Annotated in this window: 51 protein-coding genes and 1 riboswitch (2 of these 52 cut by a window edge); of the genes, 41 read left to right on the top strand and 10 right to left on the bottom strand. The window is 70.6% G+C overall.

Translation table 11 applies throughout. The features are described 5' to 3' along the window. Positions 1-329, top strand: the end of a protein-coding gene (locus Q0Z83_RS35720) for an alkaline phosphatase family protein (protein ID WP_378078688.1). 754 nt of this gene lie to the left of the window's left edge; only the last 329 of its 1,083 coding nucleotides appear in the window; its start codon lies beyond the left edge, outside the window; the stop codon is at positions 327-329. 317 nt (positions 330-646) lie between these two features. After that, complete coding sequence (locus tag Q0Z83_RS35715; protein ID WP_317787645.1) at positions 647-1,036, top strand: DUF3040 domain-containing protein; 390 nt, start codon at positions 647-649, stop codon at positions 1,034-1,036. A gap of 502 nt (positions 1,037-1,538) precedes the next feature. On the opposite strand, the gene Q0Z83_RS35710 is transcribed toward Q0Z83_RS35715, so the two are convergent. The 3 genes from Q0Z83_RS35710 to Q0Z83_RS35700 are packed head-to-tail and all read right to left on the bottom strand — an operon-like array spanning position 1,539 to position 6,309. Next, a complete protein-coding gene (locus Q0Z83_RS35710) occupies positions 1,539-3,983 on the bottom strand; it encodes a transglutaminase TgpA family protein (protein WP_317787644.1) in 2,445 nt (814 codons plus the stop codon). Then, positions 3,980-5,272 (bottom strand): DUF58 domain-containing protein, encoded by a 1,293-nt coding sequence (locus Q0Z83_RS35705; protein ID WP_317797208.1) that lies wholly within the window; start codon positions 5,270-5,272, stop codon positions 3,980-3,982. The genes Q0Z83_RS35710 and Q0Z83_RS35705 overlap by 4 nt, the downstream gene beginning before the upstream one ends. A 2-nt stretch (positions 5,273-5,274) precedes the next feature. Next, positions 5,275-6,309, bottom strand: coding sequence for an AAA family ATPase (locus Q0Z83_RS35700; RefSeq protein WP_378078686.1), 1,035 nt, complete (start codon positions 6,307-6,309; stop codon positions 5,275-5,277). Positions 6,310-6,727: 418 nt separating this feature from the next. Here Q0Z83_RS35700 and leuS point away from each other — a divergent pair, with 418 nt between their 5' ends. Next, on the top strand, positions 6,728-9,529 hold the full coding sequence (gene leuS / locus Q0Z83_RS35695; protein ID WP_378078685.1) for a leucine--tRNA ligase: 2,802 nt from the start codon (positions 6,728-6,730) through the stop codon (positions 9,527-9,529). A gap of 65 nt (positions 9,530-9,594) precedes the next feature. Further along, the gene (aroA, locus tag Q0Z83_RS35690; protein WP_317787642.1) at positions 9,595-10,848 is read left to right on the top strand and encodes a 3-phosphoshikimate 1-carboxyvinyltransferase; all 1,254 of its coding nucleotides are present in this window, start codon (positions 9,595-9,597) and stop codon (positions 10,846-10,848) included. A gap of 1,415 nt (positions 10,849-12,263) precedes the next feature. Here aroA and Q0Z83_RS35685 read toward each other — a convergent pair. Genes Q0Z83_RS35685 through Q0Z83_RS35675 form a run of 3 tightly spaced genes read right to left on the bottom strand, consistent with a single transcriptional unit; the run spans position 12,264 to position 14,965 of the window. Continuing rightward, positions 12,264-12,989, bottom strand: a complete 726-nt coding sequence (locus Q0Z83_RS35685; RefSeq protein WP_317787641.1) for a TVP38/TMEM64 family protein — start codon at positions 12,987-12,989, stop codon at positions 12,264-12,266. Positions 12,990-13,041: 52 nt separating this feature from the next. Beyond that, complete coding sequence (locus Q0Z83_RS35680; protein ID WP_317787640.1) at positions 13,042-13,755, bottom strand: type 1 glutamine amidotransferase; 714 nt, start codon at positions 13,753-13,755, stop codon at positions 13,042-13,044. Further along, positions 13,745-14,965 carry a MurT ligase domain-containing protein gene (locus Q0Z83_RS35675; protein WP_317797206.1) on the bottom strand — a complete coding sequence of 407 codons (1,221 nt, stop codon included), beginning with the start codon at positions 14,963-14,965 and terminating at the stop codon, positions 13,745-13,747. The genes Q0Z83_RS35680 and Q0Z83_RS35675 overlap by 11 nt, the downstream gene beginning before the upstream one ends. A 380-nt stretch (positions 14,966-15,345) precedes the next feature. Further along, a riboswitch (cyclic di-AMP (ydaO/yuaA leader) is annotated at positions 15,346-15,537 on the top strand. A gap of 6 nt (positions 15,538-15,543) precedes the next feature. Here Q0Z83_RS35675 and Q0Z83_RS35670 point away from each other — a divergent pair. The 27 genes from Q0Z83_RS35670 (at position 15,544) to Q0Z83_RS35540 (ending at position 46,653) form a co-directional block, all read left to right on the top strand. Beyond that, positions 15,544-16,356, top strand: a complete 813-nt coding sequence (locus Q0Z83_RS35670; protein WP_317787639.1) for a C40 family peptidase — start codon at positions 15,544-15,546, stop codon at positions 16,354-16,356. A gap of 625 nt (positions 16,357-16,981) precedes the next feature. Beyond that, the gene (gene mraZ, locus Q0Z83_RS35665) at positions 16,982-17,413 is read left to right on the top strand and encodes a division/cell wall cluster transcriptional repressor MraZ (protein WP_317787638.1); all 432 of its coding nucleotides are present in this window, start codon (positions 16,982-16,984) and stop codon (positions 17,411-17,413) included. A 229-nt stretch (positions 17,414-17,642) separates the two neighbouring features. Continuing rightward, a complete protein-coding gene (gene rsmH / locus Q0Z83_RS35660; RefSeq protein WP_317797205.1) occupies positions 17,643-18,734 on the top strand; it encodes a 16S rRNA (cytosine(1402)-N(4))-methyltransferase RsmH in 1,092 nt (363 codons plus the stop codon). Between the two features lie 239 nt (positions 18,735-18,973). Continuing rightward, positions 18,974-19,408: a hypothetical protein gene (locus tag Q0Z83_RS35655; protein WP_317787637.1), complete on the top strand. Its 435-nt coding sequence runs from the start codon at positions 18,974-18,976 to the stop codon at positions 19,406-19,408. Between the two features lie 6 nt (positions 19,409-19,414). Then, complete coding sequence (locus Q0Z83_RS35650) at positions 19,415-21,619, top strand: peptidoglycan D,D-transpeptidase FtsI family protein (RefSeq protein ID WP_317787636.1); 2,205 nt, start codon at positions 19,415-19,417, stop codon at positions 21,617-21,619. 56 nt (positions 21,620-21,675) lie between these two features. Beyond that, positions 21,676-23,181, top strand: coding sequence for a UDP-N-acetylmuramoyl-L-alanyl-D-glutamate--2,6-diaminopimelate ligase (locus Q0Z83_RS35645; RefSeq protein WP_317787635.1), 1,506 nt, complete (start codon positions 21,676-21,678; stop codon positions 23,179-23,181). After that, positions 23,178-24,560, top strand: a complete 1,383-nt coding sequence (locus Q0Z83_RS35640; protein ID WP_317787634.1) for a UDP-N-acetylmuramoyl-tripeptide--D-alanyl-D-alanine ligase — start codon at positions 23,178-23,180, stop codon at positions 24,558-24,560. Before Q0Z83_RS35645 ends, Q0Z83_RS35640 begins: the two co-directional genes overlap by 4 nt. Beyond that, complete coding sequence (gene mraY, locus Q0Z83_RS35635) at positions 24,557-25,675, top strand: phospho-N-acetylmuramoyl-pentapeptide-transferase (RefSeq protein ID WP_317787633.1); 1,119 nt, start codon at positions 24,557-24,559, stop codon at positions 25,673-25,675. Before Q0Z83_RS35640 ends, mraY begins: the two co-directional genes overlap by 4 nt. A gap of 115 nt (positions 25,676-25,790) precedes the next feature. Further along, complete coding sequence (locus Q0Z83_RS35630; RefSeq protein WP_317787632.1) at positions 25,791-26,564, top strand: hypothetical protein; 774 nt, start codon at positions 25,791-25,793, stop codon at positions 26,562-26,564. Positions 26,565-26,666: 102 nt separating this feature from the next. Further along, positions 26,667-28,097, top strand: a complete 1,431-nt coding sequence (locus Q0Z83_RS35625; RefSeq protein WP_317787631.1) for an FtsW/RodA/SpoVE family cell cycle protein — start codon at positions 26,667-26,669, stop codon at positions 28,095-28,097. Next, positions 28,097-29,200 carry an undecaprenyldiphospho-muramoylpentapeptide beta-N-acetylglucosaminyltransferase gene (murG, locus tag Q0Z83_RS35620; protein ID WP_317787630.1) on the top strand — a complete coding sequence of 368 codons (1,104 nt, stop codon included), beginning with the start codon at positions 28,097-28,099 and terminating at the stop codon, positions 29,198-29,200. The genes Q0Z83_RS35625 and murG overlap by 1 nt, the downstream gene beginning before the upstream one ends. 31 nt (positions 29,201-29,231) lie before the next feature. Next, positions 29,232-30,668 (top strand): UDP-N-acetylmuramate--L-alanine ligase, encoded by a 1,437-nt coding sequence (murC, locus tag Q0Z83_RS35615; RefSeq protein WP_378078683.1) that lies wholly within the window; start codon positions 29,232-29,234, stop codon positions 30,666-30,668. Between the two features lie 5 nt (positions 30,669-30,673). Next, positions 30,674-31,444, top strand: a complete 771-nt coding sequence (locus tag Q0Z83_RS35610; protein ID WP_317787629.1) for a cell division protein FtsQ/DivIB — start codon at positions 30,674-30,676, stop codon at positions 31,442-31,444. Positions 31,445-31,738: 294 nt separating this feature from the next. Continuing rightward, positions 31,739-32,860 (top strand): cell division protein FtsZ, encoded by a 1,122-nt coding sequence (ftsZ, locus tag Q0Z83_RS35605; protein ID WP_317787628.1) that lies wholly within the window; start codon positions 31,739-31,741, stop codon positions 32,858-32,860. Between the two features lie 36 nt (positions 32,861-32,896). After that, complete coding sequence (locus Q0Z83_RS35600) at positions 32,897-33,604, top strand: YggS family pyridoxal phosphate-dependent enzyme (RefSeq protein WP_317787627.1); 708 nt, start codon at positions 32,897-32,899, stop codon at positions 33,602-33,604. 208 nt (positions 33,605-33,812) lie between these two features. Next, positions 33,813-34,553, top strand: a complete 741-nt coding sequence (locus Q0Z83_RS35595) for a cell division protein SepF (protein WP_317787626.1) — start codon at positions 33,813-33,815, stop codon at positions 34,551-34,553. A gap of 88 nt (positions 34,554-34,641) precedes the next feature. Next, complete coding sequence (locus Q0Z83_RS35590; protein WP_317787625.1) at positions 34,642-34,947, top strand: YggT family protein; 306 nt, start codon at positions 34,642-34,644, stop codon at positions 34,945-34,947. 63 nt (positions 34,948-35,010) lie between these two features. Continuing rightward, the gene (locus Q0Z83_RS35585) at positions 35,011-35,826 is read left to right on the top strand and encodes a DivIVA domain-containing protein (RefSeq protein ID WP_317787624.1); all 816 of its coding nucleotides are present in this window, start codon (positions 35,011-35,013) and stop codon (positions 35,824-35,826) included. A 36-nt stretch (positions 35,827-35,862) separates the two neighbouring features. After that, positions 35,863-36,792, top strand: coding sequence for a hypothetical protein (locus Q0Z83_RS35580; RefSeq protein WP_317787623.1), 930 nt, complete (start codon positions 35,863-35,865; stop codon positions 36,790-36,792). Continuing rightward, positions 36,789-37,091: a DUF167 domain-containing protein gene (locus Q0Z83_RS35575; RefSeq protein ID WP_317787622.1), complete on the top strand. Its 303-nt coding sequence runs from the start codon at positions 36,789-36,791 to the stop codon at positions 37,089-37,091. Before Q0Z83_RS35580 ends, Q0Z83_RS35575 begins: the two co-directional genes overlap by 4 nt. A 261-nt stretch (positions 37,092-37,352) precedes the next feature. Then, complete coding sequence (locus Q0Z83_RS35570; RefSeq protein WP_317787621.1) at positions 37,353-37,772, top strand: TraR/DksA family transcriptional regulator; 420 nt, start codon at positions 37,353-37,355, stop codon at positions 37,770-37,772. Beyond that, positions 37,769-38,338: a signal peptidase II gene (gene lspA, locus Q0Z83_RS35565; protein WP_378078697.1), complete on the top strand. Its 570-nt coding sequence runs from the start codon at positions 37,769-37,771 to the stop codon at positions 38,336-38,338. Before Q0Z83_RS35570 ends, lspA begins: the two co-directional genes overlap by 4 nt. Further along, the gene (locus Q0Z83_RS35560) at positions 38,335-39,264 is read left to right on the top strand and encodes an RluA family pseudouridine synthase (RefSeq protein WP_317787620.1); all 930 of its coding nucleotides are present in this window, start codon (positions 38,335-38,337) and stop codon (positions 39,262-39,264) included. The genes lspA and Q0Z83_RS35560 overlap by 4 nt, the downstream gene beginning before the upstream one ends. A gap of 15 nt (positions 39,265-39,279) precedes the next feature. Continuing rightward, a complete protein-coding gene (locus tag Q0Z83_RS35555) occupies positions 39,280-40,272 on the top strand; it encodes a hypothetical protein (protein WP_317787619.1) in 993 nt (330 codons plus the stop codon). Positions 40,273-40,456: 184 nt separating this feature from the next. Further along, positions 40,457-42,013, top strand: a complete 1,557-nt coding sequence (locus Q0Z83_RS35550) for a MinD/ParA family ATP-binding protein (RefSeq protein WP_317787618.1) — start codon at positions 40,457-40,459, stop codon at positions 42,011-42,013. A gap of 59 nt (positions 42,014-42,072) precedes the next feature. After that, positions 42,073-45,609, top strand: a complete 3,537-nt coding sequence (gene dnaE, locus Q0Z83_RS35545) for a DNA polymerase III subunit alpha (protein ID WP_317787617.1) — start codon at positions 42,073-42,075, stop codon at positions 45,607-45,609. Positions 45,610-45,639: 30 nt separating this feature from the next. After that, a complete protein-coding gene (locus tag Q0Z83_RS35540) occupies positions 45,640-46,653 on the top strand; it encodes a chromosomal replication initiator protein DnaA (protein WP_317787616.1) in 1,014 nt (337 codons plus the stop codon). A 435-nt stretch (positions 46,654-47,088) separates the two neighbouring features. On the opposite strand, the gene Q0Z83_RS35535 is transcribed toward Q0Z83_RS35540, so the two are convergent. Further along, positions 47,089-47,796, bottom strand: coding sequence for an LON peptidase substrate-binding domain-containing protein (locus Q0Z83_RS35535; RefSeq protein WP_317787615.1), 708 nt, complete (start codon positions 47,794-47,796; stop codon positions 47,089-47,091). A 109-nt stretch (positions 47,797-47,905) separates the two neighbouring features. Here Q0Z83_RS35535 and hisD point away from each other — a divergent pair, with 109 nt between their 5' ends. Genes hisD through priA form a run of 7 tightly spaced genes read left to right on the top strand, consistent with a single transcriptional unit; the run spans position 47,906 to position 52,718 of the window. Further along, positions 47,906-49,213: a histidinol dehydrogenase gene (gene hisD / locus Q0Z83_RS35530; RefSeq protein WP_317787614.1), complete on the top strand. Its 1,308-nt coding sequence runs from the start codon at positions 47,906-47,908 to the stop codon at positions 49,211-49,213. Beyond that, a complete protein-coding gene (locus Q0Z83_RS35525; RefSeq protein WP_317787613.1) occupies positions 49,210-50,283 on the top strand; it encodes a histidinol-phosphate transaminase in 1,074 nt (357 codons plus the stop codon). Before hisD ends, Q0Z83_RS35525 begins: the two co-directional genes overlap by 4 nt. Then, complete coding sequence (gene hisB, locus Q0Z83_RS35520) at positions 50,280-50,891, top strand: imidazoleglycerol-phosphate dehydratase HisB (protein WP_106316996.1); 612 nt, start codon at positions 50,280-50,282, stop codon at positions 50,889-50,891. The genes Q0Z83_RS35525 and hisB overlap by 4 nt, the downstream gene beginning before the upstream one ends. After that, a complete protein-coding gene (locus tag Q0Z83_RS35515) occupies positions 50,888-51,046 on the top strand; it encodes a hypothetical protein (RefSeq protein WP_317787612.1) in 159 nt (52 codons plus the stop codon). The genes hisB and Q0Z83_RS35515 overlap by 4 nt, the downstream gene beginning before the upstream one ends. Continuing rightward, complete coding sequence (gene hisH, locus Q0Z83_RS35510; protein WP_317787611.1) at positions 51,046-51,663, top strand: imidazole glycerol phosphate synthase subunit HisH; 618 nt, start codon at positions 51,046-51,048, stop codon at positions 51,661-51,663. Before Q0Z83_RS35515 ends, hisH begins: the two co-directional genes overlap by 1 nt. Further along, positions 51,660-51,977: a hypothetical protein gene (locus tag Q0Z83_RS35505; protein WP_317787610.1), complete on the top strand. Its 318-nt coding sequence runs from the start codon at positions 51,660-51,662 to the stop codon at positions 51,975-51,977. Before hisH ends, Q0Z83_RS35505 begins: the two co-directional genes overlap by 4 nt. 21 nt (positions 51,978-51,998) lie before the next feature. Next, positions 51,999-52,718 (top strand): bifunctional 1-(5-phosphoribosyl)-5-((5-phosphoribosylamino)methylideneamino)imidazole-4-carboxamide isomerase/phosphoribosylanthranilate isomerase PriA, encoded by a 720-nt coding sequence (gene priA / locus Q0Z83_RS35500; protein ID WP_317787609.1) that lies wholly within the window; start codon positions 51,999-52,001, stop codon positions 52,716-52,718. Here the strand turns inward: priA and Q0Z83_RS35495 are convergent. Next, positions 52,684-53,592 (bottom strand): LysR family transcriptional regulator, encoded by a 909-nt coding sequence (locus Q0Z83_RS35495; protein WP_317787608.1) that lies wholly within the window; start codon positions 53,590-53,592, stop codon positions 52,684-52,686. The two genes, priA and Q0Z83_RS35495, sit on opposite strands and share 35 nt — an antisense overlap. Before the next feature lie 72 nt (positions 53,593-53,664). On the opposite strand from Q0Z83_RS35495, the gene Q0Z83_RS35490 reads away from it, so the two are divergent. Together Q0Z83_RS35490 and hisF are read left to right on the top strand one after the other, a co-directional pair. Next, the gene (locus Q0Z83_RS35490) at positions 53,665-54,549 is read left to right on the top strand and encodes an EamA family transporter (protein ID WP_317787607.1); all 885 of its coding nucleotides are present in this window, start codon (positions 53,665-53,667) and stop codon (positions 54,547-54,549) included. Next, positions 54,546-55,307, top strand: a complete 762-nt coding sequence (gene hisF / locus Q0Z83_RS35485) for an imidazole glycerol phosphate synthase subunit HisF (protein ID WP_317787606.1) — start codon at positions 54,546-54,548, stop codon at positions 55,305-55,307. Before Q0Z83_RS35490 ends, hisF begins: the two co-directional genes overlap by 4 nt. On the opposite strand, the gene Q0Z83_RS35480 is transcribed toward hisF, so the two are convergent. Both Q0Z83_RS35480 and yczE read right to left on the bottom strand, forming a co-directional pair. Beyond that, positions 55,304-55,732 carry a hypothetical protein gene (locus Q0Z83_RS35480; RefSeq protein WP_317787605.1) on the bottom strand — a complete coding sequence of 143 codons (429 nt, stop codon included), beginning with the start codon at positions 55,730-55,732 and terminating at the stop codon, positions 55,304-55,306. The genes hisF and Q0Z83_RS35480 overlap by 4 nt on opposite strands. A 25-nt stretch (positions 55,733-55,757) precedes the next feature. After that, a complete protein-coding gene (yczE, locus tag Q0Z83_RS35475) occupies positions 55,758-56,381 on the bottom strand; it encodes a membrane protein YczE (RefSeq protein WP_317787604.1) in 624 nt (207 codons plus the stop codon). Positions 56,382-56,440: 59 nt separating this feature from the next. Here yczE and yczR point away from each other — a divergent pair, with 59 nt between their 5' ends. Then, positions 56,441-57,671: the 5' portion of a MocR-like transcription factor YczR gene (yczR, locus tag Q0Z83_RS35470; RefSeq protein WP_317787603.1), read on the top strand. It continues 224 nt past the right edge of the window; only the first 1,231 of its 1,455 coding nucleotides appear in the window; the start codon lies at positions 56,441-56,443; its stop codon lies off the right edge, out of view.

The following is a 57,671-nucleotide window of genomic DNA, read 5'->3' as shown; positions in this document are numbered from 1 at the left end:
CCGACGGGCTGGCCGGGGTCACCGGCGAGCCGCGGGCCCGATACCTGCACGTCGTCGACGGCGCGCTCGACGACGTGCTGGCCACCTGGCGGGCGGTGCTCGGCGCGGACGCCCGGGTGATGTGCCGCGACGAAGTGATCGCCGAGGGCTGGTATGGATCGATGGCCCCGGCTCACGTGACCCGGATCGGTGACGTCGTGGCACTCCTGCAGAACCGGGCGGTCGTGGTCGCCTCCGGCTGGGAACCGCCGATGGCCGGGCGGCTGGTGGCCTACCACGGGTCGGTCACGGCGGTCGAGATGACCGTACCGCTGCTGATCGTCCGATAAGATCTATTTGCGTCAGTCGATTTGTCTGCCTTCCGGGGGCGACTATGCAGATCATGTGTTGAGGCAGCTCACGGCGCGTGATCAGGGCCACATGCTGCGGTGACGGACGTGTTGTGCGGTCGGGTGATCGGTCTTTTGGGACGAACCGATCTTCCGGACATGGAAAATCACCCGCACTCGGCGGTCGTCCCGCTTTCCGACCCGCCAAGCCGCTCGTAGACTTGCGTGATAAGGCAGCCGACGGCTGCCCCGCATCACCACACCTGCACCACCCCGACCCCACCACGGGGCCGGACATGCGCCCGGGGAGGAATGCCGTGCCGCTCTCGGAGCACGAGCAGCGGCTGTTCGATCAGATCGAGCGGTCGCTTGCCGAGGACCCCAAGTTCGCCTCGGCTGTGCGGGCCAGCGACCCGCGTTTCCACGCACGGCGCCGGCTCCTGGTTGCCGCGTTCGTGATCGTCATTGGTCTGGCGCTACTCGTCTACGGAGCCGTCAGCCAGAACACGCCGCTCGGCGTCGCCGGATTCGTCGTGATGCTCGGATCGGCGGCCTTCGCCATGCAGTCACGCCGTCGCATCCAGGCACCCGACCTGAAATCGGTCGGCGGCACCGCGTCACGACGCACCCGCCAGAGCCGCAAGAGCGGCGGTTTCATCGAACGCCTCGAGGACCGCTGGCGCCAGCGCCCGGAGGGGCATCGCTGACCCAGCCGAGCCGGCCCTGATCCGGCTCCCGACGAACGGCGGCCGACCACCGGCCGCCGTCGTCGTGCTGCCGCATGCCCCCCGGTCAGCCTCCCCCGCCCCAGCGCCCTTACCCGCGCCGCTAGCCGTGCCTCGCCGCGCCGCCCATCTGCGCCGCTCGCCGTGCCTCGCCGCGCCGCCCATCTGCGCCGCTCGCCGTGCCTCGCCGCGCCGCCCATCTGCGCCGCTTGCCCGCACCGCGCCGCTCGTGTCGCGCCACCGATCTGCGCCGCTTGCCCGTGTCGCGTCATCCAGGCGCCGGGGCGGTGCAGTGGCGTCAGGTCGGATGGGTGGGGCCTTGACCACCGCCCAAGCCCGGCGGTCGCGGCTCGGCCTGGAGCCGGGTGGGCGTCGCGCCGTAGTCCGGGGCGGTCGACGTTTGGCGGGCGCGGTGGCCGTATCAGAGAAGCGATGGGCGCCGTCACGAAAGACGGCGCCCATCGATTATCACGGACCGTGACGGTCAGCGGGTTTTGGACAGTAGGCGGCGGGGATTGAAACGGGTCAGGGACTCGCGGAGGCCGGAGAGGCGTTCCGCGGCCCGGGTGGACCACTCGGCCACGTCCTGACGCCAGCTGAGCAGCACCGATGGTGGCAGTAGCAGGGCGCGGAGACGGACCTTGCGGGAGGCCGCACCGGACATTCCGGACCGGATTTCGCGGAGAGCCGACGTCAGCTCGGCACCTTGGAGAGGTTGCCGGGCGTAACGGGCGCGTTCCTCGGCGGTGCCGAGCAGGGTCGCGGCGTCGGCCGGTTCGCCGGTCAGGGACAGGTCTCGGACCAGGCGTTGCGCGGTGACCCGTGGCGTCTCCGTCGGGTCCACCTGCACCTGGAAGTCGACCATCGAGTCGATCAGTTCGTCCCACGCGGCATGTGCGTCCTCGCGGGCCCGGCCGGTCTCGGCGGTGACGGTCAGGTCGGTGATGCCGTCGGCCGACAGGACCACGGGTGCGGCCGGGGCCGTGGCGGCGTGTCTGCGGCGGCGTACCAGAACCCGGCGCAGGGCCGGGACCAGCAGAAGCGCGATCAGCAGGGCGACACCCGCGGCGATCCACAGGCCGGTCCAGTCGGTCGTCTCGGTACCCGGGCCGGTCGTTCCGCCCTGATCCTCGCCGATGCCCGACTTGTCGGGGCCGTTGGCCGCGCCCGGGTCACCCGACGAGTCCGGAACGACGGCACCGGGGCCGGCTGAGGTGGACGCGGTCGGGGTGGGCCGGTCGACGTCCGGAGCCCAGTTCGAGTTGGAGCGGGCCGAGCCGGTCACACCGGCGGCCGGGGTGGCGTCGAACGGCACCCAGCCGTAGCCCTGGAAGTAGACCTCGGTCCATGCGTGCGCGTTGCGGTTGGTGATCTCGTAGCGGCCGTCGCCCTGGGGGGTGCCCCGGGTGAAACCGAACGCCACCCGCGCCGGGATGCCCGCCGCCCGGACCATCCAGGCCATCGCCGCCGCGTACTGCTGGCAGTACCCGGTCTTGTTGGTCAGGAAGTCGGCGATCTCCGAGGCCTTGCCGGTGGTCTGGGTGGCCGTGCTGTAACGGAACCCGTTCTCCTTGGAGAACCAGTTGTAGATCGCCCGGACCTTGTCGTAGTCGGTGGTCTTGCCGTTGGTCAGCCGGGCCACCTCGGTCTCGACGGTGGCGTCACCGGGCGTGGCGGTGTAGGCCATCAGCGGGTCGTCCGGCGCCAGCGCCGGGGCCCGCCGCAGCTCCTCGGTGGTGTACCGGGCCCGCAGGTAGGTGATGTCGTACTGCTGGCCGCGCGTGGTGGTCCGGCCCGAATAGAGCACCTGCTGGTTCGGGTCGTACGCCCACGAGCCCTTGAGGTTGTTCACCCCGGTCGGGTACGTGTACAGCGGCGCCATGTTCTGCTGGAGGTCGTTGGTGACCTCCACCCGGGCACGGTGCTCGGTGTAGGTGCTCAGTCGGGTGCCCGCCTGCCGGCGTGGATCGGGCAGGCCCAACCCGAGCCCGCCACCGCGGGGTGACTCGTTGCCGAACCCGTTGTCGGTGAGCGCGTCCGCGATAGCGAAGCGCAGATAGAACGGCTCCGGCTCGTCGGTGGTGACCTTGAGCAGCGGAATCGTGGTGGTGTGGTTGAGTTGGCCGCTGAGCGAGGCGAACAGGCTGATCCGCCCGCCGGTGCCGTTGCCGTTGCCCGGGCCGGACCCGGCGCCGCTCTGCGTGAGCTGGGTCAGCAGGCCGCCCTCGACGGTCGGCACGGCCAGTGGCAGCACCACGGCCACCAGCATGCCCGCGATACCGATCCGGCGGCCGGCCGCGGCCAGCGGGGACGGCTCCCAGACGTCGACGTCACGCCCGTCGCCGGTGAAACGGCGGCCGAAGCGGCGCACCCGGTCGACGTTGTCGGCGACGAGCAGCCACATGAACCCGGCCGCGCCGATGACGAACGGGATCGCCGGGACGCTGTCGGTGTAGACGGCGACCGGGATCGAGTAGATGGCCAGCATCGGCAGGCCGGCCAGGGCCGGCCGACGGAACACCGCGGTGAGCAGGTCGACCACGATGGTGACCGCGCCGACGCCGAGGACCGCGACGAACAGCAGGCCGTCCCGGTCGGGAACCGGCACACCATACGCCCGGGTGTCCTCGCCGGCCTGGCGGATCAGGTCGGCGAAGTGGGCGAACGTGTCCGGTTGCGGGATGATGATCTCTTTCCCGCTCGGGAAGATCCAGGTGAGCGCCAGGAGCAGGGCCAGCGTCATGCTCGCCGCCTGCGCCCAGGTGGGGAACCGGAACGTCCGGGTGGCCACCGCGGCGCCCTCGATCAGCGCCACCGCGAGCACACACTGCGCGATCCAGGTCCAGGACTCGAAGATCGCGGTGAGCGGGGCGGCGGCGAGGAGCGTGGCTCCCGCGGCCACCAGGCCGAGACGACGTCGTCCGGTCATCGGGTCACCCCGCTGACCGTCGTCTCCGCCATCGCGGCGCGGTAGGCGAAGCCCTGCGAGCCCCGGGCCACCGTCGGCCAGAGTGCGGCCAGGGTGTCGCCGTGTGTCACCGGAACCGACCGCCAGCCGGCCCGGATCAGGGCCAGCGACGCGGCCGCGTGCTCGCGCTCCGCCTCGGCGACTCCCGACGGCACCCAGGTGGAGGTGTCGATCGCGAACCCGATGCAGGTCGCGCCGTTGCCGCGCAGGCCGCTGAGTAGCTCCGCCTCGGCCACCGTCAGCGCGCCGAACAGGCCGATCACCAGCCCGCCGTCGTTACGCCGCCGAACGTGCTCGATCAGCACCGACACGTCGCTGTTCTGGTCGGACTTCACGTCGGCCAGCGTGTCCAGGATCAGGCCCTCGCCGCCGCCCTCGGCCGCGTCGATGTCGGTGCCCGAACCGGTCACCATGCGCACCTTGTAGCCGCCCTCGCGCAGGTGGACGGCGATGCTGGCGGCCGCCGAGACGGCCCACTCGAAGCTCGCGGTCGGTCCTTCGCCGCGGTGGGCGAAGGCCCGGGTGTCGAGCACCACGGTGGCCCGGCTCTCCCAGGGCTGTTCCTCACGGCGGACCATCAATTCGCCGGTACGGGCGGTGGAGCGCCAGTGCACCCGGCGCAGGTCGTCGCCGCGCCGGTACTCGCGGGTGGCCGCGTCGTCCTCGCCGTGCACCGCCACCGAGCGGGCGCGGCTCTCGCCGGTCCCCGCGTACTCCCCGGCCAGTCGCACCCGGGGGAGCGTGTGCACCTGGGGGATCACGGTCAGCCGGTCGACGCTGGGGAACGACCGGGTCAGCTCGCACAGCCCGAACGGGTCGGTGAGCCGGACCATCAGCGGGCCGATCGGGTAGCGGCCGCGCACGTCGGCCCGCACCGTGTACGCCACCGAACTGGCCTGGTGCGCGCCGAGGCGCTCCAGCACCACCCGGGGGCGACTGCCCAACGCGTACGGCAACCGGTCCTCCAGCAGCATGGTGCCGGTGGGCAGCCGGGACAGGTTCTGCAGCCGCAGGATGACCCGCGCGCTGGAGCCGACCGGGGTCCGGGCCGGCTCCAGGGAGCGGGTGCAGGCCAGCTTGTACCGGCTGCGGCCGACATACCAGGCGGCCAGCAGCGGCAGGACGGCCAGCAGCACCGCCACCCGCAGCAGGTCGCTCTCGCCGAGGATGAGCGCGGAGACCGCGGCGGCGACCGCCGCGGCCAGGAACGAGCGGCCGCGCGTGGTGAGTCCCCGCAGCGCCTCCCGCATCCTCACCGCCCCCGGGACTCGTAGGAGGCGCGACCGTCCCGGGTGTCGTATGGATTGCGGGCGTGCGGCAGCGGGAGCCGGTGCACGATCTCGGCGACGATAGCGTCGGTGGTCCGCCGGTTGAGCTGCGCGTCCGCGGTCGGGATGATCCGGTGCGCGAGAACCGGCACGGCCAGCGCCTGCAGGTCGTCGGGGAGCACGTAGTCGCGGCCCTCCAGAGCGGCCACCGCCTTGGCCGTGCGCAGCAGCTGCAGCGTGGACCGGGGCGACGCGCCGAGCCGGATCTCCGGGGCCTCCCGGGTCGCGGTGACCAGGGCGATCGCGTACTGCTGGACGGCGTCGGCGGCGTGCACCGCGCGCGCGGTCTCGATCAGCCGGCGGACCAGGGCCGCGTCCGCCACGGCGCGCAGGTCGTTGAGCGGGTCGTGATCACCGTGGCCGCTGAGCATGGCCAGCTCGGCCCGCGGGTCCGGGTAGCCCATCGCGATCCGGGCGGTGAACCGGTCGCGCTGCGCCTCGGGGAGGGGGTAGGTGCCCTCCATCTCGATCGGGTTCTGCGTCGCGACCACCATGAACGGCGCCTGCAGCTCGTAGGTGGTGCCGTCGACGGTGACCTGCCGCTCCTCCATGCACTCCAGGAGCGCGGACTGCGTCTTCGGCGAGGCCCGGTTGATCTCGTCGCCGACCACCAGGTTGGCGAAGACCGCGCCCGGCTTGAACTCGAAGTCGCGCGTCTCCTGGTTGTAGACGCTGACGCCGGTCACGTCGCTGGGCAGCAGGTCGGGCGTGAACTGAATACGCCGAACCGAGCAGTCGATCGAGCGGGCGAGCGCCTTGGCCAGTTTCGTCTTACCGACGCCCGGCACGTCCTCGATCAGCAGGTGGCCCTCGGCGATCAGGACCGCGAGAGCCAGTCGCACCGTGGCGCTCTTGCCCTCGATGACCTGTTCGATGTTGGCCATGATGGCTTGGGCCGCGGCGCGGAACTCAGCGCTCGTCAGCGGGCCTGCCGGCTCGCCCCAGGTCGGCGTTGTCACGGGCCTCCTCCAAAACGTGTCTACCCCCGTAGGGCGGAGATCACCCACCGTCAAGGGCACCGTAAGGTCGCGGGCGCCCAGCGGCCGTGGGCCTCCGGCGCTCGTTGCCCGTCCCCACAGGTTAGCCCCGTCCGCGCGCAACGCCGAAAGGCCTGATCGAGGGGTATTCGGACGAACTCGGGCCATCCGCCATCCCAGGCCGGTCGCCTGTGGACAGCCGGGAGTATGTCACGCGCCCGCCATACCGGTCGCCGTCCGTGACGACCGGGGGGTATCATCCCTCGCATGGCTCGGTTCGTTCTGCTCCTTAGCCGGCCGTGCTGATCCGCTGACCGATCGCGGACCAGGCACGGCAACCCCTCCTGCGCGAGGGGCTTTTTTGTGCCCTGCGGAGCTTCCCGATCAAAGACGAGACGAGATGGTGAAGATGAGCGAGACCGAGACCCCGCCCTTCCGTTACACCGCCGCGCTGGCCGGCGAGATCGAGCTGCGCTGGCAGGACTTCTGGGCCGCGAACGGGACGTTCCACGCGCCCAACCCGGTCGGCGAGCTGGCCGACCCCACCCACCCCCGGGCCGGTGCGCCCAAGCTGCACGTGCAGGACATGTTCCCGTACCCGTCCGGCGCCGGCCTGCACGTCGGGCATCCGCTGGGCTACATCGGCACCGACTGCTACACCCGCTACCAGCGGCAGGCCGGTTTCAACGTGCTGCACCCGATGGGCTTCGACGCGTTCGGCCTGCCCGCCGAGCAGTATGCGGTGCAGACCGGCACCCACCCGGCGGTCACCACCGCGGCGAACGTCGAGCGGTACCGGCAGCAGCTGCGGCGGCTGGGCCTGGCCTACGACGACCGGCGGTCGTTCTCGACCACCGACCCGGGCTACTACCGCTGGACGCAGTGGATCTTCCTGCAGGTCTTCAACTCCTGGTTCGACCCCTCGGTCGGCAAGGCAAGGCCCATTCAAGAGCTGATCGACTCGTACGAGTCAGGCGCTCGCGGTCCGGAATGGGCCGGTCTGTCCGCCGTCGAGCGGCGCAAGCTGATCGACGACCACCGCCTGGCCTACGTCTCCGAGGCGCCGGTCAACTGGTGCCCCGGCCTGGGCACCGTGCTGGCCAACGAGGAGGTCACCCCGGACGGCCGGTCCGAGCGGGGCAACTTCCCGGTCTTCCAGCGCAGCCTGAAGCAGTGGATGATGCGGATCACCGCGTACGGTGACCGCCTGGTCGAGGACCTGGACGCGCTGGACTGGCCGGAGCCGGTCAAGCTGATGCAGCGCAACTGGATCGGCCGGTCGCGCGGCGCCCACGTGGACTTCCCGGTCGGTTCGGACACGATCACGGTGTTCACGACCCGCCCGGACACGCTGTTCGGCGCCACCTACATGGTGCTGGCGCCGGAGCACGAACTGGTCGAGCGGATCGCGCCGGCCGCGTGGCCGGCGGCGACGAAGAGTGTCTGGACCGGCGGCCACGCCACGCCGGCCGAGGCTGTCGCGGCCTACCGGGCGACCGCCGCCGCGAAGACCGAGGAGGAGCGGACCGCCGACGGCAAGGTCAAGACCGGCGTCTTCACCGGCGCGTTCGCGGTCAACCCGGTCAACGGCACCGAGATCCCGATCTTCATCGCCGACTACGTGCTGGCCGGGTACGGCACCGGCGCGATCATGGCGGTGCCCGGCCAGGACGAGCGTGACTGGGCGTTCGCCGAGGTCTTCGAGCTGCCGATCATCCGTACCGTGGAAGCGCCCGAAGGTTTTGAAGGGGCTTTCACCGGCGACGGACCGGCGATCAACAGCGAATGGCTGGACGGCAAGGGCGTGGCCGAGGCCAAGGCCGCGATGATCGACTGGCTGGAGGCCGAGGGCAAGGGCAAGGGCGCGACCACCTACCGGCTGCGGGACTGGCTGTTCAGCCGGCAGCGGTACTGGGGCGAGCCGTTCCCGATCGTCTACGACGAGACCGGCCTGCCGATCGCGCTGCCCGAGTCGATGCTGCCGGTCGTCCTCCCGGACACCGACGACTTCTCGCCGCGCACCTTCGACGCCGACGACGCGGACACCGAGCCGGAGACCCCGCTGTCCCGGATCAAGGAGTGGGTGCAGGTCGAACTGGACCTGGGCGACGGGCTGAAGACGTACACCCGCGAGACCAACACCATGCCGCAGTGGGCCGGTTCCTGCTGGTACGAGCTGCGCTACCTGGACCCGAAGAACGAGAAGTTCCCGGTCGACCCGGAGAACGAGGCCTACTGGATGGGCCCGCGCTCGCCAGGTGACGCGGGTGGCGTCGACCTGTACGTCGGCGGCGTCGAGCACGCCGTGCTGCACCTGCTGTACTCGCGGTTCTGGCACAAGGTGCTGTTCGACCTGGGTCACGTCTCGTCGTTCGAGCCGTTCAAGAAGCTGTTCAACCAGGGCTACATCCAGGCGTACGCGTTCCGTGACGCCCGCGGCATGATCGTGCCCGCCGACGAGGTCGTCGAGCGCGACGGTAAGTGGTACCTGGGCGAGCAGGAGGTCTACCGCGAGTACGGCAAGATGGGCAAGGGCCTGAAGAACGTCGTCACCCCCGACGAGATGTGCGAGCAGTACGGCGCCGACACGTTCCGGGTGTACGAGATGGCGATGGGCCCGCTGGACGTCTCCCGCCCCTGGGAGACCCGTGCCGTCGTCGGCTCGCAGCGGTTCCTGCAGCGCGCCTGGCGCCTGGTCGTCGACGAGGAGACCGGCGCGACCCGGGTCACCGACGAACCGCTGGACCCGAAGACCCGCAAGACCCTGCACCGGATCATCGCCGGCGTCCGCGAGGACATGGAGGAGCTGCGGTTCAACACGGCCATCGCCAAGCTGATCGAGCTGACCAACACGCTGACCCCGCAGGGGACGGTGTCGCGCGAGGCGATCGAGCCGCTGGTGCTGATGATCTCGCCGTTCGCGCCGCACATGGCCGAGGAACTGTGGGGCAAGCTGGGCCACGAGGGCTCGCTGGCGTACACCGCCTTCCCGGTCGCCGACCCGGCCCAGCTGGTCGCCGACGCGATCACCTACCCGGTGCAGGTCAACGGCAAGGTCCGCGGTCGGGTCGAGGTCTCCCCGGAGACGACCGAGGACGAGGTACGGGCGGCCGCGCTGGCCGCCGTCGCCGAGGCGCTGGCCGGCAAGGAGCCGAAGAAGGTCATCGTGGTGAAGGGACGCCTGGTCAGCGTCGTCGTCTGACCATTTGTTGGAACGGCCCGCCCGCGCCTGCCAAGGGCGGGCCGTTCGCCTGTTTGAATCAGGGCATGCCTGACGTGCTCGCCGTCGAACCGCTCACCACGCCCGTCGACGCGACCGTCCGGCCGCCCGGCTCCAAGAGCATCACCAACCGGGCGCTGCTCTGCGCCGCCCTCGCCCCCGGCACGTCCACGCTCACCGGGGTGCTCTTCGCCGACGACACCCGCGCCATGCTGGGCGCCGTCGAGGCGCTCGGCGCCACCGTCGTCACCGACGAGCAGGCGTGCACGGTCACCGTGACCGGCATCGACCCGGTCGCCGTGGGTGGCGCCGGCACGATCGACGCCCGCCAGTCCGGGACCACCTCCCGCTTCGTCCTGCCCGCGGCGGCGCTCCTGCACGGGCGGACCGTCGTCGACGGCACCGAGCAGCTCCGGGCCCGGCCGTTCGGGCCGGTCCTCGACGCGCTGCGGCAGATCGGCGCCGCGGTCGAGGAGTTGGGCGCGCCCGGGTTCCTGCCGGCCGCCGTCACCGGTCCGGCCGACGGCGGGCCGGTCGAGGTGAGCGGGCATATCTCCAGCCAGTTCCTGTCCGGGCTGCTGATGGCCGGGCCGCTGATGGCGCGCGGGCTGGCCGTCTCGCTGACGTCGCCGCTGGTCTCGGTGCCCTACGTGGAGATGACCAAGGCGGTGATGGCGGCGTTCGGCGTCACCGTCGACGGTCTGAGGGTTCCCGCCGGCGCCTACCGGCCCGCCCGCTACGCGATCGAGCCGGACGCCAGCGCGGCGTCGTATTTCCTCGGTGCGGCGGCCATCACAGGCGGTCGGGTCACCGTTTCCGGTCTGGGCGCGGAGAGCCTTCAAGGAGATGTACGGTTCGCCGACGTCCTGGAACGGATGGGGGTTTCGGTGAGCCGTACCGCTGATTCGATGACCGTCCGTGCCACCGGCCGCCTGCACGGTGTGGATGTGGACATGGCTGACATCTCCGACACGGCGCAGACCCTGGCCGCCGTCGCCGTCTTCGCCGATTCCCCGACCCGGGTCCGTGGCATCGGCTTCATCCGCGGCAAGGAGACCGACCGGATCGGCGCCATCGTCACCGAGCTCCGCCGAGCCGGAATCAACGCCGTCGAGGACACCGACGGCTTCACCATCCATCCGGGACTCCCGCAGCCGACGCGTTTCGCCACCTACGACGACCACCGGATGGCGATGAGCCTCTCCCTGATCGGCCTGCGCACCCCGGGGATCGAGATCGCCGACCCGGCCTGCGTCGCGAAGACCTACCCGGCCTACTTCACCGACCTGGCCACCCTCTGACCCCCGACCCCCACAGCCAACGATCGGGCGACCGCACGTGCCGGCCTCTCCCGTAGTGGCTTCCGAAGGCGTTGCCCGCCACCGGCCGCTTGAACCGCAACCCACGTCACGCCGACGAGCACGCCAGTTGATCGTGCGGCTGAAAGCGACCGGTTGATCATCCGGCGGCGCGGCTGCTGGCCGTTGGTCGGCCGTGCGACTGCACTGGCTGCTTCGTCGGGCGGTTGATCGGCGGGTGGCGCGGCGTCGCTGTTTCGTTGTCGCGATGATCGGCCCGCGGCACGGCAGGGTTGCTTCCGGTCGTTGGTTGATCGTCCGTCGGCACGCTGTTGACGCTTCCGGGCCGTTCTAACATCTCCTCTGCACCGCCGAGGCGGCGCATGCGTCTTCGTCGATATATAGGCTTGATAGTGCCGGGGCTGCGCAGCGTCTTCGTCGGTCTCCAGGCTTGGTCATCTGACCGCATAGCCGGGTGTTCGGGTGGGCGCGTTACCGGCCCGGGGCACGTCGGTTCGACCGGTGTCCGGTGGTGGACCGTGGCCTGACGCGTTCGTTGACTTTCCTGCTCTCGGCCAGGCAGCCAGGCCTTGATAGGACGACTTCGGCGACAGTCGGCGGGCCTCCCCGAAGGCGCCTCTACAACGATGACCCACGCACACCGACGGCGATGCCGACGGCTATCGGTGCCGGATTCGCTGCGTGGGGCGGCCTCTGGCGGGAGGTGCGAATTGCTGTGGGGCGGTGTCTGTGGCGGAAGGTGCGGGGATTTGCTGGGTGGGGCGGTGCCCGTAGCCGGAGGGCCAGATCTGCTGTTGAAGGGAGCGTGATCCACTTCTGGCTCACGTGAACTGGAAGGCCCGCTGCGGGTGGTGCGGGCCATCTGCGTGGTGCGTTGTGTCAACGTCCTCGGCCGGCCGGTCCGCGGGGTGTGGATCATGACCGGGCTGGTCGTGGAGGAGTGGGTCCGGTGAGTGGGCAACCAGCCCGGCGGTCGCGTTCTGGTCTTGTGTCGGGGGTGCGTCGCGTGGACCGCCCGGAACGGGGGATGTTGCGGTTGGGTGGGGGTGGCTCGTACCAGAAGGGCGGATTTTCCGGGTGAATCGCGGCGATATGCCGCTTTCGGTCGCAAGGGCCGATGGCGTCGCGTCCGGGAAAGGCGGAGCGGCCCGGAGGGGGCGCGAGGGCGGGCCCGGAAGGCCGAGACGGCGGGCCCGGAGGCCGAGACGGCGGGCCCGGAGGCCGAGACGGCGGGCCCGGAGGCCGAGACGGCGGAACGGCCCGGAGCGCGGATGAGAGCCGGAGGCGCGGATCTGCCCGAGCGCGGATGTAGGCCGGTGGGGCCCGGAGCGCGGATGTGGGCCGGAGGGGAGGCCGAGTGACCCGGAGGGCGCATGTCGGCCGAAGGGGAGTTGCGGTCAGGCGGGGGTGGCTGCTCGGCGGGCGGTGTGCCGCCAGCGGAGGATGATCGCGGTGGAGAGGACGAAGCTGAACGCGGCCGGCGCCAGGGTCAGTAGGTTCATGTCGCCGGGAGCGGCCACGGCGGCGCCGATGATGGCGTAGGTGACCGTGGACGGGATGGCGGCGATCGTGGTGCCGAGTAGGTAGCGCTTGCGGCAGACGCTGGTCGTGCCGTAGGCGTAGCCGACCAGGCCGAACGGGGCCAGCGGGAGGAAACGGACCAGCAGGACGGCGGCCAGGCCGCGGCGGTTGAGCCAGCCGTCCAGGCGGGCCAGGCGGCTGCCCGCCCGGGCCTGCATGGCGCCCCGGCCGGCCCACCGGCCCGCGTAGTAGGTGGCGACGGCGGCGATCACCGCGGCGGCCAGGGCGGCGGCGCCTCCGGTCACGGCGCCCAGGAGGGCGCCGCAGGTCATCGTGATGAGGGTACGCGGGACCAGCACCGACAGCAGCATGCCGCCGAGGACCGCGACCGCGACGGCAGCGCTCGGGCCCATCGCCGACAGCGTCTCGGCGATCTCCCGGAGCGGGAGCAGCGCCGAGACGCCCGCGAGGGCGGCCACCCCGACGACAAGCAGGGCGAATCGGGCTAAACGACGCCTCCACCCGGTGGTGGGGCCGGCGTGCTCAACTGCCTGAGGGTCCGCGGTCTCGGTGCCCCGCGGGGCGATCAGGTTGTCGGTCATGCAGGCCTACCGCCCCAACTGTCGTCGGTTATGGACAAGGTCTATGGAAGGGTCATGCCGGGCTTGCCGCGGCGAGCCGTTCGGACCGGAGCCGGTCGGCCCAGGTGTCGTCAAGAGGCGCAAGCCTATCCGCGCCGGTCGCCCATCGCAGTAGCAGATCGGCTATCGCCGGGTTGCGGGCGAGCGCCGGGCCGTGCGAGTAGGTGCCGAGGATCTTTCCCGCCCAGGCGCCCTCGGTCTGGCCGTCGTTGCCGATGCCGGCGGTCACCCGGGCCAGCGGTGCGGCGTGGGCGCCCAGATGTGTACGCCCTCCGTGGTTCTCGAATCCGGTCAGCGCGGGCAGCCCGAGCCGTGGGTCGACCTCGCCGCGCAGTTCACCGACCGCCCGGGTCTCGCCCCGGTCGGAGGAGATGTCCAGCAGTCCCAGCCCGGCGCACTTGGCTCCCTTGGCAAAGAACGAGTGGCCGAGGAGTTGGTAACCGGCGCAGATGGAGAGGACCGCGGCGCCCTGGGAGACGGCCTGGTGGAGGCCGCCGTCGGCGAGGAGGCGCTGGGCGGCGAGGGCCTGCGGGCCGTCCTCACCGCCGCCGATCAGGTAGATGTCGGCGCCGTTGGGCATCCGCTGGTCGGAGCGGACCTCGTAGGTCTCGGCCGGGATGCCGCGGTCGGCGGCCCGGCGGGCGAGGATCAGCATGTTGCCGCGGTCGCCATAGGTCGAGAGCAGATCGGGGTAGATCCACACGATCCGCAGGGCCTCAGTTGACACGGTCCAACTCCGCTCGGATGTCCTGGAACGCCGTGTAGTTGGCGATCACTTCGAGGCGGCCGGGCGGCACCGACCGCAGCGCCTCGTCGAAAGTCTGTACGTGCTTGAACTGCACCTGGTTCACCTGGAGGCGGACGGCCAGGTCATACGCCCGGTCACCGGTGATCAGCACCGGACGGTCCCGCAGGGGCGAGAAGTCGACGTCGTAGAGCCAGGACGTGTCGAGCCCGTCGGGGTCGCGCGCGTTGATCGAGAGCAGGGTCGGCGCCTGGTCGGCCATGTCGAAGGCCTCCAGCCAGCTCGCCGGGTTCTTCGCGAGCAGCAGCCGGATGTTGCGGCCGTCCCGGTCGACCTGGGCGTAGCGGCCGGCGATCGACGCGACCCGGGACAGCCGGGGCAGGGCCTCGATCGGCCGGACCCCGAACTCGGCCGCCACGGCCAGCGCGGTGGCCGCGTTGCCGATGTTGACCCGGCCGGGGAGCTGCAGCTTGACCAGGTGCCAGTCACCGCGTGGGTCGATCACGCCCTCGTCCTCGACGACCCACTGCGGGCGCGGGCGGCGCAGCGGGCAGCCGGTGCACCACCAGTCGCCCTGCTGACGCTCGATCGGGTGGCCGCTCTGCGGGCAGACGAACGAGTCGTCGAGCCAGCGCTGGCCGGCGCTGAACCAGGTGATCTGCTGGCTGCCGGAGGCCGCCCAGACCACCATCGGGTCGTCGGAGTTGGCGACCACGCGGATCTCGGGGTGGTCGGCGAGTGCCTTCTTCCACAACTCGGCCATCATCGCCACCTCCTTCGCCCGGTCGAGCTGGTCGCGGGAGAGGTTGAGCAGCGCCACCACCTTGGGCCGGGTCTGGTCGATGACCTGGGCCAGGTAGTGCTCGTCGACCTCGAGGACCGCGAACGGGGTGTGCCCCTCCTTGGCCAGCGCGGAGGTGTGACCGGTCGGCATGTTGGCGCCGAACGAGTTGGTGGCGACCCGGCCCAGGACACCGACGGCGGCCGCGGTGAGGCGGGTCGTGGTGGTCTTGCCGTTGGTCCCGGAGACCAGCGCGACGGCGCGGCCGGCCGCGAGGTGGGTCAGGAGGTCGGGGTCGATCTTGAGGCCGATCCAGCCGCCGATCACCGAACCGTCGCCGCGGCCCGCGGCCCTGGAGAGCGCCGCCGCGGTCTTCGACACGGAGGTCGCGACCTTGGCGATGAGAGGCATTCCGTCCGTCACGCCAGCGAGGGTACCGGACTCGAACGTTACGACGCGTTGCCAGACCGTCAAGATCACGGTGTGGCCGGTGTTTTCCCCGGTCCGGGCTTTTCGGACGCTTACCCCGTTGGTGACGGGACTATTTATGTGTTCTGTTTCACCCGTAACCATCAACGGTGAGTAGCTGTGGCACTACTCAATGTGGGCGCATATGTCTCGCGTCGGTAACAAAGTGGACACCGACAAGTGTGCCAATCACACACCGTGATCACCCCCACGCTGACGATCATGGTCGGACTCGGGTACCAAGGATCAGCCGGACGCACTCCGCTCGCCGGCCGCACCGGATCGGTTCACGCCGAGCCCTGCCCCGGGCCGGACGGTGCGACACCGCAGTTGAGCCACACCAGACAAGGCATTCGGGGGCAGGGACGGGGGACCCATTACCGGTCTTCTCCCGCGCCACACGGCTTCGGCCGGTGCACCGGGGAGACCTTGGGGTGAAGCCGCCCACCCGCGGCCGGGCACACCTTCCCGCCCGAACCCGACAGCTAACCTCGCAGGCGTGCCGGAGGGATCTCTCTACCGTGCACGAACACAGTTCGAGCCGGCGCCGCCGCGCGTCCATCGGCACCGGAACCGTCGCACTGTCCCTGGGTCTCTGCCTCTGTGCCGGGCAGCTGATCGCCGCGTCCCCCGCGGCGGCCGCCACGACCCCCGCTGTCACCCAGGTCGCCGCCTCGGCGGCGGTACCGAAGGTCACACCTTCGATCTGGGCCAGCAGCGCCCGGACCCTCAAGTGGGGTTCCACCCTCAAGGTCACCGCCAAGGTGATCGATCCCACCACCCACCAGGTCGCCAAGGGGACGGTTCGTCTCCAGGGTTACTCCAACGGCGCCTGGCGCACCTGGGACACGGCCACCGTCAAGAACGGCGTGGTGTCGCTGACCGCCAAGCCGACCAAGACCGTCTGGGTCCGGACCCTCTTCACCGGCACCGGCTACAACCAGCGGGGCACCGGCAGTTTCAAGGTGACGGTCAAGGCCAGCGGTGCGAAGGTGCTGGCCGAGGCCAAGACCCACAAGGGTGCGCTGTACAAGTACGGCGCCTCCGGTCCCAAGCGCTTCGACTGCTCGGGCTTCACCAAGTACGTCTACAAGAAGGCGGCCGGCAAGAGCCTGCCGCACAAGGCGAACTCGCAGCAGAAGTACGGCACCGCCGTCGCGAAGAGCAAGAAGCAGATCGGTGACCTGATCGTCTTCCGGAACGGGTCGTACGGGTACCACGCCGGCATCTACGCCGGTAACGGTTACGTCTACGACTCGCCCCACACCGGAGCCCGGGTCGGCCTGCACAAGATCTGGAACAACAACTACGTCGTGCGCCGTCTGGTCGCCTGACGCGGTCGTGCAGGCGGTGGCTCGTCAGAGACGCCGGCCGGTGCGACGCCGGAGCCGCACGATGAGGCCGATCGGTGTCGCGGGGTGACCCCGACAGGTCGCGCGGCAGCGCCGACGAGGGGTGTCGCGCAGCGGCGTAAGTAAGTTTGTCGCGCAGCGGCGCCAGTAAGTAAGGAATAGCAATGACGCCCGTGGGGCGTGACCCGGATCCGGGTCACGCCCCACGGGCGTCTGCTGTGTCCGGGCGATGTGGACCCCACCGGTCCCTCCACTTTCCTCCCGGCGGGCTCCCCACTTTCCTCCCCGTGGTGTGTCGACGACCACGGAATCGGGCGTGGGAGGGCATTTCGGCGGGCGCTTTTCGACCCGAAGGCCTCGATGTCGGAAACAAGACCCTGTTGATCATGGTCACCCCCTCCACTCCGGCCCACCGCCTGTGAACTGGGATTACGTCCGTGAGAACGGCTCGTGAGGGTTGGCTTTTGGGTTGCAGGTGGAGGGAAGTGGAGTAGAGTGGGGCGCAGTGGCAGGGCGGAGGAGCGACGCCGGACCTGCCGGCCCGAGTTGACAGGTGATCCGCTCCCTCCGCGATGGGGCGGCCGCCACGGCAAAGGGGTGGGGGCCGATGTTCCTCGGCACACACACCCCGCGCCTGGACGAGAAGGGCCGGCTGATCCTCCCGGCGAAGTTCCGTGATGAGCTGGCGGGAGGTGTCGTGATCACGAAGGGGCAGGAGCGCTGTCTTTACGTGTTCCCGATGCCGGAGTTCCAGCGCATCGCCGGTCAGCTGCGCGAGACACCGGTCACGAACAAGGCGGCCCGGGCGTATAGCCGGGTCTTCTTCGCGAGCGCGCACGACGAGGTTCCCGACAAGCAGGGCCGGGTGACGATTCCGGCCCATTTGCGGGAGTATGCCAGTCTTGGTCGGGATCTCGTGGTGATCGGTGCGAGCACCCGGGTCGAGGTCTGGGACAAGCAGGCCTGGGATGACTACCTCTCGGCGAGCGAGGAAGAGTTCGCCGACATCGAGGAGGGGGTGCTGCCCGGCGGACTGTAGGCGTGGCACTCGGAAGGGCCGCTGGTCTCGGCCCGGACGCCACTGCCGCCGTAACGCGAGATCTCCAGCCGCTCCCGCTCCTGGCGCCTCTTCCCCGGCGCCAGGCGCGTGTCCGGGCCGGTTCGCCGGCCTCGGACATGAGAGCGGATGGGGATCTGGCGGTACGGACGGGCGACCGGGCCGGGCAGCAACTGGCAACTGAATGAGTGAGACGCGAGCGGGCACGGCAATGGGGGTCGACATGGGGGAGCCGCGGGGCACGCACGTGCCGGTGCTGCTCGAGCGCTGCCTCGAGCTGCTGGATCCCGCCCTCACGCTGCCGGGTGCCGTCCACGTCGACTTCACGCTGGGTCTGGGCGGGCACGCCGAGGCGGTCCTGGAGCGGTATCCGGACGTCGTCCTGATCGGACTCGACCGGGACACCGAGGCTCTGGCCCACGCCCGGCACCGACTGATCCGTTTCGGTGATCGCGCGCACCTGGTCCACGCCGTCTACGACGAGCTGCCGCGGGTTCTCGACGAGTTGGAGATCCCGGCGATCCACAGTGGGCTCTTCGACCTCGGGGTCTCGTCGTTGCAGCTGGATGAGGCGGATCGCGGGTTCGCGTACGCGCAGGACGCGCCTCTGGACATGCGGATGGACCAGTCCCGCGGGATGACCGCGGAAGAGGTCGTCAACACGTACGAGCCGGGTGATCTTGTTCGCGTTTTGCGGCAGTACGGCGAGGAGAAGTTCGCGCCACGGATCGTCTCGTCGATCGTGCGGGAGCGGGCGAAGGGGCGGATCACCTCCACGGCGCGGCTGGCCGAGCTGGTGAAGGACGCCATCCCGGCCGCCGCGCGGCGAACGGGTGGAAATCCCGCAAAAAGGACATTCCAGGCACTACGCATTGAGGTGAACAGGGAGCTGGAGGCGCTCGAAGGAGCGGTTCCGGCGGCTTTGGACGCGTTGGCACCCCATGGGCGCCTTGTGGTGATGAGTTATCAATCACTGGAGGACAGGATCGTCAAGCGCGAGCTCACCGCGAGGGCGCGCAGCACCGGGCCGGTCGACCTTCCGGTCGAGCTTCCCGGTACCGGTCCGAGCCTGCGACTGCTGACCCGAGGGTCGGAGCCGCCCAGTGAGGCGGAGGTGGCGGCGAACCCGAGGGCGGCCTCGGTGAAGCTGCGCGCCGTGGAACGGATCGACGAGCAGGAGCAGGCGAGCAAGTTCGAGAAGGCGTTCGGAGCCGGCCGCGAGCGGCCCCGAATGTCTACAACGCGTGGGGGACGAGGGCGGATACGCCCGGGGGCGAATGTAGAGGGGGAGGGACGAGCATGAGCGAGCGATCCGAAGCGCCGCGGTCGGGGGGCCGATCGGCGCAGCCGCGCACCACGCGCCGGAGCAGCCGCGATGCCGAGACCACGAGGGCCGGGGCGCGGGGGGCGCGCCGGACCGAACCGGCCGACACGCGCCGGTCAGGGATCCGGAGCCGGGGGGCTCAGGGCCCGGCCGCACCGAAGGCCGCACCGAAGGATCCCGTCGCGCCGATCGACGGCGCCACCGCGCTGTCGATCGAGGTGACCGGAGATCCGGCGCCGCTGCCGGGCCGGATGCGGCTCTGGGTGGCGCCGCCACTGCCGGTCCGGGCGCCGCGCGCCGCCTTCGCCACCGCGGTCATCGCCGTGGTGCTGGTCGGTGTGGTCGGCATCCTGCTGGTCAACACGGCGACCGTGGAGCAGTCGTTCCGACTGGACGCTCTGCGCAACGAGAAGACCGAGCTCGATCAGCGGCAGCACGACCTGGAGCGGCAGATCGTCGACGCGTCCGGTCCGGGCAAGCTGCACGCCGCCGCCCGCCGTCTGGGTCTGGTGCAGGCGGCCGAGCCGGCGGTCATCTGGCTGCCCAACGGCGAGATCATCCGGCCGCCGGTGCCCGGCAAGGGCCCGACCGCGCCGACCACCGACGACGGCCTGCGTGAGTCCGGCGCGCCGTCCGCCGCGGTCGAGCGGTAGGCCGGCGTGTCGCCGCGAGACGACGACGAGACACCGCGCCGGGGTACCTCACCCCGGCGCGGTTCGTCGCGTGACCTACCCGGTGAGGAGCCGGAGGAGAACCCGCGCGACAACCGGCGCGGCCGATCCAGCATCGGGGAGGCCCGGGCCTACACCCCGCGCGGCCGGACCGTGGCCGAGCGCGGCCGGCTGCCCCGCGACAGCGGCCGCAACGCCGACCCGTTCCGGCCGGCGCTGCAGGTGCTCGACGGCGGCGAGAGCGGCCAGCGCTCCCGGACGCGTGGCCGGACCACCGAGCCGCCGCCCCCGCGCGAGGAGCCGAAGCCGCAGGCCAGGACGACACGGGAGCCGGCAAAGCCGCGGGAACGGGTCCGGAAGCGGGAACCGGAGCGACCCCGGGAACGGGACCGCCGTCGCCCCGAGCCGAAGCCCCGGCGGCCGGTCCCGGCGGAGCCGCCCAAGCTCGCCAACAGCACCCGGCGGTTGCGGCTCGGCACGGTTCTGGCGATCTCCCTCTTCGTCACGATCGGCGTACGGCTGGTGGTGCTCCAGGTCGCGACCTCCCCGGAGGAGGCCGCCAGCCTGCTCGAGCTGCGCGAGAACCGGCTGAGCAGCGTCACCCTGCCCGCCCCGCGCGGCAGCATCCTGGACCGCAACGGCAACGTCCTGGCGCACAGCGTCGAGGCCCGGTACGTCTACGCCGACCCGGAGAACAAGGGCCTGCAGGACGACGTCGCCGGTACCGCCGCGAAACTGGCGCCGCTGCTGGGCGTACCCCAGTCCGAGCTTTTCGAGAAGTTGCAGCGCAAGCAGGTGCTCGGGCAGTGGACGAAGTTCCGCTACCTGGACCGTGGTGTCGATCTGTCGGTGGCCGACCGGATCGACGCCCTGAACCTGGACGGTATCTACACGCACACCGACGAGCGGCGCGATGTGCCGGGCGGTGACCTCGCGTCGAACCTGATCGGGTTCACCGGTGAGGAGGGGCGCGGCCTGGAGGGCCTGGAGGCGCGATACGACGACCTGCTGCACGGCACCGACGGCAAGCGGGTCTTCGAGGTCGGCACGGGCAAGCTGAACAAGCCGATCCCGGGCGGGTTCCAGCAGGACGTCGAGGCGCGGCCGGGTAACTCGCTGCAGCTCACCATCGACCAGGACCTCCAGTTCCAGGTGCAGCGGATCCTGGACGCGGCGGGCAAGAAGAAGAACGCCCGGGTCGGCGGCGCGGTGGTGCTCGACGCCCGTACCGGTGAGGTGCTGGCCCAGGCCAGCTACCCGTTCTACAACGCGGCGAAGCCGAACGCGGTGGACCCGATCGAGCGGATCGACATGCCGAGCAGCGTCGTCACCGACCCGGGGTCGAGCCACAAGGCGTTCATCTTCGGCGCGGCCCTGCAGGAGGGTCTGGTCCAGCCGGACGAGCTGATCACGATCAGCCCCGCGATCAAGAAGGGTGACACCACCTTCAAGGACACCCACCCGCAGGACAAGGGCACCCGGATGACCCTGCCGGGGCTGCTCGCCTTCTCCTCGAACGTGGGAACCATCCTGCTCGCCGACCGGCTGGGCCCGGAGAAGGTCTACGAGTACCAGCAGAGGTTCGGCCTGGGCAAGGCGACCGGTGAGGGCATGCCGGCCGAGGCCGAGGGCGACCTGCTCGAGGTGGCCGACTGGAGCGGCTCGTCGTACGGCTCGGTGCCGATCGGGCACAGCGTCTCGGCCACGCTGATCCAGATGGCGGCCGGGTACGGCGCGATCGCCAACGACGGCGTCTACATCCAGCCGCATCTGATCAAGGGCACCATCTCCGGCGAGGACGGCACCGAGACCCCGGCGCCGGCTCCGTCGACGCACCGGGTGCTGGACGCGAACGTGGCCCAGGAGCTGCGCCACATGATGGAGGCGGTGACCACCGTCGAGCACGCGACGGGTCTGGCGGCCCAGGTGCCCGGTTACCGGGTGGCGGGCAAGACCGGCACCGGCAAGCTGCTCGTCAACGGGCAGTACACCAGCAACAACGCCAGCTCGTTCGTCGGTATGGCCCCGGCTGAGAACCCGCGTTACGTGATCGCGGTGTCGATGGACGTCAGCAGCGGCGGCGGCGGTGACGTGGCGGCCCCGGCGTTCAGCGACATGATGTCCTACGTCCTGCTCCAGAACCACGTGCCGCCGTCCGGCAGCAAGGCCCCCGAATTCAAGATCAAGGAATGACGCGGGTCGCATGGCGTTGACGACGAGCCGTCGGAGACGGGGTAGGGTCTGACGCCGTGTCCGGCATTCCACGTCCCGAGACCGTGGAGCCGTGCCTGCTGGCGCGGCTCGCGGAGCTGTTACCGGCCGATCTGACCGGCGGTGACGTCCCGGTCACCGGCATCACACACAGTAGTCGGGAGGTGCGCCCCGGTGATCTCTACGCGGCGCTGCCCGGCGCCAACCGGCACGGCGCGGAGTTCGTGGCGGACGCCGCGCGTTCCGGTGCGGTGGCCGTCCTGACCGACCCGGCCGGTCGCGCGGCGGCCGTTGCCGCGGGTCTCCCGGTGCTGGTCACCGACGACCCGCGGGCGGTGCTCGGCGCGGCCTCGGCGGCGATCTACCGGGAGCCGTCGCGGCGGCTCACCATGATCGGCATCACCGGTACGGCCGGCAAGACCTCCACGGCCTACCTGGTCGAGGCGGGTCTGCGGGCCGCCGGCAAGGTGACCGGGCTGGTCGGCACGGTGGAGACCCGGCTCGGTGACCTGGTGGTCAAGAGCGTGCGGACCACCCCGGAGGCCACCGACCTCCAGGCGATCCTCGCCGCCGGCGTCGAGCGCGGTGTCGAGGCGGTGGTCATGGAGGTCTCCAGCCACGCGCTGGTGATGGGCCGGGCCGGTGGCATCCGGTTCGCGGCCGGCGGCTACACCAACTTCGGCCAGGACCACCTCGACTTCCACCCGACCTCGGAGGACTACTTCGAGGCCAAGGCCCGGCTCTTCGACGGCCGCTCGGCGGCCGAGGTGCTCAACTTCGACGACCCGGCGCTGCGGCCGCTGTTCAAGCCGTCGACGATCACCTACTCGGCGGCCGGCGACCGATCCGCGACCTGGTGGGCCTCCGACGTACGCCCGTCCGACTTCGGTCAGCTCTTCACCGCACACGGCCCGGACGGCCGCTCCGTCGAGACCGGCGTGACGCTGCCCGGCCTGCACAACGTCTCGAACGCCCTGCTGGCGCTGGCCCTACTGGTCGCGGTGGGGGTGGACGCCCGGGTCGCGGGTGCCGGCATCGCCGCCTGCCGCGGCGTCCCGGGTCGCCTGGAGCTGGTCGACGCGCCCGGCGAGATCCTCGGCGTGGTCGATTACGCTCACAAACCCAACGCGATCGTCGCGGCGCTCACCGCGCTGCGCGGGCTGGCCACCGGGCGCGGCGGCCGGCTGATCTGCGTGATCGGCGCCGGCGGCGACCGAGACCAGGGCAAACGGCCGCTGATGGGCGCGGCCGCCGCGGAGGGCGCCGACTTGGTGATCATCACCGATGACAACCCGAGGACCGAAGACCCCGCTGTCGTACGGTCGGCCGTGCGCTCCGGTGCGGAGGAGGCGTCCACGCCCGCCAAGATCATCGAAGTGGCCGGCCGGCGCTCCGCCATCGCTGAGGCGGTGCGCCTGGCCTACGCCGGTGACGTGATCGCGGTGCTGGGCAAGGGCAACGAACTCGGCCAGGAGGTGAACGGCGAGGTGCTGCCGTTCGACGACCGTATCGAGCTGGCCACCGCTCTGGAGGCGCGCGCATGATCGACCTGACCCTGCGAGAGATCGCCGGGATCACCGGCGGCCGGGTCGTCGGTGACCCGTCGGTGCTCGTCACCGGCGACGTCGAGTACGACTCCCGCAAGATCGGCCCGGGCGGCCTGTTCCTGGCGTTCGCCGGGGAGAAGGTCGACGGCCACGACTACGCGCGGGCCGCCGTCGAGCGGGGCGCCGCCGCGGTGCTCGGCTCCCGGGACACCGGCGTGCCGGGTGTCGTCGTCGAGGACCCGTTGGTCGCGGTGGCCGCCCTGGCCCGGGCCGTGGTCGCCCGGCTCCACGACCTCACCGTGATCGGGCTGACCGGCTCGTCCGGCAAGACCACCACCAAGGACTACATCGGGCAACTGCTGTCCCGGATCGGTCCCACGGTGGCGCTGCCCGGCTCGCTCAACAACGAGCTGGGTTTCCCGTACACCGTGTTGCGGGCCTCCGAGAAGCACCGCTTCCTGGTGCTGGAGATGGGCGCGCGCGGCGTCGGCCACCTCAGGTACCTGACCGAGATCGCCCGCCCGTCGATCGGCGTGGTGCTGAACATCGGCGCCGCCCACATCGGTGAGTTCGGCTCCAAGGAGGGCACCGCACTGGCCAAGGGCGAGCTGGTCGAGGCGCTGCCGTCGACCGGGGTGGCGGTCCTCAACGCCGACGACCCGCTGGTGGCCGCGATGGCGTCGCGCACCTCGGCCCGGGTGGTCATGGTCGGATCGACCGGATCGCTCACCGCCTCGGACGTCACGCTCGACTCGGCCGGGCGGGCGTCGTACACCCTCGCCGACGGCACCCGGTCCGGGCGGGTCCATCTCACCACCGCGGGCGAGCACCAGGTCGCCAACACCCTGGCCGCCGGCGCGGTGGCGCTGGCCGCCGGGATGGCCTTCGACGACCTGGTCGCCGCGCTGAGCGAGGTGGGCATCGCCTCCGAGCGCCGGATGGACGTCTACACCCGGCCGGACGGTGTCACGGTGGTCGACGACTCGTACAACGCCAACCCGTCGTCGACCTCGGCCGCTCTGCGGGCGCTGGCCGCGATGGGTGGCGGCAAGCGCACCACCGCCGTCCTCGGCTTCATGGCCGAGCTCGGCGAGCACGAGGTGTCCGGTCACGCCGAGGTCGGGCGGCTCGCCGCCGAGCTCGGCGTGGACCGGGTGATCGCGGTGACCGGCAGCGCGGGTCCGATCCTGGACGGTGCGGCCGGAGTGGACGGCTGGCGGGGCACGGGGCTCCTCGCCGACGACCAGGCCGCCGCGATCGAGATCCTGCGCCACGACCTGCGCGCCGACGATGTCGTGCTGGTCAAGGGTTCCCGGTACCGGACATGGGACGTCGCCGACTGGTTGCGGCGTCCCGAGGAGGTTCAGCCCACGTGAGGGCAGTCATCGTCGCGGCCGCGGTCGCCTTTCTCATCTCGCTCTTCGGTACGCCCCTCGCGATCCGGGTCTTCTCGGCGCTCAAGGCCGGCCAGCCGATCCGGACCATCGGACCGCAGACCCACCTGGGCAAGCGCGGCACCCCGACGATGGGCGGTGTGGCGTTCATCATCGCCACCGTCTTCGCCTACGCGGCCGGGCACCTGGCGCTGACCACTCTGCCGGACCGGCAGATCGCCCAGGAGAAGCCGACCATGACCGCCCTGGTCCTGCTCGGCATCTTCGTCTTCTGTGGCGCGGTCGGCTTCATGGACGACTTCCTGAAGGTGCGGAAGAAGAACTCGGACGGTCTCAGTGCCAAGGGCAAGCTGCTCGGCCAGCTGCTGATCGGCACCGTGTTCGGCATCGCCGCGCTCTACTTCCCGAGCACCAACGGCCAGACCGTGGCCAGCGAGAAGATCTCCTTCATCCGGGATGTCAGCTGGCTGGACGTCGGCAAGGTCGGCTCGGTCATGGTGTTCGTCTTCGTGATCATGGCGATGTCGAACGGCGTGAACCTCACCGACGGCCTGGACGGCCTCGCCACCGGCGCGTCGATCCTGGTCCTCGGCGCCTACTCGCTGATCGGCTTCTGGCAGTACCGGCACTGGTGTGGTGACAACGCCTACGTCGGTGAGGCCGGTTCGCTCACCGCGCAGCACTGTTATCAGGTCCGGGACCCACTCGAGATCGCGATGATCGCGGCCGCCGCGGCCGCCGCCTGTGTCGGCTTCCTGTGGTGGAACACCAACCCGGCCCGGATCTTCATGGGTGACACCGGCGCGTTGGCACTGGGCGGCCTGATCGGCGGTCTGGCCGTGGCCACCCGCACCACGCTGCTCTCGGTCATCATCGGTGGCCTGTTCGTGATCATCACGATGTCCGTGGTCATCCAGATCATCTCGTTCAAGACCACCGGTAAGCGGGTCTTCCGGATGTCCCCGCTCCAGCACCACTTCGAGCTGGCCGGCTGGAGCGAGGTCAACATCGTGGTCCGGTTCTGGATCATCGCGGGCATCTGTGCCGCCATCGGTCTCGGATTGTTCTACAGCGAGCACCTGGCGGTCATGGGTTAGCACGTGACTGACCCGGGTGGGCCGGATCGGCCGCTGCTCACTCGGTAGAGATCGGATCATTCCTAGGCTCGGGAGCGCTGATTACTCAGCGCTCCTTTGAGTATGCGGAGGGTCGATGTCGATCTCTAAAGTTCTGTTCCTGTCGGCCGGGGCGGTGGCGATGGCACTGTCCGGCGCCACCGCGGCGGCCGCCTCCGACCGGGTCGCGCCGCCCCGCGCGATGGACGATCCGGACGTGATCAAGGTGTGCGTGGTGTCGAAGACCGGCGCCATCCGCTGGATGCTGCCCACCACGCAGGCCTGCCGCGCGAACGAGGTCCTGCGCGAGTGGAACGTCTCGGGCCTGATGGGGGAAGCCGGCCCCGCCGGGGCAGCTGGTCCCGCCGGGCCTACGGGGCCCGCCGGGGCGACAGGGCCGGCAGGCCCCACCGGCCCCACGGGTCCGGTCGGTGCCCCGGGCTCCCTCGGGGGGACCGGGCCGACCGGTCCACAGGGTCCGCAGGGCGTTCCCGGCACTCCGGGCACTCCGGGCACTCCGGGCGCGCCGGGCTCCCCAGGCCCACAGGGTGACCCGGGTCCGCAGGGCGCCCAGGGCCCGCAAGGTCCGCAGGGTCCGCAAGGTCCGCAAGGAAACCCGGGGGCGGCCGGGAGTTCGTCATTCGCACTGACACAGGAACTGGTGACCGGCACTGCGGGGACGTCCGTGATATGCCCGTCGATCAATCAGATTGCGATCTATGGCTACGTCGACCCGCTTCCCGGAGAGATCAGGTCGATCACGACCAACGCACAGAACATCTCGGCGCCTTTCGCATGGGACTTCGTCTGGGACGGAATGCTGTCCAACGGGGCGAACGTCTACCTGATCTGTGCCGTGCCCGCGGTTTAGGCGAAACCGTGCGGCTGTTCCGGTGGCGCAGGTGACAAAGCCCGATGCGACACGCCATCGACGGTGTGCGTCCATGTGTGGACATCGGACGATGATGGGGGTATGGCGGACGACCGTTCTCAGCAGGCCCGCCCGTCACTGAGCCGGCAGCTCCTGCCCGCCGTGCACGGGCTGCTGGCCAGACCCCTGTCCTCGTACTACCTGCTGATCGCGAGCTGCTCCCTGCTGCTGCTGATCGGCCTCACCATGGTCTTCTCGGCCACGAGCGTGAAGGCGTTCGCGGAGAAGGGCAACGCCTTCACCGAGATCAGCAGCCAGGCGGTCTACGCCCTGCTCGGCCTGGTCGCGTTCTGGATCTTCCAGCGGCTGCCCACGGTCACCTTGCGGGTCATCGGCCGGGGACTGCTCACCCTGTCCATCCTCCTGCTCACGCTCCTGGCCGCGATGAACGCGCTGGCGGCGGTCGACGTGCTGAGCCGGAACTCCGATGACGATCCCACGCTCGGTCCGCTGGTGGCCGACCTGAACTGGCTCATCCTCGGGTCGTTCAGCATGCAGCCGGGTGAGCTCGCGAAACTCGCCATGGTGCTGTGGGCCGCCGACGTGATCGCCCGCAAGGGCCCGGCCCTGGGTGACTGGCGGGAGCTGGCGATGCCGCTGTTCCCGGTGATCGGCCTGCTGTTCGTCCTGGTCGGCTACAACGACCTGGGCACCATGCTGGTCCTGCTGGCGCTGATCGTCGGCCTGCTCTGGGCGGCCGGGGTGCGGCTGCGGGTGTTCGGCGCGCTGGGCGTACTGGGCCTTGCCGGGGTCGGCCTGCTGATCGCGGCCGCGTCCCGGGGTGCCGGTTCCGGCACGGCGGGCCAGGAGAACTACCGGCTGCGGCGGCTGACCTCGTTCCTGGAGCCGCTGGCCGACTGCGACACCACCACCGAGGCCGGGCGCTCCTGCTACCAGCTGGTGCAGGGCCGTTCGGCGATCTTCGAGGGCGGCTGGTTCGGTGTCGGCCTGGGCAAGAGCGCCCTCAAGTGGGGTTATGTCCCGGAGGCGGGCAACGACTTCATCTTCGCGATCGTCGCCGAGGAGCTCGGCGTGGTCGGCTGTGTCGTGGTGCTGGCTCTGCTGTCGGTGCTGGCCTACACCGGTTTCCGGATCGCCCGCCGGGTCGTCGACCCGTTCCGTCGCCTCGCCGCCACCGCCGCCACCACCTGGCTGGTGGCCCAGGCCGTGATCAACATGGGCGGGGTGGTCGGGCTGTTGCCGATCACCGGTCTCCCGCTCCCGTTCATCTCCGCCGGTGGCACCGCGCTCGTGGTGACCATGGCGGCGATCGGCATACTGGCGTCGTTCGCCCGGGCCGAGCCGGACGCGGCGCGAGCGCTGAACGCCCGTCCGACGCCTCGGTGGGTGCGGCTACTCTGGGCCCCGCTGCCGCCGCTCCCCCCGCCGCGGCGGCCGGGACCACAGCGTCAGCCTGCCCAGAAATCGGCCGGTTCAGCGTCCAGCGAGGCGGGGGCGGGAAGGAGACGGTGATGGGTTCCCTGCGGTCGATCGTGCTCGCCGGAGGAGGCACCGGCGGCCACATCTATCCGCTGCTGGCCTTCGCCGACGCCTTGCGCCGCCACTTCCCGGAGATCCGGATCACCACGCTGGGCAGCCCCAAGGGCATGGAGAACGAGCTGATCCCGGCGGCCGGGTACGACCTGCGCAGCATCCCGGCGTTCCAGTTGCCCCGCTCGCTCAACCTGGACCTGCTGCGTACCCCGGACCGGATGTACAAGTCGGCCCACGCGGCCGGTGAGGTCATCGACGAGGTGCAGGCCGAGGTGGTGGTCGGGTTCGGCGGCTACGTGTCGGTCCCGGCCTACCTGGCGGCGTGGCGGCGGGAGCTGCCGATCGTGATCCACGAGGTGAACGTGCCGCCGGGCGTGGCCAACCGGATGGGGATGAAATTCACCAAGCGGGTCGCCGTCGGTTTCCCGCACCAGCTGGAGCAGGCCGAGGCGCTGCGCAACGCCCGGCTGGTCGGCGTGCCGCTGCGGACCGGGATCACCCACATGGACCGGCCGGCGCTGCGCCCGCAGGCGCTCTACCACTTCGGGCTGCGTCCGGACCTGCCCGTGCTGTTCGTCTCCGGCGGCTCGTCCGGCGCCCGCACCATCAACCTGGCGGTGGCCGCGTCGGCCAAGCGGCTCGCGCACGCCGGCATCCAGGTGCTGCACGTGCAGGGCGGCCGCAACGACCCGTTCGACGTGCCGAAAGACCTGCCGGTCCCGTATGTCGTCGTGCCCTACCTGTCGGACATGCAGCTCGGCTACGCTGCCGCCGACCTGATGCTGTGCCGGGGCGGCGCGATCACGGTGGCCGAGACGACCGCGCTCGGTATGCCGGCGATCTACGTGCCTTATCCGTTCAGCAACCAGGAGCAGCGCCGCAACGCGCTGCCCGTGGTGGAGTCCGGTGGCGGCATGCTCGTCGACAACAGCGAGCTGACACCGGAGTGGATCGAGAGCAACATCATCCCGCTGGCCCGCGACCGGCAGCGGCTGGCCGCGATGGGTTCGGCCGCCGCCCGTTACGGCCGCCGCGACGGTGACGAGCAACTGCTGCGCTTCGTTCTCGAAGCCGTGAGCTGACTGAGCTGATGAGGACTGAGGGAGTGACACTGTGAACACGGCGGAGCTGACGCCGGCCGGCGAGATGACCGCCGAGGACCTGGGCAGCGTGCACCTGATCGGGATCGGCGGGGTCGGCATGGCCGGCCTGGCCCGGCTCCTGCTGACCCGTGGCGTGCCGGTCTCCGGCAGCGAGCTGCGTGAGTGGCCGGCCCTGGCCGCGCTGCGCGCGCTCGGCGGCACGGTGCACATGGCTCACGAGCCGTCCAACCTCGACGGCGTGGACACGGTCGTCTACTCGACCGCGATCCCGCAGGACCATGTGGAGATGGTGGAGGCGCGCCGCCGCGGGCTGCGGGTGCTGCACCGCTCGGAGGCCCTGGCCGCGGCGATGACCGACCGGCAGACCATCGCGGTGGCCGGCACCCACGGCAAGACCACCACCACGTCGATCATGACGGTGATCCTGCAGCACGCCGGGCAGGACCCGTCCTTCGTGATCGGCGGCGAGATGTCGGCCGCCGGGTCGAACGGGCATCACGGCACCGGTCCGCACTTCGTGGCCGAGGCCGACGAGCACGACCGGACCTTCCTGATCTACCGGCCGCACGTCGCGATCATCACCAACATCGAGGGTGACCACCTCAACAACTGGGGCGACCTGGAGACGTTGAAGGCGGGCTTCCTGGAGTTCGGCGGGCTCGCCGACGGATTCGTGGTGACCTGCGCCGACGGTCCGGGCACCGAGGAACTGATCGCGGGGCTCAAGGCGCAGGGCAAGACCGTCTACACGTACGGCGAGTCGGCCGGCGCGGATCTGCGGATCTTCGACATCACGTCCTCGGTCAGCGGCGTGCGCTACCAGGCGGAGCTGGACGGGCGGCCGCTCGGCGAGTTCAAGCTGGCCCTGCCCGGCACGCACATGGGCCTGAACAGCGCGGCGACCGTGCTGACCGCCCTCAAACTGGGCATCGAGCAGTCTCTGGTGACCGAGGCCCTGGAGTCGTTCCCGGGGGTCCGCCGCCGGTTCGAGCGCAAGGGCATCGCCGCCGGTGTCCGGGTGTACGACGAGTACGCGTACCACCCGACCTCGGTGAAGGCCGCGCTGCGCACGCTGCGCGAGGTGGCCGGTGACGGCCGCCTGCTGGTGGTCTTCCAGCCGTACCGGGTGTACCGCACCCGGGACCTGGAGGCCGAGCTGGCCGACGGTCTCGCGGTCGCCGACGAGGTGATCTGCATGGAGGTCTTCGGGCCGGGCGAGACCCGCGGCCCGGGCGAGGGCGGCCGGGCGCTGACCGCGGCGATCGACCTGCCCGAGGACCGCAAGGTGTTCGTCCCGGACTGGGAGGACGTGCCCGCCGAGGTGGTGCGGCGCAGCCGTCCCGGTGACGTGGTGGTGACGATGGGCGCGCCGCCGATCTCGCTGATGGGCGACGAGCTGCTGGCCGCGCTCACCGAGGCGGACCGCCACCCGGACCTGGCCGGGTAACGACGATGGCCGGCGGGGGCTCGCGCAACTGGCGGCTGGTCCGGGCCGATACGGACGCGGTGCCGCCGTCGGCCCGGCGCTTCATGGCGCGGGCCCGGCAGCGGCGGCTGCGGGCCGCGATGCCCTGGCTGATCGGTGGCGGCGTGCTGCTGGCCGTCGGTGGGCTGGTCTGGTTGGTCTACGGCACCGCGGTGCTCGGGGTGCGTGACGTCCGGGTGGTCGGCGCGGAGGTCCTCACCCCGGAACAGGTGCGTACGGCCGCCGCGGTGGAGCCGGAGCTGCCGCTGGCCCGGGTCGACCTGGACGAGGTGCGTGACCGGGTCCGGAAACTGCCACCGGTGGACCGGGTGCTGGTGAGTCGCAGTTGGCCGTCGACCGTGGTGGTCGAGGTGGTGGAGCGGGTGCCGGTGGCGGCGGTTCCGGCCCCGGACGATCAGTTCATGCTGATCGACGACGAGGGCGTGCCGTTCCGCGCGGTGACCGAGGTGCCGAAAGGGCTGCCGCTGGCCCGGCTGAGCACACCGGGGGCCGGTGACGAGAACACCGGTTCGGCGCTGACCGTCCTGGCTGCGCTCAGCGACGAGCTCCGCGAGCAACTGGTGGCGATCGCCGTGCCGTCGCCCGTGAAGATCAGCTTGGAGCTGCGCAACGGCCGGGTGGTCATCTGGGGTGACGACACCAAGAGCGAGCGCAAGAGCACCGTCGCCACGGTGCTGCTCAAGCAGAAGGGCGACGAGATCGATGTGAGCGCCGTGAATGTGGTGACCATACGATAACCATCCGGTTATTCGGACAAAGCGTGATGAACGCAATAAAAGGTTCAAGGTTACGGGTGAGTCGGATACTCACCTCCTAAGCGCACGCGACACGCCGCCCGGGGTCTTTGGATGCGGCGGCATGTCCGCATACGTTGCGTCGAGAGGTTCGAGTGGTTGACATAACTATGAACCTCTAGTAGAGGGTGAGGGTTTCCTCGCCTTCCTTTGTACGGCAGCGGATGTCGAAGTGCGGTTCCCTGGACCGCAGGGGCCGTCGACGTCCGCCAACCCCGGAAGGGATGGCTGAGCCCGATGACACCTCCGCACAACTATCTTGCGGTCATCAAGGTCGTCGGCATCGGCGGTGGTGGCGTGAACGCCGTCAACCGCATGATCGAAGTTGGGCTCAAGGGTGTGGAGTTCATCGCGATCAACACCGATGCGCAGGCGCTGTTGATGAGCGACGCCGACGTCAAACTGGACGTCGGCCGGGAACTGACGCGTGGCCTGGGGGCCGGCGCGCAGCCCGAGGTCGGCAAGAACGCCGCCGAGGACCACCGCGACGAGATCGAAGAGGTGCTCAAGGGCGCCGACATGGTCTTCGTCACGTGCGGCGAGGGTGGCGGCACCGGCACCGGTGGCGCGCCCGTCGTCGCCAACATCGCCCGCAAGCTGGGCGCCCTCACGATCGGCGTGGTCACCCGCCCGTTCAACTTCGAGGGCAAGCGGCGCCAGGTGCAGGCCGAGGCCGGCATCGACGAGCTGCGCAACCAGTGCGACACGCTGATCGTGATCCCGAACGACCGGCTGCTCGCGCTCGGCGACCGCGGCATCAGCATGATGGACGCGTTCCGTCAGGCCGACCAGGTGCTGCTCTCCGGTGTGCAGGGCATCACCGACCTGATCACCACGCCGGGTCTGATCAACCTGGACTTCGCCGACGTCAAGAGCGTCATGAGCAACGCCGGCAGCGCCCTGATGGGCATCGGCAGCGCCCGTGGCGACAACCGCGCCGTCGAGGCCGCCGAGAAGGCGATCTCCAGCCCGCTGCTGGAGCAGAGCATGGACGGCGCCCGCGGCGTGCTGCTCTCCATCGCCGGCGGCTCGGACCTGGGTCTCTTCGAGATCAACGACGCGGCGCAGCTGGTCACCGACGCGGCCCACCCGGACGCGAACATCATCTTCGGCGCGGTCATCGACGACGCCCTCGGCGACGAGGTGCGGGTCACCGTGATCGCGGCCGGCTTCGACGCGGGCGCGCCCGCCTACAAGCCGTCCGAGCCGGCCCGCAAGGTGCCGGCCCCGTCCACCGGGAGCTCGCTGCCCCCGGTGCCGCCGCCGGTCACCCCGCCGCCCAGCACCCCGTCGCCGCGGACCAGCCGGGTACTCTTCGACGACGTGGACGTCCCGGACTTCCTCAAGAACGGCTCCTGAGCGCAGCTCTCCCGTACCCCTCAAGAAGGTTGACTTTTGACCGACGCCGGACGGCGCGCTGAGCTCGCCGCCAATCTCGAACGGGTGCGGGAGCGCATCGCGCAAGCCTGCGCGGCGGCCGGAAGGCCGCCGGACGCGGTCACCCTGACCGCGGTGACCAAGACCTACCCGGCGAGCGACGTCCTGTTGCTCGCCGGGCTCGGTGTCACCGACGTGGCCGAGAACCGTGACCAGGAGGCTTCGATCAAGGCCGAGGCGGTACGCGCGGGGGGCGCGCGGCCGCGTTGGCACTTCGTCGGGCGACTGCAACGCAACAAGGTCAAGTCGGTTCTGGACTATGCCGACGTGATCGAGTCGGTCGACTCGGTGCGTCTGGCCGAGGCGCTGGGCCGGGCCGCCGCCGGCCGCGCGGAACCGCTCGAGGTGCTGATCCAGATCAGTCTGGACGGTGATCCGGCACGCGGGGGCGTGTTCGGAGATGATCTCTGGCGGGTATCCGACGCGGTGACCTCATCGGAGGGTCTGCGACTGGGCGGCCTGATGGCGGTGGCGCCGCTGGGCGAGGAACCCGGCGCGGCCTTCGCTCGTCTGGCCGAAATCGCAGGTCAGATGGCCTCTCGACACCCCGGCGCGACGGTCGTCTCGGCGGGCATGAGTGGCGATCTGGAGGCCGCCGTCCGGTATGGGGCGACACACGTACGGATCGGTACTTCTTTACTCGGGATGCGAAACTCGCTGCGGTAGCCTTGCGGCGGGCAGCAAACTACACAGGTGTTGTTCAACGCGACGAACCGCCACGGGTCTCGCATTGGACGGCGCGGCGTCGCAACGGGTCGTGGGTCCGATCAGGACTCGTTCCGGCTCGTAAGGGGGGACGCGGCACGCCGAGGGGGCGCGGGCCGCAACAGCGGACGGAGGGTGGGGGCATGGACTCTCGGCAGGGAGAGGTGGCATGAGCGGAGGCGCGTTTCGCAAGGCGGGCGTCTGGCTCGGCCTCGTCGAGGAGGACGACGAGCGTGGGTACGACGACCGCGGCTACCGGGAGAGTTCCTACCGCTCGCGCGACCGTGACCGGGATCGCGACCGTGACCGCTACTCCAGCGACAGGTACTCGTCGGACGACGAGTTCGCCGACGACGACGAGGACGAGCGTTCCGTCCCCCGGGCCCGTACCGAGCGCCGTGAGCGCGAGCGGCTCTCCACCGCTCGGCAGGACCGTGACCTCGACCGGGATCGTGACCGGGAGGAGAGCGAGCGCCTCGATCGGGCGAGCGTCCGCTCCATCACCCGGCCGGCTCCGGCCCCGGAGCAGTCCGCGCCGCTGACCTACTCCACCCGGGAGAACCTGGCGCTCAAGCCGCAGCCGGTGGCTCACCCACAGCCGGTGCACCAGCGGCCGGCCGAGGAGGAGCAGCGCTACCAGATCACCACGCTGCACCCGACCACGTACCGGGAGGCGCGCACGATCGGCGAGCATTTCCGGGACGGGGTGCCGGTGATCATCAACCTCACCGAGATGGACGAGTCGGATGCCCGGCGCCTGGTGGACTTCGCCGCCGGGCTCGCTTTCGGCCTGCGCGGTACGATCGAGCGCGTCACCAACCGGGTCTTCCTGCTGTCTCCGGCGAATGTCCAGGTCACCGCCGAAGACAAGGCCAAGATCGCAGAGGGCGGCTTCTTCGCTCAGGGCTGATCAGCTCTGGGCGGCCGCCCGCCGATCGTGACCCGGCGAGTGACGCCTGACCCGGCTTTGATTGACCCGAACGAGGGATCCACCTGACGTGCTGTCGATCGTGCTCCAGATCCTCTACATATTGCTGTACCTCTTCATGATGGTGCTGCTGGCCAGGTTCGTGCTGAGCGCCGTGCTCCAGTACGGGCGTCGCTGGCAGCCCAGCCGAGGTGCGTCGGCGGCTCTCGAAGCCGTGTGGAGCGTCACGGATCCACCCCTCAGGGCGTTGAGGCGTGTGATCCCACCGCTGCGCATTGGTAACGTGAGTTTGGACCTGGCTTCCATCGTGCTGCTGGTTATCCTGTTCGTGCTCATGAACGTGGTACTTCAACGATTGATCGCAGCGCAGTACTGATCACATCGCAACACAGCTAGACAGCAGCCCCAACCGCGGCCGCGACTGACCCGAGGAGTTTCGATGCCGCTGACCCCGGCCGACGTGCACAACGTCGCCTTCAAGAAGCCCCCGATCGGCAAGCGGGGGTATGACGAGGAGGAGGTCGACGCCTTCCTTGACGAGGTGGAGCGCGAGCTTGCCCGTCTGATCGAGGAGAACAACGAGCTGCGTGCCCAGGTGGAGCGCGGCGGGCGGGGTGGCGCACCGGCTGGCCCGGGTGCGGATCCGCGTCTGGCGGCCGAGCTCAACGACCTGAAGGGCCAGCTCGACCGCGTCCAGCGGGACAAGACGGCGGCCGAGCAGGCGGCCCGGCAGATGCAGGCCGAGCTGGACCAGGTCCGTGCTCAGGGCCCCGGCCCCGGCGCTCCGGCCGGTGGCGCCGACGGCGAGCAGCAGGCCCTGCGGGTGCTCATGATGGCCCAGCGCACCGCCGACGACCACGTCGCCGACGCGCGCCGTGAGGCCGACAAGCTTCTCTCCGACGCCCGCTCCAAGGCGGAGGAGGTCACCCGCGAGGCGCGGGCCAAGGCCGACGCGCTCGAGCGTGACGCCCGCCAGCGCCACCAGGAGGCCATGGGCGGCCTGGACGCGAAGCGGACCGCGCTGCAGAAGCACATCGAGGAGCTGAAGCAGTTCGAGCGGGAGTACCGCACGCGCCTCAAGGCGTATCTGGAGAGCCAGCTGCGTGACCTGGACGGTCGTGGCCAGGGCCTCGAGGCCGAGCTGACGCGGGCCGACTCCGGCCGTGCCGTCGGCGGCTCGGGTGGTCTCGCCGCTGCCGGCCTGGCCAGCTCCTACAGCGGTGGCCGGACCAATTCCATCGAATCGGGTCGCTGACCGCAGCACGCCCCCGCACCGCGACGAGGATGAGCCATGATCGTTGCTAGTCTCCTGCTCATCCCCGTCGCGGTTCTGTTCATCGCGCTGGGAGTCGTCAACGGCTCCAGCAGCCATTTCATAACCGCGATCGTGGTCAGCCTGCTGGCCGCGGTCGTTCTCGTCATCGGCACCCGGCAGTCCTCCGCCCGGCGTGTCGCCGAGGCCACCGGCCGCCCCGCCCGCCGTGAGCAGCCGCCCGCCTTCGCCGAAGATTCTGCCCCCGAGCCGGAGCCCGCCGCAGGCGAATCCGTCGAGTACGAGGAGCCCGCCCCGGTCGTCGTGGAACGCGACCGGGATCTGGATGTGGATCTCGACGTGGACGCCGCCCGGGCGGCCGGAGCCCGCGACGCGGCGACCCATCTGGGTGACCGACGGGCGCCGACCGCAGACTATGTCGATTCCGACTCCACGGTTGATTCCCGCCATTCTGGTCCGGCCGCCTTCGAAGCCCGCTCGGGCGCCTTCGATCCCGCGCCGGCTGCCTCCGATTCCGGTGCGCCCGCCTTCGATCCCGGTGCGCCCGTCGCCGATTCCGGTGCGCCTGCCTTCGATTCCGGTGCGGCCGCCTTCGAATCCGCCGCGGCTGCCGAGTCCGGGCGCGGCGCCGCCGGTGAGCATGCCTGGCGGCCCGCCGAGCCGGCCGATCAGGCCGACGAGTTCGCCGAGCCGGACGACGACGATCCCGACGACGAGCCGCTGCCCCAGTCGGTGCGGCCGGCCGACGCCGTGCTCGTCGCGCGCATCGACACCGAGGTGCTGGTGGTCGACGGTCGCCCGCGCTATCACATGGCCGACTGCCCGCACCTGGTCGGCCGGCTGACCGAGGCGCTGCCGGTGAACGAGGCGGTCGAGCTCGGCTTCAGCCCGTGTGGCCTGTGCCGCCCGGTGGACCGGCTCGTCGCGACCGTGGCCCACCAGCGTTGAGCTCCCGGCCGGCCGGGGTGTCGGTGCCGGTCCGGGTGCGACCCGGGGCTGGGCGGACCCGGGTGGGCGGGCGATACGAGGGTCCACACGGTCCGGCGCTGATCGTCGCGGTGGGTGCGCCCGCGGTCGACGGCAAGGCGACCGAGGCGGTCCGCAAGGCTCTCGCCGGCGCGCTGGGGGTGCGGCCCGGCGAGGTGTCGCTGCGGCTGGGTGCCACCAGCCGGGACAAGGTGTTCACCGTCACGGCGCCACCGGACTCCTGGGCGGATCGGCTCACCGAGCTTCGGGACGACGCATAGTGATCGTCGGGTCACGTCCGGTGTATTCTCGTTAATCCGGCAGCGTACTGGGCACTTCCTGGGGTTTTGTCGGATCTGGCAGTGATGGCGGGTTGTCGTGATAGTTCACGTTCCGTATCGTTGCCAGCCTCCAGAGTGCGCGGCCGCTTCCCCGGTCGTGCCCGTTCAAGCAGACCGACCAGGGGATAGGGCGGCCCGCCCAGCGGCCGCCCGTTTTTGTAGACCGCTGATCGCCGCCGGACGGCGGCCGAGGGAGCGACGATGGCCAAGGTAACCGAGACCCGGTCCGGATCGAACGGCGTGGCCGCGGAGCGGGTTCGTGACGAGGCGGAGACCGAGCAGATCCGTCAGGCGCTGGTCGCGCGGCTCGGCGAGCTGCAGGCCGAGTACGATCAGGCGCTCAGCGAGATCACCGAGCTCCAGCGCGAGCGGCTGGCCGACTCGGCCGGGGACGACCAGGCCGACACGGGCACCAAGACGTTCGAGCGCGAGCAGGAGATCACGCTGGCCAACACTCTGCTCGAGCGGATCACACAGGTCGAACGCGCGATCGATCGGCTCGGGTCGGGCAACTACGGTTGGTGTGAGCGGTGTGGCAACCAGATCCCGGTCGAGCGGCTGGCTGCGTTCCCCTCCGCCACGCTCTGTGTCTCGTGTAAGCAGTTGGAGGAACGACGCTGAACGCCGACGAACAGGCCGCCCCACGGTTCAGCCCCCGTGCGGTGGCGATCCTGGCCGCGACCGCGGGCATCGCCGTGGCGGTCGACCAGTGGGTCAAGCACCTGTCCACGGAGAACCTGGATCCCGGCGAGCCGGTCCGCATCCTCGGTGGCCTGATCTATCTGTCGCTGATGCGCAACGGCGGAGCCGCGTTCAGTCTCGGCAGTGACTACACCTGGATCTTCCCGGTGATCACCCTGGTGGTGGTCGCCGTGATCGGGTGGCTGGCGTCCCGGCTCCGGTCGGTGCCCTGGGGCATCTCCCTCGGCCTGGTGCTGGGCGGGGCCCTGGGCAACCTGGGTGACCGGCTGTTCCGTGCGCCCGGACCGTTCCAGGGTCACGTGGTCGACATGATCAGCCTCTTCGCGCCGTACGCGGAGAAGTTCGCGGTCTTCAACATCGCCGACAGCTGTCTCACCGTCGGGGTCTGCCTGGCCGTGCTGCTGGAGCTGACCGGCCGGCAGCGCGACGGCACACGCCTGGTCAACGAGAAGAAGACCGCCCCCGCGAAGGAAGAGACAGCATGAGCGGGCAGCGTTCCCTGCCGGTGCCGGACGGGCTCGACGGGATGCGGCTCGACCAGGCCGTCTCCCGGCTCTTCGGGCTGTCCCGGACCGCGGCGGCCACCCTCGTCGAGTCGGGTGACGCGCTCGTCGACGGCGTGCCCCGGCTCAAATCGGAGAAGGTGACGGCCGGCTCCTGGTTGGAGGTCACCCTCCCGTCGCCGGTCGCGCCGCCCGCGGTGGTGGCCGAGCCGGTGCACGGCCTCGGCATCATCTACAGCGACGACGACATCGTGGTGGTCGACAAGCCGGTCGGTGTGGCCGCGCACCCCAGTCCCGGCTGGACCGGCCCGACCGTGATCGGCGGGCTGGCCGCCATGGGGCAGAACGTGGCGACCAGCGGCGCCGCCGAGCGGCAGGGCGTGGTGCACCGGCTCGACGTGGGCACCACCGGTCTGATGGTGGTGGCCAAGAGCGAGCAGGCGTACACCGTGCTGAAGCGGGCCTTCAAGGAGCGCGAGGTGGAGAAGCGATACCACGCCGTGGTCCAGGGGCACCTGGATCCGCTGCGGGGCACCATCGACGCGCCGATCGACCGGCACCCGACCGCCGACTGGAAGTTCGCGGTCATGTCGAGTGGCAAGCCGAGCGTCACCCACTACGACACGATCGAGGCGTTCCGGTCGGCGAGCCTGGTCGACGTGCGGCTGGAGACCGGGCGGACGCATCAGATCCGGGTGCACATGTCGGCGATGCGGCACCCGTGTGTGGGTGATACGGCGTACGGCGCCGATCCCACCCTGGCCGCCCGGCTCAAACTGGACCGGCAGTGGCTGCACGCTCGGGAACTGGCATTCGCACACCCCCGAACGTATGAAGAGGTGCGGTTCGTCAGCGATTACCCTGACGACCTGAAACACGCGCTGGACGTCCTCCAGGACGCCGGCTGACCGTCGGGAGTGAACGTGGGCCCCGCGACCCGTATGCGGGCGGTCCTCGTCGGATTCGGGGCCGCGGCGCTCCGGTTGCAGATCATGACCGGAGTGTCGCTGGCCGCTATCGGTGCACTGGTCCTGGTGGTCTTCTGGGCCGACCGGGATCTGCCGGCCGGTGAGGAGACCGGCGACGTACTCCGGGTGGGCGTCGTGGAGGGCCAGTCGATCAGCGGCTACCTCCGTTCCTCGCAGGACGAGCTGGCCCGCCTGAACAGCGGGCCGCCGGCCGAGACCTGGGCGCTGGTCGCCTTCAACCGGTACGCGGCACCGGACGGGCTGCCCGGCATGCTCGCCGGTGCCCAGGTGGCCCAGGTGTACACGCGGGTGCCGATGGAGGATGCCCGCACTCCGGTGCTCCGGATCCCGGTGGTCGAACTGCCTGCCGACGTGACCGCCGGGATGATCGGCGCGGCTCGGGTCCGTGACCAGGAGCAGGCCGACTACCAGCGGCTGAGCGGGGAACTGGACGGCGACGGGCGGACCGAGGCCCGGTTGCGGGCGGCCTACCAGAGTGCGGCCCGGGTGGCCGCCCAGGAGGCCGCCGCCTACCGGGCGGGCTGTGAGTGCGTCTTCGCCGCGGTGGTACGCGCCACGCCCGCCGTGCTCGACGGGATCTCGGCCCGGCCCTGGGTGCGTGTGGTGGACCCGGCGCCGGAGGTCAGTCGGCTGGACCGTACCGAGTTCCGCCCGCCGCTGCCGGAGGAGGTGGACGTGGCATCGCCCGATCCGTCCGCCGTGCCATCCCCGGTGGTGAGCGTTGCCTCAGCGGGGCCCGCACCGTTACCGTCGTCGATCGAGGTGGATGTGACATCTGCCTCACCTGACAATTCAGGCGGGACACCCTCGCCTGCCGTATTCCCTTCCGACGGCTCGGGTGCCGTACCCTCGGCAGCGGACGCGAGTCCAGCTCATGAGGGTGCGGGAGTGACTCCCGAGGCGTCCGGCGGGGATTCCGGCCGTTAGGTTTTGCATCCCCGAAACGTTCGGCCGGAGGCTCGTACACATCCGGCGCGGCAGCATGTGATCAAGAACGACCGGGGGATGGGCGGTCGGCCGGTGGCCCGAATAAGGTCTCATCCGTAGCCTGTCAGGGGCGAGCGAGACCATCGCCGTGAAAGATGCCGGGTAGGCGCAGAAAGGACGAGCCGTGGACGGGACCGAGACCGGCTGGGGCCGGCCTGCGGAACCAGCCCCGCGCTGGCGGGCGCTGCTCGACCGTGCCCGGCACGGCCGCACCGAGGAGCCGGAAGAGGCTCCGAAGCAACCGGAGACGCCCCCGCAGCAGCAACAACAGCAGCAGCAACAGTGGGGCCAGCAGCTGCCGACCCGCGGTGCGGCGTCGGTGGGCCGTCCGGTCAACCCGCTCGACCCGCGGCAGGCACCCCAGCAGCCCGGCGGCGGTTTCGAGCGGCAGGCACCCCAGCAGTCCGGCGGCGGTTTCGATCGCCAGCCGGCCGAGCCGCAGCGCCCGGCCGTCCCGCAGCGGCCGATCAACCCACTCGACCCCCGCTGGCAGGGCCGGCGTGAGCCCGAGCAGCACAGCTTCTTCGAGCCGTCGCAGCGGTCCCAGCCGCAGCAGCCGGCCCCGTCGCCGCCCGCTCCCCAACCGGGCCAGCAGCAGCCGGGCCAGCAGCCGCCCGGCTACGGGTCCGGCTATCCGGCCCCCAACGGCTACGGGCAGCAGCCCGCCAACGGGTACGCCCCGCCGGCCCCCAACGGGTACGCCCAGCCCGCCCAGGCGTATGCGCCGCAGCAGGCCTACCCGCCGGCTCCCGCGCCGCCGCAGCCCCAGATGCCGGTCCAGGCGCCACAGCAGGCGCCCGGCCGGTCCTCCGCGCCGGTCTCCCCGGCCCCGGCGGCCGCCCGGATCGAGTGGCGTCAGACCCGGACCGAGGACGGGATGGACCGCGCCGTCTCGGTGATGCGGCGCAAGCTGGGTCAGCCTCGGGTGCTGGCGTTCGCCAACCCGAAGGGCGGCGTGCACAAGACCACCGCGACCGTGCTGGCCGCGGCCACCATCGGCAGCGTCCGCGGCCGGGGCGTCCTCGCGTGGGACGACAACGAACTGCGCGGCACCCTGGGCCTGCGGGCCGGTAGCGCCCGGCACGCACGCACGATAAAACACCTGCTGGCCGATCTGATGCGGATCGAGGCCCTGCACGGCGACGCCCTGCTCCAGGAGCTGGACGCCTACCTGCGGCACGCCTCCGACGGTTCGTATGACGTGCTCGCCGGTGAGGAGAACCCACGGTTCGCGCAGCGGCTCGACCAGGGCACCGTGCGTCGGGTGATGGACCTGCTCCGCCGGACCCACGACGTGATCTGTGTCGACACCGGCAACAACGTGGAGAGCGTGAACTGGCAGACCGTGATGCGGTCGGCCGACCAGCTGGTGATCACCACGGTGCCCCGGGAGGACGCCGCGTTCACCGCCGACTGGATGCTCGACGTGCTGGAGGAGGGCGGTCAGGGCGACATGGTGGCCAACGCCGTGACGCTCATCTCGTGCCCCTCGCCGGGCCACCTGCCGCTCCTGGAGGACTTCAAACGGCACTTCGCGACCCGGACCAGGGCGGTCGCCGTGGTGCCCTACGACCCGGCCCTGGAGGTCGGTTCCTCCATCGAGTACGGCGATCTCCAGCAGGAGACCCGGCAGGCCTGGCTGCGCGCGGCGTCGGTGATGTTGGAGCCCTTCGCGGAGTAGGTTCTGTCGTACGCCGGGGCTAGGCTTCCTGGGCTGTCTTTCGCCAAGAGGGGGTTTGGGTGTCTGACTCGTTTGTGCACCTGCATGTGCACACAGAGTATTCAATGCTCGACGGGGCGGCCCGGATCAAGGAACTTCTCGCGGAGGCGAAACGGCTCGGTATGCCGGCCGCCGCGATCACCGACCACGGCAACATGCACGGCGCGTATGACTTCTACACGCAGGCCAAAGCGGCCGGAGTGACCCCGGTGATCGGCGTCGAGGCGTATGTCGCCCCCGAGTCCCGGCTGGACAAGAAGCGCATCAAGTGGGGCCGTCCGGAGCAGAAATCGGACGATGTCTCCGGTAACGGTGCGTATACCCACATGACCATGTGGGCGCGTAACGCGGTGGGCCTGAAGAACCTGTTCCGGCTCAACTCGCGCGGCTCCATGGAGGGCCAGCTCGGTAAGTACCCGCGGATGGACTTCGACATCATCTCGGAGCACGCCGAGGGCATCATGGGCACCACCGGCTGCCCGTCCGGCATCGTGCAGACCCGGCTGCGGCTGGGGCACTTCGACGAGGCGCTCAAGTCGGCCGCGATGTATCAGGAGGCGCTCGGTAAGGAGCACTACTTCCTGGAGATCATGGACCACGGTCTGTCGATCGAGCGGCGGGTCCGCGACGGCCTGCTGGAGATCGGGAAGAAGCTGAACATCCCGCCGCTGGTCACCAACGACTCGCACTACGTGCACGAGGAGCAGTCCGCGGCCCACGACGTGCTGCTGTGCGTGCAGACCGGTAGCAACGTGGCCGACCCCAACCGGTTCCGGTTCGACGGCTCGGGTTACTTCGTGAAGTCGGCCGACCAGATGCGCGCCGTCGACTCCTCCGAGGCTTGGCAGGAGGGCTGCCGCAACACCCTGCTGGTGGCCGAGAAGGTGGACATCGAGGGGATGTTCACGTTCAAGAACCTGATGCCCCGGTTCCCGATCCCGGACGGCTTCACCGAGGAGGAGTACTTCCGGCACATGGCATTCGAGGGACTGCGCAAGCGGTTCCCGGACGGCATCCCGGAGACGCACGTCAAGCAGGCCGACTACGAGCTGGGCGTCATCATCTCGATGGGCTTCCCGGCGTACTTCCTCGTGGTCGCCGACTTCATCCAGTGGGCCAAGGACAACGGCATCGCGGTCGGCCCGGGCCGTGGCTCGGCGGCGGGCTCGCTGATCGCGTACGCCATGGGCATCACCGACCTCGACCCCATCCCGCACGGCCTGATCTTCGAGCGGTTCCTCAATCCCGAGCGCATCTCGATGCCCGATGTCGACATCGACTTCGACGACCGGCGCCGCGCCGAGGTGATCCGCTACGTCACCGAGAAGTGGGGCGAGGACAAGGTCGCCCAGATCGCCACATTCGGCACGATCAAGGCCAAGGCCGCGATCAAGGACTCGGCGCGCGTGCTGGGTTACCCGTTCGCGGTCGGCGACAAGATCACCAAGGCGATGCCGCCGGATGTCATGGGCAAGGGCATCACCCTCGGCGGCATCTTCAACAAAGAAGACAAGCGGTACAACGAGGCCGGTGAGGTCCGCGGGCTCTACGAGACCGACCCGGACGTCAAGAAGGTCATCGACACCGCCCGCGGCATCGAGGGCCTGATCCGGCAGACCGGCGTGCACGCGGCCGGGGTCATCATGTCCGCCGAGCCGATCATCGACCACATCCCGCTCATGCGCCGGGCCACCGACGGTGTGATCATCACGCAGTTCGACTATCCGACCTGCGAGACCCTCGGCCTGCTGAAGATGGACTTCCTCGGCCTGCGCAACCTGACCATCCTCGACGACGCGAACCGCAACGTCGAGCTCAACCACGGTCAGAAGCTCGACCTGCTGAAACTGCCGCTGGACGACCCGAAGGCGTATGAGCTGCTGGCCCGCGGCGACACCCTGGGCGTGTTCCAGCTCGACGGTGGCCCCATGCGTTCGCTGCTGCGCCTGATGAAACCGGACAACTTCGAGGACATCTCCGCCGTCCTGGCGCTCTACCGGCCCGGCCCGATGGGCGTCGACTCGCACACCAACTACGCGCTCCGGAAGAACAAGCTCCAGGAGATCACCCCGATCCACCCGGAGTTGGAGGAGCCGCTGCGCGAGATCCTCGAGCCCACCTACGGCCTGATCGTCTACCAGGAGCAGGTGCAGCGCGCCGCGCAGATCCTGGCCGGCTACAGCCTCGGCCAGGCCGACCTGCTCCGCCGGGCGATGGGTAAGAAGAAGAAGGAGATCCTCGACAAGGAGTTCGTGCCGTTCCGGGACGGCTGCCGCGAGCACGGCTACTCCGACGAGGCCATCCAGGCGGTGTGGGACGTGCTGGTCCCGTTCGCCGGCTACGCGTTCAACAAGGCGCACTCCGCGGCGTACGGCCTGGTGTCCTTCTGGACCGCCTACCTGAAGGCGCACTACCCGGCCGAGTACATGGCCGGGCTGCTGACCAGTGTCGGCGACGACAAGGACAAGATGGCCATGTACCTGGCCGAGTGCCGGCGCATGGGCATCCAGGTGCTGCCGCCCGACGTGAACCAGTCGGCCGGGCCGTTCACCCCGGTCGGCAAGGACATCCGGTTCGGCCTGGGCGCGGTCCGCAACGTCGGCGCCAACGTGGTCGAGGCGATCGTCCGGTGCCGCAAGGAGAAATCCGAGTACAACGACTTCTACGACTTCCTGTCCAAGGTCGACGCGGTGGTCTGCAACAAGAGGACGATCGAATCGCTGATCAAGGCGGGCGCGTTCGACTCGATGGGGCACAGCCGTAAGGGCCTGCTCGCCGTGCACGCCGAGGCCATCGACGCGTACGCGGACGTCAAGCGCAACGAGGCGGCCGGGCAGTTCGACCTGTTCGGGGCGTTCGGTGACGAAGCCGGTAGCGGTGGGTCGGCCGCGGTCAGCATGCCGCCGATCGGTGACAGCGAGTGGGACAAGCGCGACAAGTTGGCCTTCGAGCGGGAGATGCTCGGCCTCTACGTCTCCGACCACCCACTCGCCGGCCTGGAGATGATGCTCGCCAACGCCGCCGACACCAGCATCGCGGCGCTCAACGAGGACGGCTCGGTCCCGGACGGCCAGGTCGTCACCCTGGCCGGCATCCTCACCGGCGTCCAGCGGCGGATCACCAAGCAGGGCCGCTCGTGGGCGTCGGCCACCCTGGAGGACCTGGCCGGCGGGGTCGAGGCACTGTTCTTCCCGAATACGTACGAGCTGGTCGGGCAGTACATCGCGGAGGACGCGATCGTGGTCGTCAAGGGGCGCATCGACAGGCGCGACGACCAGGCCCGGATCATGGCGATGGACATGTCCATCCCCGACATCTCCCACAACCCGGACAACAAGCCGGTCACCCTGACCATGCCGATCACCAGGTGTACGCCGCCGATGGTCGACTCGCTCAAGGAGATCCTGGTCAGCCACCCAGGCGACACCGAGGTGCACGTCCATCTGCAGAACGGCAGCCGGACCACGGTGATGCGGCTGGGCGGCGTCCGGGTCGCGGCGACACCGGCCCTGCGCGCGGATCTGAAGATGATCCTCGGCCCGTCGGCCGTCGCCTGACGGCCCCGGCGGATCTGGAAGGATCGTAGGGTGGCGTACCCGAACGAGCAGCCGGCCGGCCCGTCCCAGCCTCTCCAGGGACCGGCACCTTTCGAGGGCCCGGCGCGGACCGACTGGCGGCAGTGGGTCCGGTTGGAGGGCCGTCCCCGGCCGTGGCGTCGCTCGCTCGCGGTCGGCGCGGGCGTGGCGGTGGCCATCGCGGTTCTCGGCGTGCTCCTCGGGCTGCTCTGGGGCTGGCTGGCGCCGACCGTGCCGGTGGTCAAGCTGGCCGACAGCTCGATCGTGGTCACCGACCCGTCGCCCGAGCAGTACATCGCGGCCGACGGTTGGTTCACGCTGCTCGGCCTCGGGTTCGGGCTGATCGTGACGATCGTCTCGTGGCTCGTGATGCGCCGCGACCGGGGGCCGTTCCTGCTGCTCGGCATCGTCGGCGGCGCCTTCCTGGCCGGTCGCTGGGTGGCCCCGCTGGTGGGCGAGTTCCTCGGACGCGACGCCTACCGGGAGTGGCGGGAGGCGGCGGCTCAGGGGGCGACCTATCTGGCGCCGCCGGAGGTGCAGTCGCTCGGGCCGAAACTGGTGCCGGCGTTCATCGCGGCGGTCGTGCTGACGCTGCTGGCCGGCTGGTCCAACGACCCGGATCTCGATCAGCCGGGTGCCCAGCCGGGCTACGGCCCCAACCACCTGTACCCGCCCTACGGGCCGCGCGACGCCGACCACGCGCCCTACCCGCCGGCCGGTGACCACGCGCCCTACCCGCCATCGGCCGGCGACTACTCGCCATATGCGCCGCCGACCGGCGATCAGCCGCCCCAACCGCCGGCCCGCGAGAACGGGGCCCACCCGTCGCCGGCCGGCGGCCACGCGCCTTACCCGCCGCCGGCTGGCGACTACTCGCCATATGCGCCGCCGGCCGGTGAGGCGGAGCCGGGCCGTTCGAACGGCGGTGGAGCGGGTTCGGAGCTGCCCGGGGCGCCGACGCTCGACTCACCGGGGCAGGTCCTCGGCGGGGCCGAGCAGCAGCCGGAGCCGCGGCACCCGGCGTGAAGGCGTGGGTCGCGGTGCCCGGTAACCGGCGTGAGCTGCGGCACCGGGCGTGAAGGCGTGGGTCGCGGTGCCCGGTAACCGGCGTGAGCTGCGGCACCGGGCGTGAAGGCGTGAGCTGCGGCACCCGGCATCAGGCGCGGAACACGCCGTGAAAGGACTCCGTCGGCGAATGACCAAACCGTCGCGGAGATGTGCATGAACGTTGATGCTTGACCGAGGTCAGAGCCTTGACGAAGGTGGAATCGGTGTCCGGTTTGCGAGTTGCCGAACGGAGTCTGAAAAGGGCGGGGTGGCGGGCGGACGATGCGGTGTCCGATCTGTGGGCCGCATCAGCCCGGCGGACGCGTTTCGGTCTTGAGCAGGGGAGACGTCGCGGTGTAGGCCCGGAACGGGTGGCTGCGGTCGAGGGGCGTCTGGCGCGTACCGGATGAGGGTTTAATTCGGGCTGGCCGGCCGCGCCAGATCGGAGAGCGGAACCGGCACCGCCCGGACCCGGGCCAACAGGCCCGCCTCGCGGGTGAGGATGCGCAGCTCGCTGCGGAGGCGGCCCGCGGTGTCCGGGGTGGCCAGCAGCATCTGCCGCTCCTCGACGGTGAGCTGCGCGGTGGCCGCGATCAGGTGCGACAGGACGGTCGGGTCGTCCGGCACCTGCTCGAGCACCTCGCTGTTGGGCCGCAGCAGCTCCAGATAGGTGCGGAACGCGGTCAGCACCCGCGGGGCGAGCAACTGGGCGGCCGCGCTGGGCTCGTCGTCCTCCGGCAGCCACTCGACGTGGGCCGTCAGATACGGCTCGGCGCCCTGCTCGACGCTGAGGACCGTGAAGCGGCGGCGGCCGACCGTCATGATGTCGAAACGGCCGTCCGGAAGCTCGGTGACGTGCCGTAACTCGGCCGTGCAGCCGACGTCGTAGAGGTCGGCGGCACCGACCGGAGGGGTGGGGACGGCGCCGTCCTCCCCGGGCTCGGGCGCCACCTCACTGCCATGCCTGAGGGTGACCACGCCGAACTCATGCGGTGTCCCCTCGGACTTGGCCACCAGCTCACGGACGAGGGCGCGGTAACGCTCCTCGAAGATGTGCAGGGGCAGCACCAGACCGGGAAAGAGCACCGTGCTCAGCGGGAAGACCGGCAGCCGATCGCTCACGCTCTCAGCCTAGTCGGCACGCGACCATGGTCAACCCACCGGATCCCAACGCCTGGGCCGGGGCCACTGGCGGCGGAAACCCGGTTGGGTGGCCGCATAGACTGGCCGGGTGCTGAATCGGATCGACCTGCGCGGCTCCCGCCGTGACCCGCGCGGTCTGCTGCCCCGTGCCCAGCTCGACGTCTCCGTGGCCGTCGAGAGGATTCGTCCCGTTGTCGAGGCGGTCCATCAGCATGGGTTCAGCGCGATCCGGGAGGCGACCGAGCGGTTCGACGGTGTCACCCTGGAGCGCCTGCGGGTGCCGGCCGAGGCGATCGCCGCGGCCGAGGCGACTCTCGAGCCCGAGGTGCGCGCCGCGCTGCTCGAGGTGATCAAGCGGGCTCGTAAGGTGCACGCCGACCAGCGGCGCACCGACGTGACCACCCAGGTGGTCGACGGCGGCACGGTGACCGAGCGTTGGGTGCCGGTCCGCCGGGTCGGCCTCTACGTGCCGGGCGGCCTGGCCGTCTACCCGTCCACCGTGGTGATGAATGTGGTGCCCGCCCAGGAGGCCGGTGTGGAGGGCCTGGTGGTGGCGTCGCCGCCGCAGGCGTCCAACAACGGCCTGCCCGACTCGCGGGTGCTGGCCGCGTGTGCCCTGCTCGGGGTGACCGAGGTGTATGCGGTGGGTGGCGCCCAGGCGATCGCGATGCTGGGCTACGGCTCGGACGGGGTCGATGAGAGCGACAGGTGTGAGTCGGTCGATGTGATCACCGGTCCGGGCAACATCTGGGTGACCGCGGCCAAGCGGCTCCTCCAGGGTCGGGTCGGGATCGACGCCGAGGCCGGGCCGACCGAGATCGCGATCCTGGCCGACGACACGGCCGACCCGCGGCATGTCGCCGCCGACCTGATCAGTCAGGCCGAGCACGACCCGCTGGCGGCGAGTGTCCTGGTCACGCCGTCGCTGGAGCTGGCCGACGCGGTCGAGGTCGAGTTGGAGAAGCAGGTGGCCGCGACGAAACACGCCGACCGGGTGCGCACCTCGCTGACCGGCGAGCAGTCCGGGGTCGTCCTGGTCGACGACCTGGAGCAGGGGCTGCGGGTGGTCGACGACTATGCGGCCGAGCACCTGGAGATCCAGACCCGGGATGCGCGTGAGTGGGCCATGCGGGTCCGCAACGCCGGTGCGATCTTCGTGGGCGCGTGGGCGCCGGTCTCGCTCGGTGACTACGCGGCCGGGTCCAACCACGTGCTGCCGACCGCCGGGTGCGCGAGGCACTCGTCCGGGTTGTCGGTGCAGTCCTTCCTGCGGGGGATCCACGTCGTGGAGTACACCGAGGAGGCGCTGCGTGACGTCGCCGGGCACGTGGTGGCCCTGGCGAACGCCGAGGATCTGCCGGCGCACGGTGACGCGGTGAAGGCGCGGTTCGCATGACGACCATCGACGACCTGCCGATCCGCGACGATCTGCGCGGCCAGACCCCCTATGGGGCGCCGCAGCTCGACGTCGCGGTCCGGCTGAACACGAACGAGCACGCCTTCGCGGTCCCGCAGCCGGTGGTCGAGGAGATGCGCAAGCGGCTCGACGCCGAGCTGGCCGACCTCAACCGCTACCCCGACCGGGAGGCGGTCGGGTTGCGTGCCGATCTGGCCTCCTACCTGGGTCACGGCCTGGGTTTCGAGAGTGTCTGGGCGGCCAACGGGTCGAACGAGGTGCAGCAGCAGCTGCTCCAGGCGTTCGGCGGGCCGGGGCGCACGGCGCTCGGGTTCGGCCCGTCCTACTCGATGCACCCGCTGCTCGCGGCCGGTACCGGTACCCGCTGGATCGGCGCGCTGCGTGACCCCGATTTCGGGCTGCGGGCCGACGCGGCGGTCGCCGAGATCCACCGGCACGATCCCGACCTGGTCTTCCTCTGCTCGCCGAACAATCCGACCGGCACCGCGCTCGATCCCGAGGTGATCGACGCGGTCCTCGGCGCGGCGCGTGGCATGGTGCTGGTCGACGAGGCCTATTTCGAGTACGCGCGGACCGGCACCCGCAGCGCGATCGAGCTGCTGCCGGGCCACCCGCGCCTGGTGGTGACCCGGACGATGAGCAAGGCGTTCGGGTTCGCCGGTGGGCGGCTGGGCTACTTCGCGGCCGACCCCGCCGTGGTCGACGCGGTCCAGCTGGTCCGCCTGCCGTACCACTTGAGCGCGCTGACCCAGGCCGCCGCCCGTGCCGCGGTCGCGCAGAGCGCCGCGCTGCTGGCCACGGTCGAGCAGATCAAGGTTCAACGGGACCGGATCGTCGATGTGCTCCGGGGCCGCGGGGTCGAGGTCGCCGACAGCGACGCCAACTTCGTGCTGTTCCGTACCGCTGATGATCAGAAATCCGCCTGGCAGGCGTTCCTCGACCGGGGCGTCCTCATCCGCGACGTCGGCCTGCGCGGCTGGCTGCGGGTCACCGCCGGCACCGAATCCGAGACCACCGCCTTCCTGAACGCCGCCGAGGAGATCCTGTGAGTCGCGTAGGCCGTATCGACCGCGTCACCAACGAGACCAAGGTGCTGGTCGAGATCGATCTCGACGGCACCGGCAAGGGTGACCTGCACACCGGGGTCGGCTTCTACGACCACATGCTCAACCAGCTCGCCAAGCACGGCGGGTTCGACCTCACCGTCCGCACCGAGGGCGACCTGGAGATCGACTCGCACCACACCATCGAGGACACCGCGATCGCGCTCGGCGAGGCCTTCGCGCAGGCGCTCGGCGACAAGCGGGGCATCCGGCGGTACGGGTCGGCGACCATCCCGATGGACGAGGTGCTGGTCCGGGCGGCCGTGGACCTGTCCGGCCGGGCCTATGTGGTGCACGACGAGCCGCTGCTGGTGCCGTACATCGGCCCGGTCTACGCGACCAGCATGACCCGGCACATCTTCGAGGCGTTCGGCCACGCCGCCAAGGTGACCCTGCACGTGGACGTGTTGCGGGCCAGCCGCCCCGGCGGTCACCCGGACGCGCACCACGTGGTCGAGGCCCAGTTCAAGGCGTTCTCCCGGGCGCTGCGCGAGGCGGTCGAGATCGACCCGCGCAACGCCGGCGCGCTGCCCTCCACCAAGGGGGTGCTGTGATCTCCCTGGTGCTGTTCGTGCTGGCCGGCATCCTGGTCGGCGGGGTGGTCCAGCTCGTCAAGTCGGACGCCACGAAGTTCAGCGTCGGCGTCACCGCGGTGCTGGCGCTGCTGGCGGCCGCGGGCGGGTTCGCCTGGTGGCCGGGGGAGGCGTGATGGCCGCGAACGTCGTCATTCTCGACTACGGCTCGGGCAACCTGCGCTCGGCCGAGCGGGCGGTCGCCCGGACCGGGGTGGACGTGACCGTCACCAGCGATCTGGCGGCCGCCGCGGCCGCGGACGGGCTGGTCGTTCCCGGGGTCGGCGCCTACGCGGCGTGCATGGCCGGGATCGAGGCGCTGGGTGCGGGCCCGGTGATCGCCGAGCGGGTCGCCGCCGGTAAGCCGGTGCTCGGCATCTGTGTCGGCATGCAGATCCTGTTCGAGTCGGGCGTCGAGCACGGGGTGGAGACCAAGGGGCTCGGCCTGTTGCCCGGTTCGGTCACGAAACTGTCCGCCGAGCGGATCCCGCACATGGGGTGGAACACGGTCGACGTGCCCGCCGGGTCACGGCTTCTCGCCGGCCTCGACGCCCAGGCCCGGTTCTACTTCGTCCACTCGTACGCCGCCCAGGGTCTTGATCTTTTGAAGGGTGCCCTGGTGACCACCGCGTCGCACGACCTGCCGTTCGCGGCGGTGGTCGAGGCGGGCGCGCTGAGCGCCGCCCAGTTCCACCCGGAGAAATCGGCGGACTCCGGTTACCTGTTGCTCAGCAACTGGGCTGCCGGTCTGTGAGCAAGGAACGCGCGAGGCGGCGGGCCGAGCGGCTCGCCGTCCTCGAAAAGGAGAAGGCCGTCCGGGCCCGGCGGGTCGCCCGCCGGGATCGCCGGACGGTCTTCCTGCGCCGGTTGAAGCCGCGTTTCGGGCGGGACGGCCGGCTCTACCATCGCAGCCGGCGGCAGCGGATCGGCATCGTGGTCGTCACGCTGCTGGCCGTCGCCGCGGTCTGGACCCTCGTCCCGGACCTGCCGCTGCGCATCATCCTCACCGCCATGCTCGTTCTCGCCGTGCCGGCCCTCGTCGTCGTGGTGCTCGGCCGCCGTGCCTGAAGGTCTCTTAGGGAGAAACGCGTGACCCTCGAATTGCTGCCCGCCGTCGACGTCGCCGACGGCCAGGCGGTCCGCCTGGTGCAGGGCGCCGCCGGTTCGGAAACCGCCTACGGCGACCCCCTCGACGCCGCGCTGGCCTGGCAGAACGACGGCGCCGAGTGGATCCACCTGGTCGACCTGGACGCCGCGTTCGGCAAGGGCTCCAACGCCGAACTGCTCGCCGAGGTGGTGCGCCGCCTCGACGTGAAGGTGGAGCTGTCCGGCGGCATCCGGGACGACGAGTCGCTGACCCGGGCGCTGTCCACCGGCGCGCAGCGGGTCAACATCGGCACCGCCGCCCTGGAGGACCCGGAGTGGTGCGACCGGATCTGCGGTGAGTACGGCGACCGTGTCGCGATCGGCCTGGACGTGCGCGGCCGCACCCTGTCGGCGCGGGGCTGGACCCGGGACGGCGGCGACCTGTACGAGGTGCTGGCCCGGCTGGACAAGGCGGGTGCGTCCCGGTATGTCGTCACCGACATCACCAAGGACGGCACCATGCGCGGGCCGAACCTGGACCTGCTGCGCGAGGTGTGCGCGGCCACCGACAAGCCGATCATCGCCAGTGGTGGTGTCTCCACGCTCGACGACCTGCGTGCCCTGGCGACGCTGGAGCCGATCGGGGTGGAGGGCGTCATCGCGGGTAAGGCGCTCTATGCGGGCGCGTTCACCGTACGAGAAGCTCTTGCCGTTCTCGGTTGAGTCTCCACGCCTCACGTAGTGCCTTCTCGGCGGCCTGGATCGCGGGCCGGGCCGCCGAGGTGTCACGCCAGGCCAGCACTACCCGGCGGGTAGGTGTCGGAGTTATCCGGACGGATCGTGTGCCGGGAGGTAGCTCCGCGCGGGCCAGTCGGGGGATGAGCCCCACGCCCAGTCCGGCTGCGATCAGGGTCAGCTGGGTCTCGAACTCGCCGACCTGAAAGTCCGGGACCACGCCCGGCAGGCTGCGGATGAGGTACTCGTAGCAGACGTCACCGGCCCGGACGCCGATCCAGCGCTCGTGCCGGGCGTCCTCCAGCGTCGCCTCCCCGGTCAGTCGATGATCGCTGGGCACGATCAGATCGGCGTGGTCCTCTCCGAGCGTGACCTTGCTGACACCGTCCGGGTATCGCAGCGCCACCTCCGGCCAGTCGTCGAGGACGGCCAGGTCGACGTGGCCGCGACGGAGCATCTCCACACCCTCGTGCGGATTGACCTCGATCACGCTGATGGTCAGGCCGGGATGGTCGGCGGTGAGGGTGCGCAGCGCGTGTGGCAGCAGGGCACGGCACGCGGTGGCGAAGGTGGAGATCGTGAGCCGCCCGGTGACCGTGTCCCGGTGTGCGGCGAGGGCCGCCTCCGCCTCGTCGAGACTGGTCAGGACCCGCTCGGCGTGGTCGGCGAGGAGTTGCCCGGCCTCGGTGAGCCGTAGTCGGCGGCCGTCCTTCTCGACCAGGGTGGAGCCGGTCTCCCGCTCCAGCTTGCCGATCTGCTGGGAGATGGCGGAGGGTGTGCAGTGCAGCGCCTGTCCGGCGGCGATCACCGTGCCGTAACTGGCCACGGCATGCAGCGCCCGTAGTCTCCCCAGGTCAATCATGTAGCGATGCTACATCTTCGGTGTAGGTTATTTTGCTGGTGCTTAACGGTCCGCCGGCGCGAGGCTGGATCCATGAGAGCTCGTGACCTGGCTCTGGCGGTCGCCGTGGCGGCCGTCTGGGGCTTCAACTTCGTCGTCATCCACGTCGGGCTGGACGCCTTCCCGCCGCTGCTCTTCTCGGCTCTCCGGTTCGCGCTCGCCGCCTTCCCGGCCCTGCTCCTGGTCGGCCGCCCGCAGGTGCCGTGGCGCTGGGTGATCGCGGTCGCGCTGATCCTCGCCGTCACCAAGTTCAGCCTGCTCTTCATCGGGATGGAGGCGGGTATGCCGGCCGGGCTGAGCTCGCTCGTCCTGCAGAGCCAGGCGATCTTCACGATGCTCTTCGCGGTGCTGCTGCTCCGCGAGCGGCCGCGGCCGATCCAGCTGGCCGGGCTCGGTGTCGCCTCCGCCGGGGTGATCCTGGTGGCGGCCCGCACGACCGCGCCGCTGCCGGCCTTCCTGCTGGTCATCGGCGCCGCCGCGGCCTGGGGACTGTCCAACGTCGCAACCCGCCGGGCGTCCCCGCCGGACACGCTGCGCTTCATGGTCTGGGTCAGCGCGGTGGCCACCGGGCCGCTCGTGCTGCTCACCCTGATCTTCGACGGCCCGGCGGCCGACCTCGCCGCGCTACGCGCGATCGACACCCCGGCGGTGCTGTCGCTGGTCTACATCGCGCTGATCTCCACCCTGGCCGGCTTCGCCGCCTGGGGATTCCTTCTCCAGAGGTACGGTGCGGCCACTGTCGCCCCGTTCTCGATGCTGGTTCCGTTCTTCGGTATCGCGTCGGCCGCCCTGTTCCTCGGCGAGCCGGTGCAGCCGATCGAGGTGGCCGGCGGTGTCCTGGTGGTCGGCGGAGTGCTTCTGGGATTGGTCAGGGCCCGGCCGGTGGCCGAGAGGGAACTGGTTAGGGTTGGGGCATGACGGTCGCGGTGCGTGTGATTCCCTGCCTGGACGTGGATGCCGGCCGGGTGGTCAAGGGTGTCAACTTCGTCGACCTGCGCGACGCCGGTGACCCGGTCGAGCTGGCCGCCGCCTACGACGCGGCCGGGGCCGACGAGTTGACCTTCCTCGACGTCACGGCCTCCTCCGACGACCGCGGCACGATGCTCGACGTGGTCCGCCGGACCGCCGAGACGGTGTTCATCCCGCTCACCGTCGGCGGTGGCGTCCGCTCCCCGGCGAATGTGGACGTGCTGCTGCGCGCCGGCGCCGACAAGGTGGGCGTGAACACCGCGGCGATCGCCCGTCCCGAGCTGATCCGGGAGATCGCCGAGCGGTTCGGCAACCAGGTCCTGGTGCTGTCGCTGGACGTCCGGCGGTCGGCCGAGCAGCCGAGCGGCTGGGAGGTCACCACGCACGGTGGCCGGCGCAGTGCCGGGCTCGACGCGATCGAGTGGGCCGAGCGGGTGGCGGAGCTGGGCGCCGGGGAGATCCTGCTCAACTCGATGGACGCCGACGGCACCAAGGCCGGGTTCGATCTGGAGCTGATCCGGGCGGTGCGGGCGGTCGTCGACATCCCGGTGATCGCCAGCGGCGGTGCGGGAGCGGTCGAGCACTTCGCGCCGGCCGTCGACGCCGGGGCGGACGCGGTGCTCGCGGCGAGTGTCTTCCACTTCGGTGACCTCACCATCGGCGAGGTCAAGGACAGCCTCCGGGCGGCCGGTAACCCGGTCCGTTAGCGGCCGTCGGCCAGCCGCAGACTGTACTCACGGACGGCCGCATGGTAGGTCTGCTCGTCCAGCGACCAGTCCGCGTCGCCCGGCTCGGCCAGTCGGTTGAGCTGGGCCTGCAAGGTCATCACCGCTGACGACAGGCCGCTGAACGGTCGGGTCCGCCAGAGCTGCTCACCCGGCGGGGCGACCTGGATCAGGTCGTCCTCCACGGCGATCAGCCCGGCCCCGGCCAGCCGGCGCACCGACTCCTCCAGCTCGGCCCGCTCCGGCACGCTGTGGTGCAGGAAGTCGGCTGCGGCCAGCACGTCGGCCAGCGTCGCGCCGGTCACCGGCAGCGCGGCGTGCAGTGCCCGGTCGCGCTCCAGGCGCTCGGCGATGACCGCGGAGACGAAGATCCATGCGTCGTTCCAGTTCCAGCCACCGGCCCCCATGCCGCAATGATGCCGTGCGGTGGCCTCACCGGGAAGCGAATGTGTCCGGAAGATCACTGGGGGCGGCCTCCGGCACGGTCAGCGGCGGGAGGAACAGATGCACCAGTGGGCCGATGGCCAGCGCATAGGCGATCGTGCCGATGCCGACCGTGCCGCCCAGCAGGAATCCGGCGCCCAGCACGGTCAGCTCGATGCCGGTCCGGATCACCCGCAGCGGCACCCTCGGGAACCGCGCGGCCAGTCCGGTCATCAACCCGTCCCGCGGCCCCGGACCCATCCGGCTGCCGATGTAGAGGCCGGTCGCGAATCCGTTCAGCAGAATCCCGCCGACCAGATAACCCACCCGCGCCGGCATGGCCTGACCGGCCGGCAGCACGGCCAGCGCCGCGTCCGCGGCGAAACCCACCACCAGCAGATTGGCCACCGTTCCGAGGCCCGGTCGCTGTCGCAGCGGGATCCAGAGCAGCAGCACGGGTACGCCCACAAGCAGCACGATCCAGCCGAAACTGATCCCGGTCACCTCGGAGAGGCCCTGGTGGAACACGTCCCACGGGTTGAGGCCGAGACCGGATTCGACCATCAGCGCCATGCTGACGCCGTAGAGGACGAGCCCCGCGAAGAGCTGGGGGACACGACGGTACAGGTTCATAACAGCCACTCTTGATGCCAATCAGCGAATGCTAAAGTGCCAATTCTTCGGAGGTGGCTATGACGACGTCGGTTCGTGGAGACCAATTGGCCCGCCTGCTCGGCCGGTGGCACGCCCTACCCGGTCGTCGGCGCAGCCCCGACTACGCAGCCCTCGCCGGTGCCGTCCGCGGCCTGCTCTCCGACGGCCGGCTCGCTCTCGGTGTCCGTCTCCCGGCCGAACGGGAGCTCGCCGAAGCCCTCGCGATCAGCCGGACCACGGTCTCCGCCGCCTACCGGGCGCTGCGCGAGACCGGCCACCTCGCCAGCCGCCGTGGCGCCGGCAGCTGGACCACCCTGCCCAACGGGCACCGGGTCGCCTCGTCCGGGCTGTGGACCCCCGAGGACGACCTGGACATGATCGACCTCGGCTGCGCGGCCTCCGCGGCCCCCGTCGAGATCGTCCCGGCCGCCCGGGCCGCCGCCGACGATCTGCCCCGTTACCTCGGCAGCGCCGGATACCACCCGACCGGCCTGCCCGAGCTGCGCGCCGCCGTCGCCGACGGATACACCGTCCGCGGCGTGCCCACCTCACCCGAGCAGATCCTCATCACCAGCGGCACCCAGCAGGCCCTCGACCTGGTGCTGCGGCTGTCCGTCCCGGTCGGCGCGCCGGTCCTCGTCGAGACGCCGACCTATCCCAACGCGCTGGCCGCGCTCGCCGCCCGCCGCGCCCGGATCAGCACCCACGGCCTCGACATCGAGCACGGTTGGGACGGTGAGATGCTCCTCGGCGCTTTGCGCCAGATCAAACCCCGGATGACGTACGTGATTCCGGAATTCCACAATCCGACCGGTCACCTCATGCCCACCGACCTGCGCGAACGTCTCGTGGCCACGGCGCATTCGACGGGCGCCGACCTGATCGTCGACGAATCCTTCGTGGACCTGCCCCTCGACGATCCGTCGATGCCGCCACCGGTCGCGGTCTTCGACCGGCACTCCCGGGTCACGTCGATCGGCGGGATGAGCAAGGCGTATTGGGGTGGCCTCCGGATCGGCTGGGTGCGCGCGTCCGCCCCGCTGGTGCAGCGGCTCGCCGCCGTTCGGGTCGGTGTCGACATGGCCAGTCCGGTCCTCGAACAGCTCGTCGCCGTACACCTGCTGCGCAACGCCGACGAGATCGTCGCGGCCCGCCGCGCCCAGCTCCGGTTCCGCCGGGACACGCTGGTGGCGGCCCTGCGCGAGCAGCTACCGGAGTGGCGGTTCGTGGTGCCGGGCGGCGGCGTCACCCTGTGGGCGGAACTCGACG

The sequence above is a fragment of the Actinoplanes sichuanensis genome, from assembly GCF_033097365.1.
GTDB lineage: Bacteria > Actinomycetota > Actinomycetes > Mycobacteriales > Micromonosporaceae > Actinoplanes > Actinoplanes sichuanensis.
The sequence above is the reverse complement of the archived record's forward strand: the minus strand, read 5'-3'. Positions and strand labels throughout refer to the sequence as shown.

Bases quoted from the DNA above. Each gene is read 5' to 3' on its own strand.
- Q0Z83_RS35710 (WP_317787644.1), bottom strand. From the start codon at position 3,983: ATGACCGGACGACGTCGTCTCGGCCTGGTGGCCGCGGGAGCCACGCTC.
- Q0Z83_RS35705 (WP_317797208.1), bottom strand. From the start codon at position 5,272: ATGCGGGAGGCGCTGCGGGGACTCACCACGCGCGGCCGCTCGTTCCTG.
- leuS (WP_378078685.1), top strand. From the start codon at position 6,728: ATGGTGAAGATGAGCGAGACCGAGACCCCGCCCTTCCGTTACACCGCC.
- aroA (WP_317787642.1), top strand. From the start codon at position 9,595: ATGCCTGACGTGCTCGCCGTCGAACCGCTCACCACGCCCGTCGACGCG.
- Q0Z83_RS35685 (WP_317787641.1), bottom strand. From the start codon at position 12,989: ATGACCGACAACCTGATCGCCCCGCGGGGCACCGAGACCGCGGACCCT.
- Q0Z83_RS35675 (WP_317797206.1), bottom strand. From the start codon at position 14,965: ATGCCTCTCATCGCCAAGGTCGCGACCTCCGTGTCGAAGACCGCGGCG.
- mraZ (WP_317787638.1), top strand. From the start codon at position 16,982: ATGTTCCTCGGCACACACACCCCGCGCCTGGACGAGAAGGGCCGGCTG.
- rsmH (WP_317797205.1), top strand. From the start codon at position 17,643: ATGGGGGTCGACATGGGGGAGCCGCGGGGCACGCACGTGCCGGTGCTG.
- Q0Z83_RS35640 (WP_317787634.1), top strand. From the start codon at position 23,178: ATGATCGACCTGACCCTGCGAGAGATCGCCGGGATCACCGGCGGCCGG.
- Q0Z83_RS35630 (WP_317787632.1), top strand. From the start codon at position 25,791: ATGTCGATCTCTAAAGTTCTGTTCCTGTCGGCCGGGGCGGTGGCGATG.
- Q0Z83_RS35625 (WP_317787631.1), top strand. From the start codon at position 26,667: ATGGCGGACGACCGTTCTCAGCAGGCCCGCCCGTCACTGAGCCGGCAG.
- murG (WP_317787630.1), top strand. From the start codon at position 28,097: ATGGGTTCCCTGCGGTCGATCGTGCTCGCCGGAGGAGGCACCGGCGGC.
- Q0Z83_RS35610 (WP_317787629.1), top strand. From the start codon at position 30,674: ATGGCCGGCGGGGGCTCGCGCAACTGGCGGCTGGTCCGGGCCGATACG.
- ftsZ (WP_317787628.1), top strand. From the start codon at position 31,739: ATGACACCTCCGCACAACTATCTTGCGGTCATCAAGGTCGTCGGCATC.
- Q0Z83_RS35595 (WP_317787626.1), top strand. From the start codon at position 33,813: ATGAGCGGAGGCGCGTTTCGCAAGGCGGGCGTCTGGCTCGGCCTCGTC.
- Q0Z83_RS35585 (WP_317787624.1), top strand. From the start codon at position 35,011: ATGCCGCTGACCCCGGCCGACGTGCACAACGTCGCCTTCAAGAAGCCC.
- Q0Z83_RS35580 (WP_317787623.1), top strand. From the start codon at position 35,863: ATGATCGTTGCTAGTCTCCTGCTCATCCCCGTCGCGGTTCTGTTCATC.
- Q0Z83_RS35570 (WP_317787621.1), top strand. From the start codon at position 37,353: ATGGCCAAGGTAACCGAGACCCGGTCCGGATCGAACGGCGTGGCCGCG.
- Q0Z83_RS35560 (WP_317787620.1), top strand. From the start codon at position 38,335: ATGAGCGGGCAGCGTTCCCTGCCGGTGCCGGACGGGCTCGACGGGATG.
- Q0Z83_RS35525 (WP_317787613.1), top strand. From the start codon at position 49,210: ATGACGACCATCGACGACCTGCCGATCCGCGACGATCTGCGCGGCCAG.
- hisH (WP_317787611.1), top strand. From the start codon at position 51,046: ATGGCCGCGAACGTCGTCATTCTCGACTACGGCTCGGGCAACCTGCGC.
- Q0Z83_RS35495 (WP_317787608.1), bottom strand. From the start codon at position 53,592: ATGATTGACCTGGGGAGACTACGGGCGCTGCATGCCGTGGCCAGTTAC.
- Q0Z83_RS35490 (WP_317787607.1), top strand. From the start codon at position 53,665: ATGAGAGCTCGTGACCTGGCTCTGGCGGTCGCCGTGGCGGCCGTCTGG.
- hisF (WP_317787606.1), top strand. From the start codon at position 54,546: ATGACGGTCGCGGTGCGTGTGATTCCCTGCCTGGACGTGGATGCCGGC.
- Q0Z83_RS35480 (WP_317787605.1), bottom strand. From the start codon at position 55,732: ATGGGGGCCGGTGGCTGGAACTGGAACGACGCATGGATCTTCGTCTCC.
- yczE (WP_317787604.1), bottom strand. From the start codon at position 56,381: ATGAACCTGTACCGTCGTGTCCCCCAGCTCTTCGCGGGGCTCGTCCTC.